General features: G+C 68.3%; 54 protein-coding genes and 1 riboswitch (2 of these 55 running past the window's edge). Of the genes, 22 read left to right on the top strand and 32 right to left on the bottom strand.

What is annotated here, in order from left to right; translation table 11 throughout:
- The 4 genes from metK to F627_RS0101175 all read left to right on the top strand — a co-directional run.
- A protein-coding gene (gene metK, locus F627_RS0101190) for a methionine adenosyltransferase (RefSeq protein ID WP_019583040.1) crosses the window boundary here: on the top strand, positions 1–952 show its 3' portion. The gene continues 221 nt to the left of window position 1, outside the view; 952 of the gene's 1173 nt are visible here — the last part of the coding sequence; its start codon lies beyond the left edge, outside the window; it ends in the stop codon at positions 950–952.
- Positions 953–985: 33 nt separating this feature from the next.
- A riboswitch (S-adenosyl-L-homocysteine riboswitch) is annotated at positions 986–1067 on the top strand.
- 19 nt (positions 1068–1086) lie between these two features.
- Positions 1087–2499 carry an adenosylhomocysteinase gene (gene ahcY / locus F627_RS0101185; protein WP_026331989.1) on the top strand — a complete coding sequence of 471 codons (1413 nt, stop codon included), beginning with the start codon at positions 1087–1089 and terminating at the stop codon, positions 2497–2499.
- Positions 2500–2594: 95 nt separating this feature from the next.
- Entirely contained in the window at positions 2595–3449 is an 855-nt protein-coding gene (gene metF / locus F627_RS0101180) for a methylenetetrahydrofolate reductase [NAD(P)H] (RefSeq protein WP_019583038.1), read from the top strand.
- A gap of 5 nt (positions 3450–3454) precedes the next feature.
- On the top strand, positions 3455–4198 hold the full coding sequence (locus F627_RS0101175; RefSeq protein ID WP_019583037.1) for a 16S rRNA (uracil(1498)-N(3))-methyltransferase: 744 nt from the start codon (positions 3455–3457) through the stop codon (positions 4196–4198).
- Positions 4199–4228: 30 nt separating this feature from the next.
- Here the strand turns inward: F627_RS0101175 and F627_RS0101170 are convergent, their stop codons facing one another.
- Genes F627_RS0101170 through F627_RS0101145 form a run of 6 tightly spaced genes read right to left on the bottom strand, consistent with a single transcriptional unit; the run spans position 4229 to position 14019 of the window.
- Positions 4229–4720 carry a hypothetical protein gene (locus tag F627_RS0101170; protein WP_019583036.1) on the bottom strand — a complete coding sequence of 164 codons (492 nt, stop codon included), beginning with the start codon at positions 4718–4720 and terminating at the stop codon, positions 4229–4231.
- Positions 4717–10479, bottom strand: coding sequence for an Hpt domain-containing protein (locus F627_RS0101165; RefSeq protein ID WP_019583035.1), 5763 nt, complete (start codon positions 10477–10479; stop codon positions 4717–4719). The genes F627_RS0101170 and F627_RS0101165 overlap by 4 nt, the downstream gene beginning before the upstream one ends.
- A gap of 15 nt (positions 10480–10494) precedes the next feature.
- Entirely contained in the window at positions 10495–12585 is a 2091-nt protein-coding gene (locus F627_RS0101160) for a methyl-accepting chemotaxis protein (protein WP_018865950.1), read from the bottom strand.
- 36 nt (positions 12586–12621) lie between these two features.
- The gene (locus F627_RS0101155; RefSeq protein WP_018865951.1) at positions 12622–13203 is read right to left on the bottom strand and encodes a chemotaxis protein CheW; all 582 of its coding nucleotides are present in this window, start codon (positions 13201–13203) and stop codon (positions 12622–12624) included.
- Positions 13200–13565 (bottom strand): PleD family two-component system response regulator, encoded by a 366-nt coding sequence (locus tag F627_RS0101150; protein WP_018865952.1) that lies wholly within the window; start codon positions 13563–13565, stop codon positions 13200–13202. Before F627_RS0101150 ends, F627_RS0101155 begins: the two co-directional genes overlap by 4 nt.
- Positions 13566–13602: 37 nt before the next feature.
- A complete protein-coding gene (locus tag F627_RS0101145) occupies positions 13603–14019 on the bottom strand; it encodes a PleD family two-component system response regulator (protein ID WP_026279175.1) in 417 nt (138 codons plus the stop codon).
- Between the two features lie 183 nt (positions 14020–14202).
- Here F627_RS0101145 and gshB point away from each other — a divergent pair, with 183 nt between their 5' ends.
- The 11 genes from gshB (at position 14203) to F627_RS0101090 (ending at position 22925) form a co-directional block, all read left to right on the top strand.
- Positions 14203–15150, top strand: coding sequence for a glutathione synthase (gene gshB / locus F627_RS0101140; RefSeq protein WP_018865954.1), 948 nt, complete (start codon positions 14203–14205; stop codon positions 15148–15150).
- Positions 15151–15155: 5 nt separating this feature from the next.
- The gene (locus F627_RS0101135) at positions 15156–16193 is read left to right on the top strand and encodes an FAD:protein FMN transferase (protein ID WP_019583034.1); all 1038 of its coding nucleotides are present in this window, start codon (positions 15156–15158) and stop codon (positions 16191–16193) included.
- Complete coding sequence (locus F627_RS0101130; protein ID WP_018865956.1) at positions 16190–16564, top strand: NusG domain II-containing protein; 375 nt, start codon at positions 16190–16192, stop codon at positions 16562–16564. Before F627_RS0101135 ends, F627_RS0101130 begins: the two co-directional genes overlap by 4 nt.
- Before the next feature lie 5 nt (positions 16565–16569).
- The gene (locus F627_RS0101125) at positions 16570–17121 is read left to right on the top strand and encodes a Gx transporter family protein (RefSeq protein ID WP_018865957.1); all 552 of its coding nucleotides are present in this window, start codon (positions 16570–16572) and stop codon (positions 17119–17121) included.
- A gap of 69 nt (positions 17122–17190) precedes the next feature.
- Entirely contained in the window at positions 17191–18132 is a 942-nt protein-coding gene (locus F627_RS0101120; protein WP_018877221.1) for an energy transducer TonB, read from the top strand.
- Between the two features lie 62 nt (positions 18133–18194).
- Positions 18195–18773 (top strand): YqgE/AlgH family protein, encoded by a 579-nt coding sequence (locus tag F627_RS0101115; protein WP_018865959.1) that lies wholly within the window; start codon positions 18195–18197, stop codon positions 18771–18773.
- 2 nt (positions 18774–18775) lie between these two features.
- Positions 18776–19171: a Holliday junction resolvase RuvX gene (gene ruvX / locus F627_RS0101110; protein WP_019583033.1), complete on the top strand. Its 396-nt coding sequence runs from the start codon at positions 18776–18778 to the stop codon at positions 19169–19171.
- Positions 19168–19686 (top strand): bifunctional pyr operon transcriptional regulator/uracil phosphoribosyltransferase PyrR, encoded by a 519-nt coding sequence (pyrR, locus tag F627_RS0101105; RefSeq protein WP_018865961.1) that lies wholly within the window; start codon positions 19168–19170, stop codon positions 19684–19686. Before ruvX ends, pyrR begins: the two co-directional genes overlap by 4 nt.
- A 19-nt stretch (positions 19687–19705) precedes the next feature.
- Positions 19706–20719, top strand: a complete 1014-nt coding sequence (locus tag F627_RS0101100; protein ID WP_018865962.1) for an aspartate carbamoyltransferase catalytic subunit — start codon at positions 19706–19708, stop codon at positions 20717–20719.
- A complete protein-coding gene (locus tag F627_RS0101095) occupies positions 20716–22020 on the top strand; it encodes a dihydroorotase (RefSeq protein ID WP_019583032.1) in 1305 nt (434 codons plus the stop codon). Before F627_RS0101100 ends, F627_RS0101095 begins: the two co-directional genes overlap by 4 nt.
- Positions 22017–22925 carry a dihydroorotate dehydrogenase electron transfer subunit gene (locus F627_RS0101090; protein WP_018875957.1) on the top strand — a complete coding sequence of 303 codons (909 nt, stop codon included), beginning with the start codon at positions 22017–22019 and terminating at the stop codon, positions 22923–22925. Before F627_RS0101095 ends, F627_RS0101090 begins: the two co-directional genes overlap by 4 nt.
- Before the next feature lie 51 nt (positions 22926–22976).
- Here the strand turns inward: F627_RS0101090 and F627_RS0101085 are convergent, their stop codons facing one another.
- Genes F627_RS0101085 through F627_RS0101075 form a run of 3 tightly spaced genes read right to left on the bottom strand, consistent with a single transcriptional unit; the run spans position 22977 to position 26380 of the window.
- The gene (locus F627_RS0101085) at positions 22977–24095 is read right to left on the bottom strand and encodes a PilT/PilU family type 4a pilus ATPase (protein WP_018875956.1); all 1119 of its coding nucleotides are present in this window, start codon (positions 24093–24095) and stop codon (positions 22977–22979) included.
- A gap of 24 nt (positions 24096–24119) precedes the next feature.
- Positions 24120–25292: a PilT/PilU family type 4a pilus ATPase gene (locus tag F627_RS0101080; RefSeq protein ID WP_018865966.1), complete on the bottom strand. Its 1173-nt coding sequence runs from the start codon at positions 25290–25292 to the stop codon at positions 24120–24122.
- A 53-nt stretch (positions 25293–25345) separates the two neighbouring features.
- On the bottom strand, positions 25346–26380 hold the full coding sequence (locus F627_RS0101075; RefSeq protein WP_018865967.1) for a type IV pilus twitching motility protein PilT: 1035 nt from the start codon (positions 26378–26380) through the stop codon (positions 25346–25348).
- A gap of 141 nt (positions 26381–26521) precedes the next feature.
- Between F627_RS0101075 and F627_RS0101070 the strand changes: the two genes are divergently transcribed.
- Positions 26522–27223, top strand: coding sequence for a YggS family pyridoxal phosphate-dependent enzyme (locus F627_RS0101070; protein ID WP_019583031.1), 702 nt, complete (start codon positions 26522–26524; stop codon positions 27221–27223).
- A 9-nt stretch (positions 27224–27232) separates the two neighbouring features.
- Positions 27233–28051, top strand: a complete 819-nt coding sequence (gene proC / locus F627_RS0101065; protein ID WP_019583030.1) for a pyrroline-5-carboxylate reductase — start codon at positions 27233–27235, stop codon at positions 28049–28051.
- Positions 28052–28837: 786 nt separating this feature from the next.
- Here the strand turns inward: proC and F627_RS0101060 are convergent.
- Positions 28838–29746: a fructosamine kinase family protein gene (locus F627_RS0101060; RefSeq protein ID WP_018880882.1), complete on the bottom strand. Its 909-nt coding sequence runs from the start codon at positions 29744–29746 to the stop codon at positions 28838–28840.
- Positions 29747–29814: 68 nt separating this feature from the next.
- Between F627_RS0101060 and F627_RS0101055 the strand changes: the two genes are divergently transcribed.
- The gene (locus F627_RS0101055) at positions 29815–30198 is read left to right on the top strand and encodes a group III truncated hemoglobin (RefSeq protein ID WP_018879352.1); all 384 of its coding nucleotides are present in this window, start codon (positions 29815–29817) and stop codon (positions 30196–30198) included.
- Between the two features lie 277 nt (positions 30199–30475).
- On the opposite strand, the gene F627_RS0101050 is transcribed toward F627_RS0101055, so the two are convergent.
- The 14 genes from F627_RS0101050 to F627_RS0100985 all read right to left on the bottom strand — a co-directional run bounded on the left by F627_RS0101050 (position 30476) and on the right by F627_RS0100985 (position 45415).
- Positions 30476–32542 (bottom strand): transglycosylase SLT domain-containing protein, encoded by a 2067-nt coding sequence (locus F627_RS0101050; RefSeq protein WP_042835137.1) that lies wholly within the window; start codon positions 32540–32542, stop codon positions 30476–30478.
- A gap of 115 nt (positions 32543–32657) precedes the next feature.
- Complete coding sequence (locus F627_RS0101045) at positions 32658–33197, bottom strand: pseudouridine synthase (protein ID WP_018867776.1); 540 nt, start codon at positions 33195–33197, stop codon at positions 32658–32660.
- A 10-nt stretch (positions 33198–33207) separates the two neighbouring features.
- The gene (locus tag F627_RS0101040; RefSeq protein WP_018880884.1) at positions 33208–33864 is read right to left on the bottom strand and encodes a DUF1007 family protein; all 657 of its coding nucleotides are present in this window, start codon (positions 33862–33864) and stop codon (positions 33208–33210) included.
- Positions 33861–34817: a 5'-3' exonuclease H3TH domain-containing protein gene (locus F627_RS0101035; protein WP_019583028.1), complete on the bottom strand. Its 957-nt coding sequence runs from the start codon at positions 34815–34817 to the stop codon at positions 33861–33863. The genes F627_RS0101040 and F627_RS0101035 overlap by 4 nt, the downstream gene beginning before the upstream one ends.
- On the bottom strand, positions 34801–35724 hold the full coding sequence (gene mdh / locus F627_RS0101030; RefSeq protein ID WP_018867773.1) for a malate dehydrogenase: 924 nt from the start codon (positions 35722–35724) through the stop codon (positions 34801–34803). Before mdh ends, F627_RS0101035 begins: the two co-directional genes overlap by 17 nt.
- Before the next feature lie 30 nt (positions 35725–35754).
- Positions 35755–36975, bottom strand: coding sequence for a malic enzyme-like NAD(P)-binding protein (locus F627_RS0101025; protein WP_019583027.1), 1221 nt, complete (start codon positions 36973–36975; stop codon positions 35755–35757).
- An 81-nt stretch (positions 36976–37056) separates the two neighbouring features.
- The gene (locus tag F627_RS0101020) at positions 37057–37923 is read right to left on the bottom strand and encodes a M48 family metallopeptidase (RefSeq protein ID WP_018867771.1); all 867 of its coding nucleotides are present in this window, start codon (positions 37921–37923) and stop codon (positions 37057–37059) included.
- A 15-nt stretch (positions 37924–37938) separates the two neighbouring features.
- Positions 37939–38769, bottom strand: a complete 831-nt coding sequence (locus F627_RS0101015; protein WP_019583026.1) for a hypothetical protein — start codon at positions 38767–38769, stop codon at positions 37939–37941.
- Between the two features lie 49 nt (positions 38770–38818).
- On the bottom strand, positions 38819–39025 hold the full coding sequence (gene rpmE, locus F627_RS0101010; RefSeq protein WP_018867769.1) for a 50S ribosomal protein L31: 207 nt from the start codon (positions 39023–39025) through the stop codon (positions 38819–38821).
- A 367-nt stretch (positions 39026–39392) separates the two neighbouring features.
- Entirely contained in the window at positions 39393–40274 is an 882-nt protein-coding gene (locus tag F627_RS0101005; protein ID WP_081630696.1) for an NAD(P)-dependent oxidoreductase, read from the bottom strand.
- A gap of 9 nt (positions 40275–40283) precedes the next feature.
- Positions 40284–41906: a BCCT family transporter gene (locus F627_RS0101000; RefSeq protein WP_018867767.1), complete on the bottom strand. Its 1623-nt coding sequence runs from the start codon at positions 41904–41906 to the stop codon at positions 40284–40286.
- A gap of 179 nt (positions 41907–42085) precedes the next feature.
- Positions 42086–42697, bottom strand: coding sequence for a 16S rRNA (guanine(966)-N(2))-methyltransferase RsmD (gene rsmD / locus F627_RS0100995; RefSeq protein WP_026331987.1), 612 nt, complete (start codon positions 42695–42697; stop codon positions 42086–42088).
- A complete protein-coding gene (locus F627_RS0100990) occupies positions 42684–43988 on the bottom strand; it encodes a pitrilysin family protein (RefSeq protein WP_019583023.1) in 1305 nt (434 codons plus the stop codon). The genes rsmD and F627_RS0100990 overlap by 14 nt, the downstream gene beginning before the upstream one ends.
- Before the next feature lie 14 nt (positions 43989–44002).
- Positions 44003–45415, bottom strand: coding sequence for a pitrilysin family protein (locus tag F627_RS0100985; RefSeq protein WP_026331986.1), 1413 nt, complete (start codon positions 45413–45415; stop codon positions 44003–44005).
- Positions 45416–45470: 55 nt separating this feature from the next.
- Here F627_RS0100985 and ftsY point away from each other — a divergent pair, with 55 nt between their 5' ends.
- The 4 genes from ftsY to rpoH all read left to right on the top strand — a co-directional run bounded on the left by ftsY (position 45471) and on the right by rpoH (position 49080).
- Positions 45471–46478, top strand: a complete 1008-nt coding sequence (gene ftsY / locus F627_RS0100980) for a signal recognition particle-docking protein FtsY (protein WP_019583021.1) — start codon at positions 45471–45473, stop codon at positions 46476–46478.
- 10 nt (positions 46479–46488) lie between these two features.
- Positions 46489–47166, top strand: coding sequence for a cell division ATP-binding protein FtsE (gene ftsE, locus F627_RS0100975; protein WP_018867762.1), 678 nt, complete (start codon positions 46489–46491; stop codon positions 47164–47166).
- Entirely contained in the window at positions 47163–48092 is a 930-nt protein-coding gene (locus F627_RS0100970; RefSeq protein WP_018879341.1) for an ABC transporter permease, read from the top strand. The genes ftsE and F627_RS0100970 overlap by 4 nt, the downstream gene beginning before the upstream one ends.
- Before the next feature lie 121 nt (positions 48093–48213).
- A complete protein-coding gene (rpoH, locus tag F627_RS0100965; protein ID WP_018879340.1) occupies positions 48214–49080 on the top strand; it encodes an RNA polymerase sigma factor RpoH in 867 nt (288 codons plus the stop codon).
- 297 nt (positions 49081–49377) lie between these two features.
- On the opposite strand, the gene ccoS is transcribed toward rpoH, so the two are convergent.
- The 8 genes from ccoS to ccoN form a co-directional block, all read right to left on the bottom strand.
- Positions 49378–49599 carry a cbb3-type cytochrome oxidase assembly protein CcoS gene (gene ccoS / locus F627_RS0100955; protein ID WP_018867758.1) on the bottom strand — a complete coding sequence of 74 codons (222 nt, stop codon included), beginning with the start codon at positions 49597–49599 and terminating at the stop codon, positions 49378–49380.
- Between the two features lie 42 nt (positions 49600–49641).
- Positions 49642–52182, bottom strand: a complete 2541-nt coding sequence (locus F627_RS0100950) for a heavy metal translocating P-type ATPase (protein WP_042835135.1) — start codon at positions 52180–52182, stop codon at positions 49642–49644.
- 17 nt (positions 52183–52199) lie between these two features.
- Complete coding sequence (locus F627_RS0100945) at positions 52200–53033, bottom strand: FixH family protein (protein WP_018867756.1); 834 nt, start codon at positions 53031–53033, stop codon at positions 52200–52202.
- Positions 53034–53147: 114 nt separating this feature from the next.
- Positions 53148–54548: a cytochrome c oxidase accessory protein CcoG gene (gene ccoG, locus F627_RS0100940; RefSeq protein ID WP_018880894.1), complete on the bottom strand. Its 1401-nt coding sequence runs from the start codon at positions 54546–54548 to the stop codon at positions 53148–53150.
- Positions 54549–54727: 179 nt separating this feature from the next.
- Positions 54728–55657 carry a cytochrome-c oxidase, cbb3-type subunit III gene (ccoP, locus tag F627_RS0100935; RefSeq protein ID WP_018867754.1) on the bottom strand — a complete coding sequence of 310 codons (930 nt, stop codon included), beginning with the start codon at positions 55655–55657 and terminating at the stop codon, positions 54728–54730.
- Positions 55654–55872 carry a cbb3-type cytochrome c oxidase subunit 3 gene (locus tag F627_RS0100930; protein ID WP_026279315.1) on the bottom strand — a complete coding sequence of 73 codons (219 nt, stop codon included), beginning with the start codon at positions 55870–55872 and terminating at the stop codon, positions 55654–55656. The genes ccoP and F627_RS0100930 overlap by 4 nt, the downstream gene beginning before the upstream one ends.
- An 18-nt stretch (positions 55873–55890) precedes the next feature.
- Positions 55891–56625: a cytochrome-c oxidase, cbb3-type subunit II gene (gene ccoO / locus F627_RS0100925; RefSeq protein ID WP_018877206.1), complete on the bottom strand. Its 735-nt coding sequence runs from the start codon at positions 56623–56625 to the stop codon at positions 55891–55893.
- Positions 56626–56644: 19 nt separating this feature from the next.
- Positions 56645–56652, bottom strand: the end of a protein-coding gene (gene ccoN / locus F627_RS0100920) for a cytochrome-c oxidase, cbb3-type subunit I (protein ID WP_028485053.1). It continues 1477 nt past the right edge of the window; only the last 8 of its 1485 coding nucleotides appear in the window; its start codon lies beyond the right edge, outside the window — the gene reads right to left on this strand; its stop codon occupies positions 56645–56647.

Below are 56652 nucleotides of genomic sequence, written 5' to 3'. Positions count from 1 at the left end.
CTGCGAGATCGGCTACGACGACTCCGACAAGGGCTTCGACGGCAAGACCTGCGCCGTGCTGAACGTGCTGGGCGAACAGTCCCAGGACATCGCCATGGGTGTGGACCGCGACGTCTCCGACCGCGCCACCCAGGGCGCCGGTGACCAGGGCCTGATGTTCGGCTACGCCGCGCGCGAAACCGACACCCTGATGCCCGCCCCGATCTTCTACGCCCACAAGATGGTGCGTATCCAGTCCGAACTGATGAAGAGCGGCAAGCTGCCGTGGCTGCGCCCGGACGCCAAGAGCCAGGTTTCCCTGCGCTATGAAGACGGCAAGCCGGCCGGCCTGGACGCGGTGGTCCTGTCCACCCAGCACAGCCCGGACATCTCGCAGAAGGACCTGAAGGAAGCGGTCTACGAAGAGATCTTCAAGAAGGTCCTGCCGGCCGAGTGGCTGAGCCAGGTCTCCGACGACCAGATCCACATCAACCCGACCGGCAAGTTCGAGATCGGTGGTCCCGTGGGCGATGCCGGCCTGACCGGCCGCAAGATCATCGTCGACACCTACGGCGGCATGGCCCGTCACGGTGGTGGCGCGTTCTCCGGCAAGGACCCGTCCAAGGTGGACCGTTCCGCTGCCTACGCCGGCCGCTACGTGGCCAAGAACATCGTCGCCGCCGGCCTGGCCGACAAGTGCGAGATCCAGGTCTCCTACGCCATCGGCGTGGCCGAGCCGACCTCGATCACCGTCGACACCTTCGGCACCGGCAAGCTGGATGACCGCAAGATCGAAGGCTTCGTCCGCGAAGCGTTTGACCTGCGCCCGTGGGGCCTGGTCCAGATGATGGATCTGCTGCGCCCGATCTACAAGGCGACTGCCGCCTACGGTCACTTCGGCCGCGAAGACGTCGACCTCCCCTGGGAGCGCACCGACAAGGCCGAGGAACTTAAGAAGATGGCGGGCCTCTAATAGCACCCGACATTTTGTAAGCGAAATACCCATCCGGCTGAGGAGCGCTGCAGCGGTTTAACCGTCAGGCTCAGCCGGATGCTCCCCTGAAACGTGAACACGGCGCTCATCCAGATAAACGGAGAAGTTAATCCATGAATGCTGTGATGAACGACAAGAAAACGACCGATTACGTCGTCAAGGACATCAACCTTGCCGAATTCGGCCGCAAGGAAATTGCGATCGCCGAGACCGAGATGCCCGGCCTGGTCCAGACCCGCGAAGAGTTCGCGGCCTCCAAGCCCCTGAAGGGCGCGAAGATCGCCGGCTCCCTGCACATGACCATCCAGACGGCTGTGCTGATCCAGACCCTGGAAGCCCTGGGTGCCGACGTGCGCTGGGCCTCCTGCAACATCTACTCCACCCAGGACCACGCCGCGGCCGCCATCGCCGACAACGGCACCCCGGTCTTCGCCGTGAAGGGCGAAACCCTGGAAGAGTACTGGGACTACTGCCACCGCATCTTCGAATTCGACGGCGGCGCCAACATGATCCTGGACGACGGTGGTGACGCCACGCTGCTGCTGCACTTGGGCGCCAAGGCCGAGAAGGACCAGTCGGTCATCGCCAAGCCGGAGAACGAGGAAGAAGAAGCCCTGTTCGCCAAGATCAAGGAACGCCTGGCCGAACAGCCGACCTGGTACTCCGACATGCTCGCCAAGATCCAGGGCGTGACCGAAGAGACCACCACCGGTGTCCATCGCCTGTACCAGATGGCGAAGGACGGCGAGCTGGCCTTCCCGGCGATCAACGTCAACGACTCGGTCACCAAGTCCAAGTTCGACAACCTGTACGGCTGCCGCGAGTCCACCGTGGACTCCATCAAGCGCGCCACCGACGTGATGATCGCGGGCAAGATCGCCGTGGTCGCCGGTTATGGTGACGTCGGCAAGGGTGCCGCCCAGTCGCTGGCCGGCCTCGGTGCCACTGTGTGGATCACCGAGATCGACCCGATCTGCGCCCTGCAGGCCTCGATGGAAGGCTTCCGCGTGGTCACGATGGAAGAAGCGGCCGACAAGGCCGAGATCTTCGTCACCGCCACCGGTAACAAGGACGTGATCACCGAAGATCACATGACCCGCATGAAGGACCAGGCCATCGTCTGCAACATTGGTCACTTCGACTCCGAGATCGCCGTGGCCGCGATGCGCAAGTACGAGTGGGAGAACATCAAGCCGCAGGTCGACCACATCATCCTGCCGAACGGCAACCGGATCATCATGCTGGCCGAAGGCCGTCTGGTGAACCTGGGCTGCGGCACCGGCCATCCGAGCTTCGTGATGTCCAACTCCTTCACCAACCAGACCCTGGCTCAGATCGAGCTGTGGACCAAGGGTGACCAGTACGACAAGAACGTCTACGTGCTGCCGAAGCACCTGGACGAGAAGGTCGCGCAGCTGCACCTGAAGAAGCTGGGTGCCAACCTGACCCGTCTGACCGACGATCAGGCCAAGTACCTGGGCATGTCGGTGGATGGCCCGTTCAAGCCGGAACACTACCGCTACTGATCGGCCAGCCTCACATTTCAATTCGTTGTTAATGTGAACGCCGGGGCGGGCCGCATGTTCGTGCGGTCCGCCTTCTTTTTGTCTGGAGGACAAACATGTCTGCACAAGAACGCGTCTACAGCGTTGAGTTTTTTCCGCCCAAGGACGAGGCCGGAGCCGAGCGACTGGCCAAGGCCCGCAAGCGTCTGGGCGCCCTGAATCCCGAGTTCTATTCCGTCACCTTCGGCGCCGGGGGTTCCACCCGCGACCGCACCCTGGAGACGGTCAAGGACATCATCACCAACGACGGCATCCCCGCCGCCCCGCACGTCTCCTGCATCTCCTCGACCAAGGGCGAGCTGCACGAGCTGCTGTCGAGCTACCGCGACATTGGGGTGAACCGCATCGTCGCGCTGCGCGGCGACCTGCCGTCCGGCACCAAGAACTCCGGCGGCGATTTCCGCTATGCCTCCGAGCTCGTGGAGTTCGTGCGCGCCGAGTTCGATGACCAGTTCAAGATCGAGGTTGCGGCCTATCCGGAGTTCCATCCGCAGGCCCCGAACGCCGAGAAGGACCTGGAGAACTTCAAGACCAAGGTGGACGCCGGCGCGGACGCCGCGATCACCCAGTACTTCTACAACGTGGATGCCTACGAGGCCTTCATGGAACGGGTGGAGAAGATGGGCATCACCATCCCGATCATTGTCGGGATCATGCCGATCACCAACTACACCCAGATCGTGCGCTTCTCCGAGATGTGCGGTGCCGAGATCCCGCGCTACATCCGCAAGCGGATGGAGGCCTACGGCGACGACAAGGAGTCGATCCGCAAATTCGGTATCGAGGTCGCCACGCGCCTGACCGATGACGTACTGAACAAGGGTGCCCCCGGGATCCACTTCTATTCGATGAACCAGGCCGGGCCGACCGAACAGATCTGGAAGGCCCTGGACCTCGACAACCGGAAGTAGCCCCCGTGCGCTGCCCCCGGCTGCTGCTCGAATCCGAGGCACTGGCCGCGGGGCGGTCGCTTCCCGCCCCGCAGGACCGCCTGCACTACGCCACCACGGTCCTGCGCCTGAAGAGCGGCGCCCCCTGCCGCGTCTTTGACGGCCTTGGCAACGAATTCGAGGCCACTCTCGAACTGAACGGTCGCCGCGACGGCACCTTCCACCTAGGCGAGCGTGCCGCGCCGCCGACCCACCCTGCCTTTCCGATCCACCTGCTCCAGGGCATTGCCCGCGGCGATCACATGGACCTGGCGATCCAGAAGGCCGTGGAACTTGGGGTGCAGTCCATCCGTCCGGTGCTCTGCGAACGCTCACGTTCGGCCGCCGCCCACAAGGGCCTGGACAAGCGCCAGCGTCACTGGCACGGGATCCTGCGCGCCGCGGCGGAACAGTGCGGGCGTAACGAGCTCCCCCAGCTGCAGGAGCCCGCTTCACCGGACACGGTCCTGTCGGGCTGGCATGACACCCTGGGCTTGCTTGCCGAGGAAGGGGCACCGGGACTGGATGCGTGCCTGGACGGTCGCAACCGTCCAGCGGCGGTCGCACTGTTCGTCGGGCCGGAAGGCGGCCTCACGCCCGCGGAGATCGAGCTGGCACGGGAGCGGGGATTCCTGGGGGTCGGGATGGGCCCGCGCACCCTGCGCACCGAAACCGCCGCGATGGCCCTGCTGACCCTGGTCCAGGCCCGCCTGGGCGACCTGCGGGGATAATGCCCGTCCCGCCCGGAGACCAATGCGGCCTCAGGCCTGCTGGGCCTCGGCAATCTCCAGCAGGCGCTGTTCGAGGGTGTCCAGGCGCAGCAGGTGCGTGGTCACACCGGAGGCCTTCACCCGCCAGGACCAGGGGGTGGCGTCGGAATCTTCCAGCGCGTAGATGTTCTGCGGGGTGATCTGCACAGGGTGCGGCGTCCCGCGCACCTCCAGCGCGTAGAACGGCAGGTGCTCCGGCTGCATGACCGCCTGCATCACCAGCAGGCGGGTAAAGCGGCGACGGTCGTCGCCGCTGTCGCGGCCAGGGTCCAGCAGCTGATTCACGTTGATCACCGGCACCTGCACGTCCTGCCAGACCAGGCTGGGCTCCAGCCAGGGGATCTCCGGGTGTTCGGCGTCCTGCTCCACGGCACCCGCGCGGGTGGTGACCTCGAGAAAGGCGCTGCGCGGCAGCAGGATGGAGCCTGTGTCCAGCTGCACGATCACGGCCTCGACCGCCTGGGTCTGTGCGTCGTCGCTCATGCCGGCACCTCCTGCAGCTGCTCGCGGATGGCATTCAGCAGATCATTCTCCAGATACGGCTTGCCCAGATAGCCATTCACCCCGAGGCGGTCGGCCCGCTCCCGGTGCTTGGTGCCACTGCGCGAGGTGATCATGATGATCGGCACCTGACCGAAGTCCGGGTGATCACGCACATGGGCGGCAAACTCGAAACCATCCATGCGCGGCATCTCGACATCCAGCAGGATCAGTTGCGGGCGGCGCTCGTCGAGCAGACCCACGGCGTCCAGGCCGTCGCGCGCGGTCACCACGTCGTAGCCGTGGCGGGTCAGCAGACGGGCCGTGACCTTGCGGATGGTGATCGAGTCGTCGACCACCATAATCCGCTTCGAGCTCGAGGCCTCGGATACTGCCTGCGGGGCTTCCGGCAGCGACGCGGTGGCCTCGGCAAAGCGCACCAGCATACTGAGGTCCAGAATCAGCATCACCGAGCCGTCGCCCTGCAGGGTGGCACCCGCCACCCCCGGGATGCGACTCAGCACCGGGCCCACCGACTTCACCACGACCTCCTGACTGCCCAGCAGGCCGTCGATGCGCAGGGCCACGCGCCGGTCATCCGCCCGCACCAGCAACAGCGGGAAGGGATGATCCGGGAAGTGCTCGACCCCGGCCTGGCTCTCCACGCCCATCAGGTCGCCCAGGCCACGCACCTCGTAGTCCTGCCCGATGTAGTTGTAGGTCGCCTTGGCATCCTGCGAGTCGATCTCTTCGGCGCGGGCGCGGACCACGCCCTCGACCGAGGCCATCGGGACCGCGAAGGTCTCCTCGCCCACCTGGACCAGCAGGGCCTGGGAGATGGCCAGCGTGAACGGCAGGCGCATGGTGAAGCGCGAGCCCTTGCCGGGCGTCGACTGGATCTCCAGCGTGCCGCCGAGCTGCTTCACATCGCTGTTCACAACGTCCAGACCGACCCCGCGACCGGCCACCTGAGAGACCTCCGCAGCGGTGGAGAAGCCGGACTGCAGGATCAGCTGCAGGGCCTGGGCGTCCGAGACTTCGGCATCGGGGGCGATCAACCCGCGCTCGAGCGCGCGGGCGCGGATGGCCTCGGCGTCGATGCCACGACCATCGTCGGTCACCTGCAGACGGATCTCGCTGCCCGACTGCTCCAGGCTGACATCGATCTGACCCTGGACCGCCTTGCGCGCCTGCTCGCGCTCGGCCGGTGCCTCGATACCATGGGCGATGGCATTGCGCAGCAGGTGTTCCAGGGGCGACACCAGTCGTTCCAGCAGGGCGCGGTCGAGTTCGGCCCCCTGGCCGGTGAACTCCACCCGCACCGGCTTGCCGAGATCCTCGCCCGCCTGGCGCACCACGCGGCGCAGACGGGGCGCCATGCGGGCGAAACGCACCATACGCTGGCGCATCAGCTGATCCTGCAGGTCCGTGCCGACGCGGCGCTGCTGCAGCAGGATGCCGCCGGCATTCTGGAGTTCGTCGCCGACTTCCTGCTTGAGGGCCTCGAGGTCACTGACACTTTCGGCCAGGGCCCGCGACAGCTGCTGGATCCCGGAGTAGCGGTCCATCTCCAGCGGATCGAAGTCCAGGGCCTCCTCGCCACTCTCCTCCTCCACCCGGAACAGGATCTGCGCCTCGGTCTCGATCTCGAGCTTGCGCAGCTGGTCGCGCAGACGCGCGATGGTGCGCTCGAGTTCGTCGACCTGGCCCTCGACCCGCCCGACCGTCTGCTCGAATCGACGATGGAAGGTTGCCAACTCGCCGGCGTTGTTCACCAGGCTGTCGAGGACCTCGGCGTCCATGCGGACCTGGTCCTGAATACGGCGCCCCTCGGATTCCGGCGGCTCGTGGCTGCGCTGGTCCCCCGCTGCGGCCGGCATTGCCGCCTCGGCAGCCGGTGCGTCGGTCTCCGCGTCGCCCGCATCGGCCTCGGTCTCCGCTGGTGCGCCCGCCTCAGGCTCGGGCGATTCGCCGGCCTCGCCGGCGGCCCAGCTCCGCAGCGCCGGCAGCGATTCGCTGGCCGACTCGTCCATCTGCCAGGCCCCGACCCCGCGCTCCACCAGATGCTGGACATCCGTCAGGGCGCGCTCGGTGAGCTGGAAGAAGCCATCGCGCGGCTCGAGACCGGTCTCGGTCTCCACGCTCAGCGCGCTCTCGAGCGCGTGCGCGATGGCGCCGACCACAGTGAAACCGGCCATGCGGGCACTGCCCTTCAGGGTATGCACCTCGCGCTGGAAGGCGTTCTGGTCCGGACCGGGCCGCCCCCCGGCCTCGCGCCAGCCATGGAGGGCGGCGAACGCGGCCTCCAGGATATCCCGGGCCTCCTCGATGAAGACCTCGGCAAACTCCCAGTCGATCTCCAGCTCGGGCTCGGGCTCGGCGCCCGCTTCCGGCACCGAGGACACCTCGGGCACCGCTTCGGCGGCTTCGGGTTCGTCGAATTCCGGCGATTCCTCCTCGTTGGACTGCTCCTCGGCACGCAGCAGTTGCTCGGCGGTCGCATGATCCAGCAGGGCGTAGACCTCGGGGGCCCAGGACGGCGGATCCAGCACCTTGGCCGGATCGGGTTCCTCGTCGGCCACCGCCTCGGCGACGTAGGTCTCCAGCCGGCGTAGCAGCTCGACGGCCTCGCCCGACAGGGCCCATTCCATATCCCGGTGGATGCGAATCAGGCGCTCGAACGGGCCGCAGACCGAGTAGATACCGCGGATGTCCGCCGTGCGCGCGCTGCCGTTCAGGGTGTGCAGCGCGCGCTCCAGATCATGATTCGGGATCCGGTCCGGGCGCCATTGCGATTCATCCAGCCAGCCCCGCAGGGTGAGCAGGTGCACCTGGGCCTCGGCGGCAAAGACCTGCCATAGCTGCGGGTCGGTCTCCATGCGCGCGGCCGAGTCTCCCGCCGAGGCCTCCGCGAGGTCCCCCTCGTCCGGTGCCGGTTCGTCGATCCCCGGCTCTCCGGGCGCAACCCCCTCCAGTTCCGGGGTATCGGCCTCCGGCTCGAGCGCGCCCTCCACGGGCAGCGAGTCGCCCCCCTCCAGGATCTCTTCCGTCACCTCGAAGGCATCGGCCGGGAGCTCGAGATCGTCCAGATCCAGCGGTTCGACATCCGGCGCGGAAGCCCGCAAGTCGTCGCTGCCCGCCACCGGGGCTGACTCCCCTTCCGGCTCTGCGTCGGGAACAGACGCGTCCGACTCGGGGACGGATGGCTCCAGCGCATCCGGCGGGAGGTCCGGCACGAACGCACCGGATTCCTGGAGGAGTTCGTCGGCAGCCTCATCCTGGTCTGGCTCCACAGGCTCCAGGGTCTCGCTGGATGCCACAGCGGCCGGGGCGTCCAGATCATCCAGGGTGCGCGCCAGTGCCTCGAATTCGGCTTCCGCACCCGACGGAGCGGCGGGGGCCATGGGCTCTTCGTCCGCCTCGGCCTCGGTTTCCGGCTCGCCACCGGCCAGGGCCCGCAGGCGCAGGGCGATATCGAGGACGGGGGTATCCGGTCCGGTGTCATCCCGGACCTCGCTCACCAGGCCCGGCAGGACCCCGATGGCGTCCTCGATAACCTGCAGGGTGGCGTGGTCCGCCTCATGCCCGGAATCCAGCAGGCGATTGAGGAAGGACTCCACCGCCCAGGCGAACTCGCCCAGACGCAGGGCCCCGGCCAGCCGCCCCGAACCCTTCAGGGTATGGAAGGAGCGGCGGATCACCGAGAGGGTGTCGAGGTCCGCCGGGTTGGACTGCCACAGCGGGAAATGCTGGGTCAGGCTGGCCACCTCCTCGTCCGCCTCCTCGAGGAAGATCTCGAGGATCTCCGGATCGACGTCGGGGCCACGCACCTGGTCCGCCAGCACCGCATCGTCAAAGGGCAGGGAATCACGTCCCCCGGCGGGCACCGAGCTCGTCGGGGGTGCAGCGGCCGCGACGTCGGTCGCGGGGATCCCGGCCTCGGCCCCCGGCTCCGGGGCGTTCTCCGCCGGCAGATCCTCGAGCGTGCCGGAGTCGAACGCCACCTCGTTGTCAGTCACCGGTTCGGCCGAGTCGTGCTCCGGCGCCGCCTCCGGGGCGTCCCCGGCCTCGGGAACCGCGGCCAGCGGCGCATCCGCGCCATCACCACCGGAGATCGCGCCGATGCGCTGCAAGGCCGCGATGCCGCGCTCGTGCACGCTGTCCAGTTCGCGCCAGGGCTGACCGGACGACTCGAGGGCCACCTCGATGCTGCTGAGGACCTCGGCCAGGGCCTCGACCTCGCCCTCCTCCAGCTCCGTGGCCGCCCTGCCGGCGCGGGCATCCAGATGCCGGATCAGCGGACCGAGGAGGGCATGCAGTGCCTCGAAGCCCGACATCGACATGGCCCCCTCGATGCGCCGCAGGCCCTCGCGGGCCTCGTCGAGGCCACCCTCGCCGGCCTCCGCCCCGGCGTCGAGGAAACCAAGGAAGATGTCACGCACCCGGCGAACATCGACCAGGGCCTCCTTGTAGACCGCGGCCGCCAGCGCGCGATCGAACTCCGCCTGCGGCGTGGGGCTGTGGCTCTTCCGCCGCAGACCGGACTCGAGCAGGGATTCGAGAGCCAGCAGGTGTTCCGCCAGCACCATGTCGACCTGTTCGTCGGCCTCGCCCGCACGCTCGGGGGTCAGCGACGCCGCCAGGGCATCGGTATGGTCCTGCCCGGACTCCAGACCCAGCAGGCTGAGCGTGGAACCGATCCGCTCGACCTGTTCGCGCAGGTGAGCCAGATCCTCGGCCCCGCGCACCGGGGAGCGCATGAGTACGTCCAGCCGCTCGCGTACCTCGGCGAGGTCGTCTTCCAGCGCCTGGCGCAGGTTGTCGTAGACCGAACGACCGACCCTGCTGGCGTCGTCCTCGAGGCCGAGGCCGTCGAGGCCGAACACCTCGCGCACCGCTAGGGTCTGCTCCCCTTCCGAAGTGGCACAGGCCACGTGAAACAGCAGGGTCTTGATCAGGTCCGAAGGCGCCGCGTATTCGGGCTCCGAACCCGCATCGCCGGCTTCCAGGTGGGCCGTTAGCGCGTTCAGGTAGCGCCCGAGTTCACGATCGACCCGCCCGACCAGGCGCCGCACGTCGGTATCGGCCTCGACCCCCCCGGCGGCGACCGCCTCCAGCACCGCACCGGCGACCCAGAACAGGCGGCGGGCCTCGCCCGCCGGGACGACCTCCTCGACTGTGCGGACAGTCGCCTGCAGGCGTGCGGCCGGTGCCGTCGCATCCTCGCCGCGCACCAGTTCCAGGAGGTCACGCTGAAAGCGGCGGCGCGCCTGCTGCAGGACCGGGAGCCGCGCCGCCGGATCCAGCACCGCGCCACCGGAACCCACGCGGTCATCGTCGACGGCCTGCGGGTCCGGCATCAGCGCCGCGACGTCCAGCAACAGCGATGCCCCCCGGCTGCTGCGCAGCTCGTTCAGCAGGGGGACCAGGATCATCGGCGAGGGCAGTTCGCCATCGCCCTCGTTCTCGAGATAGTCCGGAAGCTGCAGGGACGCCCGCAGCAAGGGCTCGGTGGCCGCCACGTTGGGCTCGTCGGCCTGCTGCAGTTCGTCCAGGACCTGGAGCATCTCGTCGAGGATCAGGACCACGCTCTCGACCTGGACCATGACCAGGGTATTGCGGATCTGCTCGACCCGACTGCGCGCCTCGGCCAGACAGTCACCGCAGGTCGGGTCGTCGGAATACCGCCGCAATGCGTCCTGGACCTCGACAAACAGCTTGTCGAGCTCGTCGCGGACCCAGTTCAGTGCGCTGGATGCCATCGGCCGGGTCCGCCGTCAGGCCCGTTGTTCGTCGGAGGACGTCGTATCGGCGTCGGGATCGGGATCCATCGCATCGGGGTCCTCGCCAACGGCCTCGGTAGCGCTGCCCGGCTCGGGCAGCTTGAAGTCCGATACCGAGGACTGCAGCTGGGCCGAGAGCTGGGCCAGATCCCCGATCGCCGCCGCGGTGGACTGCGTCCCCTGCGTGGTCTCGGAGGTAATCTCGCGGATCTGCGCCATGATGGAGGTCACGTCCTGCGCCATCTCGGACTGCTTGCGGGCCGAGGAGGAGATACCGTCGATCAGGTCCGCGAGATCGGCGGAGACCTGTTCGATCTCGGACAGCGCCTCGCCCGCGGCCTGGGCCAGTTCGGCCCCCTGGACCACGTTGGCGGTACTTTGCTCCATGGAGCTCACGGCCTCGCTGGTATCCGCCTGGATGGCCTTGACCAGGCCTTCGACCTGACGGGTCGCGGAGGACGAACGTTCCGCGAGGCGCTGGACTTCGTCGGCCACCACCGCGAAGCCGCGGCCGGCCTCGCCCGCCGCGGAGGCCTGGATCGCCGCGTTCAGTGCCAGCACGTTGGTCTGTTCGGCGATGTCGTTGATCAGCCCGATGATGTCGCCGATCTCCTGCGAGGATTCGCCCAGTCGCTTGATCCGCTTCGCGGTCTCCTGGATCTGCTCGCGGATACTGTCCATGCCCTCAATGGAGCGGCGCACGGTGCCGGCCCCGCGGGACGCGATCTCCACCGAGTTACGTGCCACGGAGGCCGACTGCTCGGCATCCTGGGCCACCTTGTCCACCGAACGCGAGACCTCGTCGATCGCGTCATCCGCGCGCTGGATCTCGCGGGCCTGTTCTTCCGACTTCTCGGCCAGCCCCAGCACCTGCGAACGGGTGGACGCCGAGGACTCGCTGATGTCGGCCGCCACCGTGTTGATGGTCGCAACCAGGGTACGCAGGTTCTCGATCGCGTAGTTCATCGAGTCCGCGATGGCGCCGGTGAAGTCCTCGGTCACCGTCGCGTTCACGGTGAGATCGCCATCGGCGAGGTTCATCATCTCGTCAAGCAGGCGCAGGATCGCCTGCTGGTTGCGCTCGTTCTGGGCCTCGGTCTCGGCCAGTTCGCGCTTGGTGTCGCGGTAGAGGAACAGCCCCATCGCGATCAGCAGCAGCAGCGCCAGGCCACCAAAGCCGAAGCCGATCAGGGCGATCACGCCCGCCCGTTCGGCCTCCCGCGTGATGGCGGTCTCGAACGCGCCGGTGGTCTCGAGCATCGCGCCACTGCTGGCCTCGACACTGGAGGCCGCGGCATTGACCTCGAACACCTGGGTGGAGGTATCCAGAACCCCTTCCACCGCCTCGCTGAAGGCCACGAACAGCGTGGCGATCTCCTGCAGCAGGGCCCGTGCCTGCGGGTCGTCAACCGGCTCCACACCCAGCGGGGCGAAGCCCTCGATCAGCCCGTCCAGCACCCGCCCGTACAGCGTCGCGTCACGCTCGAAGCGTTCGATGGCGGCGGCCGCCTCGGCGCCACCCTGCAGCACCCGGCCGAGGTTGTTGGCGATCCGCTGGATCAGCATGGTCTGGCGTGCCGCCACATAGACCTGCTCGGGCGGCTCGCCGATCTGGGTCATGCGCCGCACGACATCATCGGACAGCCGCGACAGTTCCGGAGAGAAGGCCGCCACCGCGTCGGAGAACTCGGTGATCAACTGGATATCCGAACGCCCGAGGATGACCGTGTTGATGTGGTCCCGATAGGCGGACCACTCGCGGTCCACGGTGGCGATGTCCTCCTGCAGGGGTTCCGGCAGCGGCTGCAGCCCTTCGCCCCCGGTGCGGATCCGTTCCAGACGTGCCTCGAAGTCATCCCGCAGCGACTGCAGGTCGGAGAATGCCTGCTCGGAACCCGCGGCGGCCTCCAGCGAGCTGGTGGCCAGCCGCTGCGACAGCAGGCGCAGGTCGTTGGCCAGCGCGATGCGGTCGCGGTACTGGCTCTGCTCGTACTCGTGGTAGGTAAAGGCCCCGCCGGTCGCGATCAGGGCCAGCACCAGCAGCCCCCCGAGGACAAAATTACGTGCGCGACGACTCGATCCCATCAGTTCATACCCCCTGTCGCAGCCCCGCGCCCCGCGTCATCCGACTGCGGCTGCGGACTGTTCGCTACTGGATGTACCGGCCAAGCCCGTGCCGGTAAAGCGATTGTTGTCATTCAGCAGCAGATCCAGATCCAGCACCGGATGCAGCCGGTGCCCGAGATCGAATCCGCCGGTAATAAAGGGTCGGACAGCCTCGGGGACCGAGACTTCCAGACGGCGCTGGGACGGGATGCAGCGGCGCATCCCCTCGACCTGACTGACCAGCAGCCCGGCCATGCCCTGGCCCTGCGGCGCCACCACGATCCGCTGCCCGGTCGCGTCGTCCGGCAATGGCCGGTCCAGCAACAGCTTGCCCATATCGAACACCGGCAGCACCAGCCCGCGCAGGTTGCCCACCCCCAGCACGGCGGCATCCGCCAGCGGTACGCGGGTGAGCGTCATCGGATCGGCCACTTCGGCGATCGCGTCCATGTCGACCAGAAAGCGGAAATCGCCAACACGCAGCAAGACCCCGCGCCAGCCCGTACCAATGTCCCGCCGCAACTCGCGATTGACGCGGCGCCCTTCGCGATCAAGGCTCGCGATCAGCGCAAACGGCGAGGACAGGTCGGTCTTCATGCGGAGAGGTACTTCCCGATGGTTTCCAGCAGGTTCTTCTCGACCACCGGCTTGGTGATGTAGTCCCGGGCCCCCTGGCGCATCGCCCAGACCCGGTCGGTCGCCTGATCCTTGGTGCTGACCACGACGACCGGCACATGCGCCGTCTCCTCGGCCTGGGACAGCTGGCGGGTCGCCTGGAAGCCGTTGAGCCCGGGCATCACGACATCCATCAGCACCAGATCCGGGACCTGCGACTTCGCGGCCGCGACCCCGTCCTCGCCGCTCTCGGCGGTGGTCACCGAATGCCCGTGCTTCTCGAGCATGGTACGCAGCACGTGGATCTCGGTCGGGGAATCGTCAACGATCAGAATACGGGCCATGGGGTTCGTCTTTCCTTGGTTGGTGTGGCGGAACGCGTCATGCCGAGGGGCTGGCGTACTGACGCATGGCACCCAGGAGGTCGTCCCTGGTGAATGGCTTGGTGAGGTAATCCTCCGACCCCACGACGCGGCCTTTCGCCTTGTCGAACACACTGTCCTTGCTGGACAGCATGATGATCGGCGTGGCGCGGAACTGCTTGTTGTTCTTGATCAGCGCGCAGGTCTGGTAGCCATCCAGGCGCGGCATCATGACGTCGATGAAGATAATGTCCGGACGCGACTCGGCGACCTTGGACAGCGCCTCGAAGCCGTCCACGGCGGTAATGACCTCGGCCCCGTGCTTTTGCAGCAAGGATTCGGCGGTGCGCCGAATGGTCTTGCTGTCGTCGATCACCATGACCTTGAGTCCCTGAAACTCGGTGGCCGAGTCCGCTTCGGCAAGCGCGTTAGACACCTTCTCCCCCCCTGGCCATTTCGCCCCGAATCTAGCGGAAGCGGGGCCGTGTGACAAACAGCACACCATGATATTGCATCGCGCGCAGCGCAATGCATCGAACACCGCCACCACCCTCCGGGTGCCGCGCGAGCTTCGATCAGCGTGGCATACTGCCCGGACACCCCGCACGATCGAGGCAACGTGACCACGAACATTGCCATCCTGATGGACCCGGTGGCGGACATCAAACCCTGGAAGGACACCAGCTTCGCGATGATGCTGGCCGCGCAGGCCCGCGGGCACCGCCTGCACTATCTCGAGCCGGCCGATCTGTGGATCGAGGAGGGCCGCGCGAGCGCGCGCAGCCGCCCCATCGAGGTGCGTGACCAGCGCGACGACTTCTTCCGCCTGGGCGATCCGGAGACGGGCCCGGCGGCCCGTTTCGATGTGCTGCTAATGCGCAAGGATCCACCGTTCGATCTCGAATACATCTATGCGACCTACGCCCTCGACCTCGCCGAACGCGAGGGCGTGCGGGTGTCGAACCGGCCGCAGGCCCTGCGCGACGTCAACGAGAAGGCCTTTACCGCGCACTTCCCGCAGTGCTGCCCGCCCACGCTGATCACCCGCGACCGAAGCCGCATCCGCGCCTTCCTCGAGGTGCAGGGCGATATCGTGGTCAAGCCGCTGGACGGGATGGGCGGGGCGTCGGTGTTCCGCATCCGCCAGGGCGACCCGAACACCTCGGTCATCCTCGAGACCATCACCGAATTCGACCAGCGCAGCGTGGTCGCCCAGCGCTTCCTGCCGGAGTTCACCGAGGGTGACAAGCGCATCATCCTGATCGGCGGCGAGCCCTGCCCCGATGCCCTGGCGCGCATCCCCGCCGCGGGCGAGAGCCGCGCCAACCTCGCCGCGGGCGGCCGCGGCGAGGCCCGCCCGCTGACCGAGCGCGACCGCTGGATCTGCCGCGAGATCGCCCCGGAACTCAAGGCCCGCGGCCTGGATTTTGTCGGCATCGACGTCATCGGCGACTACCTGACCGAGATCAACGTCACCAGCCCCACCGGCGTGCGCGAGCTGGACGCCACCGGTCACGACCTCGCCGGCCAGTACATCGACTATCTCACCCGCCCGATCGAAGGATGACCGGCATGCGCCGCGCGACGACCCTCACCCTGCTCCTGCTGCTCGCCACCCTCCTGCTGGCCGCCTGCGGCCGCGAGGAACCGGATACCGAACAGCTGGGCTTCTACGCCTTCGGGACTCTGGTGGACCTCAGCCTGTACCCCGCGGGCCAGTATGACGTGGAGGCCATCGGGACCGCGGTTCAGGAGGAACTGGAGATCCTGCATACCTCCTGGCATGCCTGGGAACCCGGATCCCTTGGCCGGACCAACGAACTGCTGGCCCTGCAGGGCGAATTCAGCGCCCCGCCCTCGGTCCTGCCGCTGATCGAGCGCGGCCGCGAGATGGAGGCCCTCAGCGAGGGGCTGTTCAACCCCGCCCTGGGCAAACTGGTGGCGGCCTGGGGCTTCCATCAGGACGACCCCCAGGGCCCGCCGCCGGACGAGGCAACCCTGGCGGAACTGCTGGACGCCCCCCCGAGCATGCAGGATATCGAACGCAATGGCGTGCGCCTGCGGGGCACCCACCCGGACCTGCAGCTCGATTTCGGCGGGCTGGCCAAGGGGCTGGCGGTAGAGCGGGTGCTGGACCTGCTCGCGGAACTCGGGGTGGAAGCCGCGATCTTCAACGCCGGCGGCGACCTGATGACCCTGGGCCGCCCCGAGACACGCCCGTGGCGCGTGGGCATCCGCCACCCGCACGGCGGCGTGCTCGGCAGCATCGAACTGGACGGCGGCGAAGCCCTGTTCACCTCCGGCGACTACGAACGCGGCTATGACTGGGACGGCACGCGCATCCACCACGTGATCGACCCGCGCACCGGCCGTCCAAGCCAAGGCATCGACAGCGCCACCGTGCTCCACCACGACCCCGCCCTGGCCGACGCCGCCGCCACCACGCTGATGATCGCCGGCCCGGAGGCCTGGCCGGAATACGCCCGCAAGATGGGCATCGACCACGCACTGGTGGTACTGGAAGACCGCATCGAGGCCACGCCGGCACTGGCCGACCGGGTACAACCCGGCCGCGACCGCGAGCCATTCGTGGTGCGCGAACTGCCGTGAACGCCGGCCGGCTGCGCTGGGGTGACGCGCTGATCGGCAGCCTGGCCGCCGGGATCGTGGTGGCGGCCTTCGTGCTGGCCTACACCCCTGCGGGCGATGCCCGGGTGCTGGTCATCAGCCAGGCCGGGGTCGCGCCGCAGCACGAACCCCTGGATCGCGCCCGGGTCCTCGAGGTCCAGGGCCCGGCCGGCATCACCCGTATCGAGATCGAACCGGGCCGGGCACGCTGTGCCGACTCCCCCGGGCGCCAGGACATCTGCGAGTCCAGCGGCTGGCTGCAGGCCCACGGCGACGTTGCCGTCAGCCTGCCCAACCGGCTGACGCTGCAGGTGCTCGGCACCGACCCCGGCTTCGACAGCATGCATTATTGAATCCCGTGGCGCCCGGGCATCCGCAGGCCGGCAGCGACGCCCATGACCGGGCCATCGCCGCGCTCGCCGCCATCGCGATCGGCATCCAGATCCTCGAGGCCGCGATCCCCAGCCCGATCCCGGGCATCAAGCCGGGGCTGGCGAATATCGTCACCCTGATCACGCTGCTGGCCTTGGGCTGGCGCGCGGCCGTGGCGGTCACGCTGCTCCGCGTGGTCGGAAGCAGCCTGCTGCTGGGGACACTACTGAGTCCCGCCTTCTGGCTGTCGCTGGCCGGGGCCGTCGCGAGCCTCGCCCTGCTGGCGGTCCTGCGCCCCTTCGCCCCCCGCCATGTCGGACCGGTCGGTCTGGGCATCGCGGCGGCGATGGCGCACGTCGCGGGCCAGTTCCTGCTCGCCTGGGCGGTGATCATCCCGCATCCCAATCTGCCCCTGGTGCTGCCCCCGCTGTTGCTCGCCGCCCTGATCACCGGCAGCCTGACCGGTATACTGACCGCCCAGGTCCTCGCCGATCCGCGAATCCAGCGTCATGTCCACACTCCCCAGCCCAGCCAGTAGCCCCCGTCGAACCCGCGCGCTAGTGGGCGTCGGGGCCGTGCGTGGCCGCCCCGCCGGGCCGGAGGCGGCATGACGCCCCACGCCAGTCCGGGCACACCCCCGCCGGAGACGCCGCGCGTGCAGGACCACCTGGGGACCATGATCTTCCTCGCGGTGGTCGCCCACGCGCTGATCATCCTGGGGATCGGCTTCGCGGTCGATCCGATCGAAAGCCCGACCCGCGAACCGCTGGACATCACCTGGGTCACCGACCCCGACGCCCCGCCGCCGGAGCCGGACGAAGCGGTCGAGCACATCGCCACCCGGGACCAGGCCGCCAGCGGCGAGGGCGAGGAGATCCAGGAGGCACAGGCGCCGGAGGCAGAGGATGCCGGGATCGGCGAGCCCGAGCCGGAGGGCCTCGATGCACCATTGCCAGAGGCCGGCCCGCTGGTCATGGACCCGGCACAGCCGGAACCCGAACCGGAACCCGACGCGGTCGCCGCCGACACGCCGGACGCACACGCCGCGGCACCCGAGGTCGCCGACCCCGAGCCGCTGGAGTCCCCCGATGCCGAAGACCGGCCCTCTGCAGCAACCCTGATGAACCGTGGCCTGGAGAGCGCCCGCGCGGCGCCCGCGGAGGAGCGCCAGGCATTCTCGACCCGGGCCAGCCGCACCCGCTACCTCGACAGCCTCGCCGCGCGCAGCGCCCCCGAGGCTGCCTACCTGCAGGCCTGGATCAACAAGGTCGAACGCCTGGGGAACCTGAACTATCCGGACGAGGCGCGGCGGCGCGGCCTGTCCGGGACCCTGGTCCTGTCGGTGCGCATCAACCCGGCGGGCGAACTGCTCGATATCCAGGTCGCCCGCAGCTCCGGGGAACCGGTCCTGGACCAGGCGGCGATCCGCATCGTGGAGCTGGCGGCCCCCTATGCCCCGTTCACCGACGCCATGCGCGAGGAATACGACGAACTGGTGATCACCCGCACCTGGGCCTTCCGCCGCGACCAGATGCAGCAGATCCGCTGACGGATCGGCCCAGCCCCGCCGGCTGCCTTGCGACCGGCCGGGTCAGCATCGATACTGGAGCCATGAATCCGACGACCGCCCGCCACGAGCCCGACAGCCTGCGCGATCACTTCCTGATCGCGATGCCGAGCCTGAACGATGGCTACTTCAGCCATGCGGTCACCTATATCTGTGACCACGACGAAGAGGGCGCGCTGGGGCTGGTCATCAATCAGCCTACCGAGTTCTCGCTGCGCGAACTGCTGGAGCACGTGGAACTGGAGCCCGGCGAGGACCTGCCGGAGATGCCGGTCTACCGCGGCGGGCCGGTGCAGCCGGAACACGGCTTCGTGCTGCATTCCGCCGAGCAGACCTGGCGTGGCAGCCAGCCCATCACCGACTCCATCGTGTTGACCACCTCGCGCGATATCCTCGAGGCAATTAACGCCGGGCAGGGCCCGCGCCGGGTCCTGATCGCGCTGGGCCACGCCGGTTGGGGCCCTGGCCAGCTGGAGAGCGAGCTGGCCGAGAATGCCTGGCTCACCGCCCGCGCCGACGCCGACATCCTCTTTGACCGCCCCAGCGCCGAGCGCTGGCGCGCCGCCGCCGAACTGATCGGCATCGACGTCAATCTGATCAGCTCGGCCTCCGGCCACGCCTGATCGTGGGGCTGCTGGCGTTCGACTACGGGCGACGCCGAATCGGGGTCGCGGTCGGCGAAGAGCTGACCGGCTCGGCCCGCGGCCTGCGCACGTTCGCCAGCGACGCGCCCGACCTGTGGTCCGGCATCGACACGCTGGTGGCGGAATGGGCCCCGGAGGGTTTCGTGGTCGGCTGGCCGACCCAGGCGGACGGCAAGCCCACGCCACTGGCGCGGCGCATCCGGGGCTTCGCCCGCACCCTCGAAGAACGCTACAGGCAACCGGTATACTGGAGCGACGAGCACCTGACATCCCACCTGGCCCGCGAGCGCCGCCGGCCGGGACGCCACGACCCGGGGCTGGACGCCCATGCCGCCGCGGTCATCCTCGAAGGCTGGTTTCTGGAGAACGCATCATGACGCCGGACGTCCCGACCTTGCTCGACGACATGGCCGAACAGGCCCGCCACCATCTCAAGACCCACGGGATCGACCAGCCGATCGTCGTCGGCATCCATTCCGGTGGCGTCTGGATCGCGGAGCACCTGCGCGAACGCCTGGGGGTGGAGCGCCCCCTGGGCAAGCTCGACATCAGCTTCTACCGCGACGACTTCTCGCGCATCGGCATGCACCCGCAGGTACGCCCCTCCGAGTTGCCGGAGGATCTGGACGGAGAGCACGTGCTGCTGGTCGACGACGTCCTGTTCACCGGGCGCACCATCCGCGCGGCGCTGAACGAGCTGTTCGACTACGGCCGCCCCGCCTCGGTAACCCTGGCGGTGCTGGTCGAGCGCGATGGACGCGAACTGCCCATGGAGGCCGCGATCGTCGGGGCCCACATGGAGCTCGGCAAGACCGAACAGATCAAACTGCGCGGGCCCGAGCCGCTGCGCCTGGAGCGGGTCGCCATCGACCCCGAGGACCTGAAGGCCTGAGCCAGCGGAAGCACGACGGATGACCGAGACCCTGATCGCCCACCCCGGCGCGCGCCTGCCCGAACCGGGCCCGCTGCCCAACCGCCTGCAGCTGACCGACGACGGTCAGCTGCGCCACATGCTGACCATCGAAGGCCTGAACCGGGAACTCCTCACCGAGATCCTGGATACCGCCGAGTCGTTCGCCAACATGAACGAGAAGGCGGTGAAGAAGGTCCCGCTGCTGCGCGGCAAGACCATCGTCAACCTGTTCTTCGAGGCCAGTACGCGCACCCGCACCACCTTCGAGCTGGCCGCCAAGCGCCTGTCCGCGGATGTGCTGAACGTGAACATCAACACGTCCTCCGCGGTGAAGGGCGAGAGCCTGCTGGACACCCTGCGCAACATCGAGGCGATGAACGTCGACATGTTCGTCGTGCGCCACGAGGAGAGCGGCACCGCGCACTTCATCGCCCGCCACGTGGCCCCGGGCATCAGCGTGCTGAATGCCGGCGACGGCCGCCACGCGCATCCGACCCAGGCGCTGCTGGACATGTTCACCATCCGCCGCCACAAGGGCGACTTCACCAAGCTGAAGGTCGCGATCGTCGGCGACATCCTGCACTCGCGCGTGGCGCGCTCGCAGATCCACGCGCTGAACATCCTGCAGACCGGCGAGGTGCGCGTGGTCGCACCCTGCTCGCTGCTGCCGGCGGATGTCGACCAGCTCGGCGTGCACGTCTACAACGACCTCGACGCCGGGCTGCAGGATGTCGACGTGATCATCATGCTGCGCCTGCAGCGCGAGCGCATGGAACACGCCCACCTGCCCTCCGAACACGAGTACTACCAGCTGTTCGGCCTGACCTCTCGGCGCCTGCAGCTGGCCCATCCGACCTGCCTGGTCATGCACCCCGGGCCCGCCAACCGCGGGGTGGAGATCGAGTCCGCAGTGGCCGACGGCCCGCACTCGGTGATCCTGGAACAGGTCACCTACGGCATCTCCGTGCGCATGGCGGTGATGTCCATGGTGATGGGGGCCCACCAGGCATGAGCGTGCTGATCGAGAACGCCCGTATCCTCGACCCGGTGGACGGCTTCGACGCCGTCGGCTCGCTGTGCGTGCAGGGCAGCGAGATCCTCGCCCGCGGCCAGGCCCCGGACGGTTTCGAGCCGCGCCGGCGGATCGACGCCAGCGGGCTGTGGCTCATCCCCGGCCTGATCGACCTCGCGGCGCGCCTGCGCGAGCCGGGGCAGGAACACAAGGCCACCGTCGCCAGCGAGACCCTGGCGGCGGCCCGCGGCGGTATTACCAGCCTGGTGGTGCCGCCGGACACCGAACCCCCGATCGACTCGCCCGCCGAGGTGGAGCTGATCAACCGCCGCGCCCGCCAGGCCTGCGGCGTGCGGGTGTACGTGCTGGGCGCGCTGACCCATCAACTGGAGGGCCAGCAGCTCGCCGAGATGGCGGCCCTGATGCAGGCCGGCGCCCGCGGGGTCAGCAACGCCAGCAAACCGCTGGCCAGCCTGCTGGTCCTGCGCCGCGCACTGGAATACGCGACCACCTTCGGCCTGACCATCGTGCTGTCCGCCCAGGACCCGGCCCTGACCGGCTCCGGCTGCATGCACGAGGGCGCGGTCTCCACCCGCCTCGGTCTGGCCAGCATCCCCGAGGCGGCGGAAACCGCCGCGCTGGGCGCCATCCTGGCCCTGGTCGAACAGACCGGCGCGCGGGTCCATGTGGCCCGCCTGTCCACTCGGCGCGGCGCGGAGATGATCACCAAGGCGCGCGCCGAGGGCCTGCCGGTCAGCGCGGACGTGGCCGCCCACCAGCTGTTCCTGACCGAGGTGGACGTCGCGGAATACGACCCGAACTGCCATGTGATCCCGCCCCTGCGGGGCCAGCGCGACCGCGACGGGCTGCGCGCGGCGGTCGCGCGCGGCGACATCAGCGCGATCTGCTCCGACCACCAGCCGCACGAGCCCGACAGCAAACTGGGGCCCTTCGCCGGCACCGAGCCCGGCATCTCGGCGCTGGAGACCCTGCTGCCGCTGACGCTGCGCCTGGTCGAGGACGGGCTGATGAGCCTGCACGAGGCGCTGGCCCGGGTGACCACCGGGCCGGCGGAGATCCTCGACTTTGCCCAGGGCCGCCTGACACCAGGGGCACGCGCCGACTTCGTGCTGTGGGACCCGACCGCGATGCAGGAGGTGCGGCGCGAGGACTGGCTGAGCGCCGGCCACAACACCCCCTTCTTCAACTGGACCTTCTCCGGTCAGGTCCGCGAGACCTGGGTCGCCGGACGCCCGGTCTGGACCCTGCCCACCGAGGGAAACCCCGAGGACACCGTATGACTGCGCGCGAGACCGCCGCCCGCCCCCACCGGGGCACGATCTTCCAGGAAGAGGGGCGCATCCTGGACCACCACGATGCCGGGGCGGACCAATGGATCCTGCGGGTCTTCGCCCCCGAATGTGCCCGCGCGGCCCAGCCGGGGCAGTTCGCCCACCTGCAGTGCGCGCCGCGACTGCTGATGCGCCGGCCGCTGTCGATCCAGCGCGTGGACCGCGAGGCCGGCTGGGTGGAGTTTCTCTACAAGGTCGTGGGAGACGGCACCCGCGCGCTGTCGCAACAGGTCAAGGGCGACACCCTGAGCGTGCTGGGCCCGATCGGCCAGCCCTTCCGCCTGCACCCGGAGCGGCCGAAGCGGCTGCTGCTGGGCGGCGGGGTCGGCATCCCGCCAATGATCTTCCTGGCCCATCGCCTGCACCTGCAGGGCGAGGCCGGACAGACCCACGCGGTGCTGGGCTCCGAGGTCCCGTTCCCGTTTCACGCGCGCCCCTCCGAGATCCTGTGGCCGGGGCTGCCGGACGGCGCGATTGCGACCCTGCCGCTGCTGGAGGACTGGGGCGTGGCCTGTCGCCTGACCTCGAAGGCCGGGCTGCCGGGCGCCTTTGACGGCTTCGTGACCGATCTCGGGCGCGCCTGGCTGGCCGGGCTGTCGCCGGCGGAACGCGACCAGGTGGAGATCTTCGCCTGCGGCCCGCACCCCATGCTCGAGGCCTGCGCGGAACTGGCGGCGGAGTTCGACCTGCCCTGCCAGGTCTCGCTGGAGGAGTTCATGGCCTGCGCGGTGGGCGGCTGCGCCGGCTGCACGGTCCCGGTGCGCACCCCGGAGGGCGTGGCGATGAAGCGGGTCTGCGTGGATGGCCCGGTGTTCGCGGCGGCGGATGTCTTTCCGGAGCCGGAGCGGGCCTGAGGGAAAGACCCTGGCCTGACTTTGGCTGGGGCTTCGCCGGCGAGCCGGCTCCTACTTGTCAGGGAGCTTGAGCTCCTCCTCGGTTTCGTCGGCGGAGGATACACCGCCGCCGAAGTTCAGGCGCCATTCGAGATCGGCGCGCGAGTCGGCCTTGTTCAGGGCCTCGTCCAGCATCACATCTCCGCTCTTGAACAACTTCACGATGGCCTGATCGAAGGTCTGCATGCCCACGGACGCGCCCTTCGCCATCACCTCCTTGATCTCGCTGATCTTCTCGTCCCGGATCAGCTCCGCGATGTAGGACGTATTGATCAGGATTTCCAGCGCGGCGACACGCCGCCCATCCTTGGTCTGCAGCAGGCGCTGGGCCACGATCGCGCGCAGGTTCAGCGACAGGTCCGACAGGATCTGCGGGCGGTTGTCCTCGGGGAACAGGTTGATCACCCGGTCCAGCGCCTGGGTGGCGTTGGTCGCGTGCAGGGTGGTCAGCACCAGGTGGCCGGTATCGGCGTAGGTCAGGGCCGCGCGCATGGTCTCGCGTGAACGCACCTCGCCGACCATGATCACGTCCGGCGCCTCGCGCATGCCCTCCTGCAGGGCATGGTCGTAGCTGGGGGTATCAATCCCCACCTCGCGCTGGCCCACGATCGAACGCTTGTGGCTGAACAGGAACTCGATCGGGTCCTCGACCGTGAGGATATGCCCGCTCTTGTTCGTGCTGCGGTAGTCGATCATCGATGCCAGGGTGGTCGATTTCCCGGTGCCCGTTGCCCCCACGATCAGCACCAGCCCGTCGTTGTGCGAGACAAACTCCTTCAGCACGGGGGGCAGGCCCAGTTGCTCGATGGTCGGGATCGCTACGCGGATGAAACGGATGACCATCGCGACCTCGCCGCGCTGGCGATAGACGTTCACGCGAAAGCGTCCCAGTCCCTCGCGCGACAGGCCAAAGTTGACCGCGGTCTCGCGCTCGAAGATCTCCGCCTGGTGCTCGTTCATCATCTCGCGGGCGATACTCTCGGCCTGGCCCGGGGCCAGCGCCTTGCGCGAGATGGGCTGGAGCTGGCCGTCGACCTTGATGCTGGCCGGCGCGCCGGTCAGGAAGAACAGGTCCGACGCGGCCTTCTGCGCCATCAGTTTCAGGTAGGGCTCAATCTGCAACTGGCTCATAGTCTGTTTCCCTGACCCGACGCGCTAGCGCAGGTTGAAGTCCTCGGCGCGCTCGTCGACCGCCAGACCCTCGCCTTCATCCTTCACCGCGGGCGCGCCGTCATCCTGGGCACGCTGGCTGTCGAGCTTGATGCGCAGGCGCAGATCGTTCACCGAGTCGGCGTTGCGCAGAGCCTCGTCGTAACTGATCTGGCGATTTTCGTAGAGATCGAACAGGGCCTGGTCGAAGGTCTGCATGCCCTGCTCGCGCGAGCGCGACATCAGCTCCTTCATCTCGTGTACCTCGCCCTTCAGGATCAGGTCCGACATCAACGGGGTGTTGATCATGATCTCCACCGCCGGCACCCGACCCTCGCCACTCTCCTTGCGCACCAGGCGCTGCGAGATCACCGCCTTCAGGTTCAGCGACAGGTCCATCAGCAGCTGCTCGCGCCGGTCCTCGGGGAAGAAGTTGATGATCCGGTCCAGCGCCTGGTTGGTGCTGTTGGCATGCAGCGTGGACAGGCACAAGTGACCGGTCTCGGCGAAGGCGATGCCGTAGTCCATGGTCTCGCGGTCGCGGATCTCGCCGATCAGGATCACGTCCGGCGCCTGGCGCAGGGTGTTCTTCAGCGCGATCTCGTAGTTCTCGGTGTCCACCCCGACCTCGCGCTGGGTGATGATGCTCTTGTCGTGCTCGTGCACGAACTCGATCGGATCCTCGATGGTGACGATGTGGTCGGCCGTGGTGCGATTGCGGTAGCCGATCATCGCCGCCAGCGAGGTGGACTTGCCCGACCCGGTACCGCCCACGAAGATCACCAGCCCGCGCCGCTCCTGGGTGATCTTCTCCAGCTGCGGCGGCATCTGGATGTCCTCGAATTTCGGGATCACCGAGTTGATCGTGCGCAGCACCATGCCCGGGCTGCCGCGCTGGGTGAAGACATTCACGCGGAAACGCGACACACCCTGCAGGCCGATGGCGAAGTTGCACTCCTGGTGGCGCTCGAACTCGGCCGACTGCTTGTCGTTCATCAGCGAACGCACCAGCGCCTGGGTGTGCGAGGGCGTCAGCTTCTGCTCGGTCATCGGCACCACGCGGCCGTCGATCTTGGCCGCCGGCGGCATCCCCACAGTAATGAACAGGTCCGACCCGCCCCGGTCCACCAGGGCCCGCAGCAGGTCATGCATGTACTTGATCGCCTTGTCACGATCCATGGCGTTCTCCCCTGATACCCGGTGCGGCGTTCACGCCAAGCGGGCCGTCTCGATCAAATGGAATCCGGGTTGGCAGCCTTGCGGCGAGCATCCTCGCGACTGATCACGCCCTGCGCCAGCATGTCCTTCAGGCACTGGTCGAGCGTCTGCATGCCGGTGCCGGCACTGGTCTGGATGGTGGAGTACATCTGCGCGATCTTGTTCTCGCGGATCAGGTTCCGGATCGCCGGCGTGCCGAGCATGATCTCGTGCGCCGCGATCCGGCCGCCACCGATCTTCTTCATCAGGGTCTGCGCGATGACCGCGCGCAGCGACTCCGACAGCATCGCGCGGACCATGTCCTTCTCCGCCGCCGGGAACACGTCGACGATACGGTCGATGGTCTTGGCCGCGGAGCTTGTATGCAGGGTGCCGAACACCAGGTGCCCGGTCTCGGCCGCGGTCAGCGCCAGGCGGATCGTCTCGAGGTCACGCAGCTCGCCCACCAGAATCGTGTCCGGGTCCTCGCGCAGCGCCGAACGCAGGGCCTCGCTGAAACCGTGGGTATCGCGGTGCACCTCGCGCTGGTTGACCAGCGACTTCTTCGATTCGTGCACGAACTCGATCGGGTCCTCGATGGTGAGGATATGCCCGTAGTCGTTCTCGTTGCGGTGGTTGACCATGCCCGCCAGCGTGGTGGACTTGCCCGAGCCGGTGGGGCCGGTGACCAGCACGATGCCGCGCGGGTAGTTCGAGATCTCCTCGAAGATGCGCGGGGCGCCCAGCTCTTCGAGGGTCAGGACCTTGGAGGGGATGGTCCGGAACACCGCGGCCGCGCCGCGGTCCTGGTTGAAGGCATTGACACGGAAGCGCGCCAGCCCGGAGACCTCGAACGAGAAGTCCGTCTCCAGGAACTCCTCGTAGTCCTTGCGCTGACGGTCGTTCATGATGTCGTAGATCAGGCCCTGGACCTCTTTGTGATCCATAACCGGCACATTCACCCGGCGCATGTCGCCGTCGATGCGCACCATCGGCGGCATGCCGGCGGAGATGTGCAGGTCCGAGGCCCCGTTCTTGACCGCGAAGGCCAGCAACTGCGTGATATCCATGCATCCCCCTGTTGTCGGGCGCCACGCCAAGGCGCGCCAGCACCCGGGTGGCAGCCGCAACCACCACGCCCTGTCGCTTGATGAAGGGCCGCGTAAAAATCCGCGGTGACCTTGTGTTCTTCCGGACTATATCATAGGGAAATGACCACACCAGACCATGCCCTGAGCGCCGTTCGGACCCGTATCGACGCCGCCTGCCGCGAGGCCGGACGCGACCCGGATACGGTCCGGCTGCTGGCCGTCAGCAAGACGCGCGACGCGGACGAGATCCGCGCCCTGCACGCCTGCGGCCAGTCCGCGTTCGGCGAGAACTACGTGCCCGAACTGGTGGACAAGTACGACGCCCTGGAGGCACCCCCCGCGCCGCTCGGACTCGAATGGCACTTCATCGGCGCACTGCAGGGCAACAAGACCCGCGCGGTGGCCGAGCGGGCGGCCTGGGTGCATACCGTCGATCGCGAACGCATCGCGCGGCGCCTGTCGGACCAGCGCCCGGCGGGCCTGCCGCCGCTGCAGATCTGCCTGCAGGTCAACATCAGCGAGGAACCGCAGAAGGCCGGCGTGGCGCCCGCCGAGGCCGCCACCCTGGCCGATGCCGTGCGTGACCTGCCGGGCCTGGAACTGCGCGGCCTGATGGCCATCCCCGCCGCCGAGGACGACCCGCGGCGCCAGCGGGAACCCTTTGCGCGCCTGCGCGCCCTGCGCGATACCCTGAACAGCCAGGGGCATACCCTCGACACCCTGTCCATGGGCATGTCCGGCGATCTCGAGGCCGCGATCCTCGAAGGCGCCACCCTGGTGCGGGTCGGCACCGCCCTGTTCGGCCCGCGTCCACCCAAATAAGGAGTCTGCATGACGGAACACCGCTTCGAGGTCGGCTTCATCGGGGCCGGCAACATGGGCGAGGCCCTGATCCAGGGGCTGGTCCAGTCCGGCCACGCCGCCGAACGCATCGCGATCGCAGACAAGAGCGCCGAGCGCGTGCGCGACCTGCAGGCCCGCTACCCGGGTCTGGCCAGCGCCGAGGCCGCGGAACTGGCCGCCGAAGCCGCCACCCTGGTCCTCGCCGTCAAGCCGCAGACCCTGCCGGATCTGGCCCCGACCCTGCGCGAGGCGGTGTCCCGCGGCGAGCCCCTGGTGATCTCCGTCGCCGCCGGCATCACCACGGCCCAGCTGGCCGGCTGGCTGGGCGACGCCACGCGCCTGGTCCGGGCGATGCCGAACACCCCGGCCTTGGTGGGCGCCGGGGTCACCGGGCTGTACGCCGCCCCCACCGCCGGCCCCGCGGACCACACCACCGCGACCCGGCTACTGGAAGCGGTCGGACGCGCGATCTGGGTCGAGGACGAGGAGCAGATGCACGCGGTGACCGCCACCTCCGGCAGCGGGCCTGCCTACGTGTTCCTGATGATCGAGGCCATGCAGGAGGCGGCGCAGTCGCTGGGCCTGCCGGCCGATACCGCACTGGAGCTGACCCTGGGCACCCTCGCCGGCGCCACCCGCCTGGCCACCGAGAGCGACGAGAGCCCCGCCGAACTGCGCCACCGCGTGACCTCCCCCGGGGGCACCACTGAACGCGCCCTGCAGGTACTGGAGGACGGCGACCTGCGCGACCTGATGCGCCGCGCAATGACCGCGGCCGCCGACCGCTCGCGCGAACTCGGCCGCTGAAACCCCAGGGAGACGCTGATTTAATCGCACGTCCGCGCTCGAGTCGCTTTTGCGTGCGAACAAGGCGCGGTGACTGCCGTGCAGTCATTCTGCACAAGGGAACCGCAACGCCGTGCGCGCGCCCGTTTTTGATCAACAACGGGCGGCCGAGCCCCTGCTTTCAATAGCTTGTGGGGTTGGTGCCCCCCGATTCTGAATGAATATGGCCCGATCCTGCGTTGCGCCGCTTGCGGGTAGAACCACTACCCGCTGCACGACGCGCCTTGTCTCGGAAAACAGGGAGCACCAACGCGGACGTGCGATTAAATCAGCGTCTCCCTAGTTCACCACGAAGCGCACGAAGGCACGAAGAAGGGCCAGGTCAAAAGCGGTCAAACCACAGAGGACACGGAGGTCACAGAGTGGGTTGCAGGGGACGGAATGCGTTGCTGTTGATCCCCGAAGGCTGCTCCTGCGGGCGAGCGTACGCAAACCCCTGTCGCGAGATAACTTCCCGGCAACCACTACCGGGATTCGCTAACGCTGGAGCGACTCCTCGGGGCGCCAGGGCGAGGACAACGGCAAGGTAAGGTTTCCAAGGAATCAGCTAGCTGGATGGCCGGCCGGATATGTTGAGTATCCTGGCGGCAGAGAACGTCCACAGGTGGCGGCCCTGGCAGTGCATCCAGCCAATCAAAACTCCGTGACCTCCGTGTCCTCTGTGGTAAACCGCCCTTGACCTTCTTCGTGCCTTCGTGAGCTTCGTGGTAAAACCGCCCTTGCCTTTCAAAGTCTCGACGTGGGCCGTCAGCGCAGTTCGGCGAGGAGCTGGCGGATCATGCGCTCGGCCTGGGCGCCGTAGCCGCCGCCGAACAAGTGGTCGTGATTGAGGATGTGGTAGAGGTTGTAGAGCGTACGGCGCACGCCATAGCCCGGGTCGATGGGCAGGATCTCCTCGTACGCGGCCACGAAGTCCTGGCCGGGGTGGCCGAACAGCTCCATCATTGCCAGATCGGCCTCGCGGTCGCCGTAGTACACCGCCGGATCAAAGATCGTCGCGCGCCCGTCCGCCAGGAATCCCCAGTTGCCGCTCCACAGGTCGCCGTGCAGCAGCGATGGCTCGGGCCGGTAGTCGACGAAGAAGCCGTCCAGGGAGGCCTCCAGCTCCTCCAGCGCTCCCAGCAACGAGCGCGAGGCCCCGCGCTCGCGCGCCAGCCGGCGCTGGAAGCCCAGGCGCTCGTCGCGATAGAACGAGACCCAGTCGTCGTGCTCGGTATTCGACTGCGGGGTGCTGCCGATGAAGTTGTCGTGATCCAGCCCGAAGCGCGTCCGGGTCTTCTGGTGCATGTCGGCGATCCCGTGCCCCAGGGCCACACCGTCGCGACGCCCGCCCAGCGCGAGATCCTCCATCACCAGGAAGTGGGTACTGCCGGCGGAGCCAGTCCCCACCACCTCGGGGATCTTCAGCCGTTCGCAGCGCGCGAGTTCTTCCAGGCCGCGCGCCTCGGCGGCGAACATCGCGGCGCCATCGCCCCCGCTCAGCTTGACGAAGAAGCGACGCCCGTCGGTCCCGGTCAGGCGCTGCGCCTGGTTGATGGAGCCCCCGGAACAGGCCTGGCTTCCTGTCGGCTCGAACGGCGTTCCGGTATGGTCGGCAATGCACTGGGCCACCGCCGCCGTCACGGCATCGGGGCCCGCTGAATCGAATCGGTTCATCCTCGGCATCCGGGTTGCTCTGCAACATGCAGGGTACCGGCTGACGCAGGATTCGTCAGGAGACCCCCATGGCCTTTCGCAAGCTCGAACCCCTGTGCGACAAGATCGGCGCCGAGCGCATCCGCGCGGTGATCGACGACTTCTACCGCCGCCTCTCGGCCGACCCCGAGATCGGTCATCACTTCGAGCGCATTCAGGACTTCCCGGATCACGTGAACCGGATCGCCGATTTCTGGTACCAGAACCTGGGCGGGCGCCTGGAACAGCCGCCGACCATCGACATGGTCGGCAAGCACGCGCCGCTGAACCTGACCGAGGCCGACCTGGCCATCTGGATGCGCCACTTCAAGGCCACCACCGAAGAACACCTGGAGGCCCCGCTGGCGGCCGAATGGCAACAACTGGCCGACGGCATCGCCAGCCGCATGCGCGAGGACATCATCCGCGGCTAGTTCCAGCACCCTGTTCTTCACCACGAAGCGCACGAAGACACGAAGAAGGTCAAGGGCGGTTTTACAGGAAGAAGGGAAGTCAGGAAGAGGTCTTGTGGGGCGGCTTCGGGGCACGGCCCCGCGCTGTTGCCTTTGCGGTCGCGGCTGACGCCGGCACCCAGCGGCGGCCCCAGGCCCTCAACCCATTTCCCTACTTCCGATCTTCCAACCTTCCTGTGAATCGCTTTTGACCTGACCCTTCTTCGTGCCTTCGTGAGCTTCGTGGTGAGCAGACGCCCTAGCAGGCGTTGTCGGTGTAGCCCGGGGCGTCGCAGAAGGCCCGACTGAGGGTGATGCCCGCATCGCCCGGCAGGGCGGCCAGGTGGCGTTCGCGGCTGGCGGCCAGGCGGTCCTGCGGCGTGACCGGATACAGCAGCGTGGACAGCGACGGCGGCTCCTGCCCCAGGCGCACCGCGTACAGGATACGGTAGGCAAACACCCGGCGAATGTAATCGCGAGTCTCGGAGAACGGGATCAGTTCGGCCCAGATATCCGGGTCCATCGCCCGATCCTCCGGCAGCCAGGAGCGCACGCGGTGGGCCCCCGCGTTGTAGGCCGCGGTGGACAGCAGGCTGTGACCGCCAAAGCGGTCGAGGTTGCGCCGCAGGTAGTAGGTCCCGAGCCGGGCGTTGGTCGCCGGGTCGAGGATGTCCCAGTCGGAATTCACCCGTACCCCGGCCGCCGAGGCGATCGAGCGGCCGGTCGCCGGCATCACCTGCATGATCCCCAGCGCGCCGGCCCCGGAACGCACGTCATGCAGGAACGCGCTCTCCTGGCGCGCGATGGCCATGGCCCAGGCCGGGTCGATGGCCTGTTCGCGGGCCCCGGTCACGATGAGGTCGTCAAAGGCCAGTGGGAAACGCAGCTCGATGTCGTCCCAGTTACGCGCCCGCGCAGCGGTGAAGATGGCGCGGTCATGCCAGCCCCAGTCGGCGAAGGTGCGCGCCGCCGACTCCAGTTCCGGCGTATCCCAGCCCGCGATGGCATGGGTCCACTCGCGGCGGGCCTCGGCGTAGCGATCCAGGCGGACCAGCTCGCGCATGCGCTGCATGCCGGCATGCTCGCGCATGGCCGCCCGCCGCCCGTCGTCCAGCACCAGGGGCTCATGCCCGATGCGGTAGGGCTGGCCCAGCCGGTCAGCGGCCAGGAAGCCGTGGAAGTTGCGCTCGCGGGCGGCGCGCTCGTAGAAGCGACGGGCAGCCTCCAGCGACTCGGTCTGCTCCAGCGCCCGGGCGTACCAGTACTGCCACGCCGCCTCGTCACGCACGTCGCGATCCATGGCGCGGATCGCATCCATCACCGTCGCCCAGTCGCGCTCGTACAGGGCCGCCCGCACCTGCCACTGGCGCAACTGGGTATCGAACACCTCGGGTTCCAGGCGGGCCATGAAGTCCAGGGACTCGGGGCGATACCGCAGGGCCAGACGCAGGGCAAGTGCGTGCTGCACGCGCCCGGCGGCCTCGGTCGACAGCCCGAGCGCGTCCCCGGACGCCTCCCACCCCTCCAGCGCGGCGTCCAGGTCCTGCCGGACCCAGCGGGTAAAGGCCCGCTCCAGCAGCGCCTCGGCCGAGCGGTGATCGTCGGCCTGGAAGTCGACCTCCACCACCCGCGCGGGGCGGCTGGCCAGGTCCAGCCAGCGTTCCGCCCAGCGGCGATCGGCATCCGCCAGATAGCGCCGCAGATAACGGGCAAGACCGGTCTGGCCAGCCTTTACGGCAAGCTCGAAACGCTCCCAGGCAAGCTCGCCGGTCAGACCGTCGGCGTCGCGCCAGGCGGCCAGCACGGGGTCGCAGGCGGACGGACGGGATTGTCCGTGCAACCAGATGGACTCCATGTCTTCCAGCGCGGCATCGCGGTCGCCGGCCTTCAAGAGCGCCTGGCGCCGATAGCAGTCCTGCTCGACCGACAGCGACGGCTTCGCCCCGGTGGCCGCGACAAACTCAAGGTAGTCCTCCCACTGCTCCTCGCGCGCGAGGTGCGTCAGGTAACTACTGCGCAGCCGCGCGGCCAGCGGGGTGTCGTCATGTTCGCGCACGAAGTCGCGCACGGCGTCCGGTTCGGCGCGACCGAGATTGCGCGCGAGTTCGCGGTAATCCAGATAGGGGGTCAGCGGATAGCCGGTCAGGGTGCTGCGCGCGGCGCGGTAGGCGGTCATGTCGCCCCGGTTCAGCGCCCGCTCCGCCAGCAGGAACAGACTGCGCTCGAAGACGTAGCGGTCGTCCTCCGCGGCCGCCGCCGGCAGCGACGCGGCCAAAGCCAGCAACAGGCCGGCGAGCCCGACGATTACGTTCCTGGAAAGGCGCATGCCCTGCCCTCGCTTCAATGGTTGTTCATCATCGGCCAGCCCCGGGGCGCTTGCAACGGCTTCCGGGCGGTTTCGCGGGGGCATGTCGGCAGATCCGGCAAGAAGCGGCTCTGGATCAGGAATCCAGCACGCGAACCTCGCCGCGCGCCAGGCCGTCGAGGGTCCACGATCCGACCCGGTAGCGCACCAGACGCAGGGTCGGGTGACCCACTGCTGCGGTCATCCGGCGCACCTGGCGATTGCGCCCCTCGCGCAGGGTGATGGCCAGCCAGCGGGTCGGGATATGGCGGCGGAAACGCACCGGCGGATCCCGCTCCGGAAGATCCGGTGGATCCATGCGCTCCACCTTCGCCGGGCGCGTGAGGCCATCCTTCAGCTCGACGCCCTCGCGCAGGGCAGCGAGCGCGGCATCGTCGGGCTCGCCCTCGACCTGGACCCAGTAGGTCTTGCTGGTCTTGTGGCGTGGCTGAGTCAGGCGGGCATTCAGGCGGCCGTCGTCGGTCAGGACCATCAGGCCCTCGCTGTCGCGATCCAGGCGTCCGGCCGGGTAGACGCCGGGGATTTCGATGTAGTCGGCCAGCGTCGGCCGCCCCTCGGGGTCGGTGAACTGCGGCAGCACACCCCAGGGCTTGTGGAACAGGACAATCCGGGCCATGAACGGCGCGTCAGTCGCAGCGCAGGGTGACGCGCTCGGCGAAGTAGCGACCGAGGTCGTAATCGACGCTGGCGCCGTAGTCCAGCGCCATCGCGCGCGCCACCATGGCCGGATCCGGGCGCGGACGCTCGAGCTGCGCCTGGCAGGTCGCATCCACCAGGCCGGAGGCATCGACAATGCGCGTGCCGTGCGGCTCCTGGTGCAGGATCTCGATGAAATACGTCGGGTCGTAGACCTTGTACTCCAGCGGCGCGACGGCGGGATCCACGGGGGTCTCCAGCTCCAGCCGGAAGCGGAAGTGCAGCAGCCCGTCCTCCATCGCCATGCGCGGTTCCGCGGCGGCGGCGATGCCGATCGCGTCGTCCGCCACCTGCAGATGGCTGTACCAGCGGTACTCGTCGAGGTTGTCCAGGATCTCGCGGGCCAGCCCCTGCAGGCGCGCCTCCGGGGTATCCCCCGGCTGATGCTCCTGGGCATCGTCGTGGAGGTATTGCCCGTAGGTCGGATCGAAGCGCCAGTGGTGGAGCATGTGGGTGATCTGCCCCGTGGCGTCGCGCTCGAAGCTGACGCGCAGGTCGATCCACGCATGCGGGTGGGCCTGCGCAGCGGCCGGCAGCAACAACGCCATCAGGATCAGGATCGCGGGGAATGTGCGGCTTGCGGTCATGCAGTCTGTCTCGTATCGGCGCCGGCCCAGGCATTGGCGGCGGCCAGCAGCGGTGCATGATAGGTTGGGGCCACCCCCAGATCCCGGAGCCAGACTGCTGCATCCGGGTCGGGGCCCCGGGGCAGCATCTGGTTGACTGCCGGCAGCCCCGGGATCCGGTCGGCGAGACCCGTCAGCCGGCGCGCACGGCGCAGGCGATCGGCCGCCCCGGCGATGGCCGCGGCGACCGCCGGGGCACGGCGGATATTGCAGCGGGCAACCGCCGCCGGGTCCGCCAGGACGGTGTCGAGGTCGCGCAGCCGGCGCAGGATGCGCGCGGCGCTTTTCGGGCCGACCCCATCGATCCCCGGAATGTTGTCGCTGGCGTCCCCGGCCAGCGCCAGCATGTCCGCGACCTGTTCCGGCCGAATGCGGAAGCGCTTCTCGATCCCGCGACGATCCAGGTCGGTGCCGCGTTCCGGGTCATGCAGCCGGTCCGCATCACCCAGAATGACCTGGGTCAGATCCTTGTCCGCACTCTTCACGTCGATGCGATACCCGGCCGCGCGGCCGGAGCGGGCCAGACTGGCGATCAGGTCATCGGCCTCGTATTCCGGGTCGGCCAGGGTCGTGAAACCGAGCCTTCCCAGAAGCTCGCGGATCCGTTCGAACTGCTCGCGCAGCTCCGGCGGTGCCGGCGGGCGATGGGCCTTGTAGGCCGGATCGATGCGGTGACGAAAGCCCCGGCGCAGCCCGGTGTCGAGGCAGAAGGCCACGGGCCCCGGCGCGCAGGCCGGCAACCACTGACAGAGCGAATGGACCAGGCCGTGCAGCGCGCCGCCCGGGCGGCCCTGCGGGTCGGGATCCAGGCCGCGCGCGAACCAGGCACGGAAGACGAAGATGCTGCTGTCGATCAGCGTCAGGGTCGGCCGTGGCACATCCGGGACCGGCGCGGATTCAGGCGAGGCGTTCAAGGTCCTTCCGCACCCCGGCGATCGACTGGTCGAAGGCGGCGCGCTCCGCGGCATTCAGGTCCAGCTCGATCGCCCGCTCCATGCCGCCCTGACCCAGAATGCAGGGCACGCCCATGGCAACATCGCGCTCGCCGTACTCGCCGTCCAGCAGCGCAACGGTGGGCAGCACCCGGCGCCGGTCCAGGGCGATCGCCTCGACCATCTCGGCGATGGCCGCGGCCGGGGCGCCGTAGGCGCTGGAGGTCTGTTTCAGGGCGAGGATCTCGGCCCCGCCGTGGCGGGTCCGCTCGACGATGTTGTCCAGCGCGGCCTGATCCATGAAGTGGTGCAGCGGCACCCCGTTGACCGAGGAATAGCGCAGCATCGGGACCATCGCATCGCCATGGCCGCCCAGTACCAGCGCCTGGATGTCGTGGGTGGACAACCCGGTCTCCAGCGCAATGAAGGCGGCCATGCGCGAAGTATCCAGCACCCCGGCCTGGCCGAATATCCGGTCGCGGCTCCAGCCGGTCTTCTGCCAGGCGCGGTAGGTCAGCACGTCCACCGGGTTGGAGACCACCAGGATGCGGCTCTGCGGGGCATGGACCAGGATGTCCTGCAGGATCAGGTCGAGGATCTCGACGTTCTTGTCCAGCACGTCGGAGCGCGACATGCCGGGCTTGCGCGGCAACCCGGCCGTGATGATCACCAGTTCGGCACCGGCGATCACCGAGGGCTCGTGGCTGCCGCTCAGCCGGGTGTCGAAGCGCAGCAGCGGGGCGGTCTCCTGGATATCCAGGGCAGCACCGGCCGCCGCGCCCTCGCGCACATCCAGCAACGCGATCTCGCGGGCGACATCACGCCGCGCAAGGAACTGGGCGGTGGATTCACCGACGCGCCCGGCGCCGACGATGGCGATCTTCTGCATGCGCTGCTCCTCCTCTGCGGTTGGGGCGGGCTACAGGCGGGCGACCCCGCTGTCGCGGGCAGCCTGACTGATCGCCTGTGGCACGGTATCGATCAGGCGCGGATCGAACGGGGTCGGCAGGATGTAGTGCGGGCCGAACTCGAGCGCATCCCGCCCGTAGGCATCCAGCACGGACTGCGGTACCGGCTCGCGGGCCAGCCCGGCGAGCGCGTGGACCGCCGCGACCAGCATCTCGTCGTTGATGGTCCGCGCGCGCACATCCAGCGCGCCGCGGAAGATGAACGGGAAGCCGAGCACGTTGTTCACCTGATTCGGGCAGTCCGAACGCCCGGTGGCCATGATCAGGTCATCGCGGGTCTCGTGCGCAAGCTCCGGGCGGATCTCCGGGTCCGGGTTGGACAGCGCGAAGACCACCGGCTTCGGCGCCATGGACCGCAGCATCTCCGGGGTCAGCAGGTCCGGACCGGACAGGCCGATGAAGACATCGGCGTCACGGCAGGCATCCGCCAGGCTGCGCGCCTCGGTGTCCACCGCGAAGATCTGCTTGTACTCGTTCAGGTCGTCGCGCTGGCTGTGGATCACGCCCTTGCGATCCACCATGTACAGGTTCTTCTTGGCCGCGCCCAGGCGGACCAGCAACTGCATGGAGGCGATCCCGGCGGCGCCCGCGCCGACGCAGACGATCTTCGCCTCACTGAGCTTCTTGCCCTGGATCTCCAGCGCGTTGACCAGGCCGGCCGCGGTGATGATCGCAGTGCCGTGCTGATCATCGTGGAAGACCGGGATGTCCAGGCGCTCGGACAGGCGACGCTCGATCTCGAAGCAGTGCGGCGCCGCGATATCCTCGAGGTTGATGCCGCCGAACCCGCCGGCGATGCGCGCGACGGTGTTGATGAAGTCCTCCGGCTGCGGGGCGTCCACCTCGATATCGAACACGTCGATATTGGCGAAGGTCTTGAACAGCACGCCCTTGCCCTCCATCACCGGCTTGGAGGCCAGGGCACCGACGTTACCCAGCCCCAGCACGGCGGTCCCGTCGGTGATCACCGCGACCAGATTGCCCTTGCCGGTATAGCGATAGGCCAGCTCCGGATCCTCGGCGATCGCGCGCACCGGCGCGGCGACACCCGGCGAGTAGGCCAGGGAGAGGTCGTCCTGGGTCGCCGTGGGCTTGGTGACCTGGATGGCCAGTTTTCCGGCCGGCTGCTGCTCGTGGTACTCCAGCGCGCGCTGATTGAAATCCTTGGACATGGTGTAGCGGGGCCTTTTTTCGATCGGGAACAAATAAACGGCGTGCCGCCCGGCGCGAGTCCGGGCGACGGGAGAGATCCTTCAGTTGACCGGGTGCGTGGGGACGCGGCTGTTGCGCGCCTCTTCGTACAGTGGCCGGAAGCGATCGGCCATCCGGGTGAGGTCACGCTGGCGCGATTCCGGCGCCGGGTGGGTACTGAGGAAGACCGGGTGGCGCCCGTTGGACTGGGCCGCCATCTTGCGCCACAGGCTCGCCGCGGCGTCGGGGTTATAACCCGCGCGGGCCGCCAGCTCCATACCGATCTCGTCGGCCTCGGCCTCCATCGCGCGACTGTGCGGCAGCTGGACCGCCAGTGCCGCGCCCAGCGCCGCCCCGGTCAGGGCAATCTGCGAACGATCCCCCGTCATGGCGTAGCCGGCAACCGCCATGTTGCTGGCCAGCGCCACCGACATCTTCTCCGCGGTGTGGGCCGACAGCGCATGGGCGATCTCGTGCCCGATGATCTGGGCCAGTTCGTCGTCGGTCAGCTCCAGCTGCTCGATGATGCCCGAGTAGATCGCCATCTTGCCGCCCGCCATGGCGAACGCGTTGATGGTGTCCGGGGCCTCGATGACCACGATCTCCCAGTCCCAGTCCGCGGTCTCGGAGCGGTACTTCACGGCCTGGGCGACGACCTTTTCGGTAATGCCATGCACTCGCGCGGTCATCTCGGGGTCGGCATTGATCCGGCCTTCCTCCCGTGCCGGTGCCAGCATCTCCACATAGGCGGTACGCGAGGCACTGATGGCCTGGCTCTCGGAGACCAGCATCAGCTGCGAGCGACCGGTCACCGGGTTGGTGGTGCACCCGGGGATCGCCACCGCAAGGCCACCGGCAACCAGCACCGCCAGGAGCAGAGAGCCCAGGCGACCGCGGACCGGCCGCCACGACTTGGGAAACGCACGCATTATTCCAGCACCTCGCTAGTCCTCTACCTCGAGATCGAGCGGATGCCGAATGCGCATCCGGAGTCGGTCTCTCCAAGGATACACCTGACCGCGCGCGACCACCGCCTCACCGATCAAGGATTCGGGATCCAGCTCGGGCCAATGATCGCGGTCATCCCCGCGGATCAGCAAATCCAGGGGGCCCTCCAGCACCAGTACCCAGTGGCGCCCGGTCGCGCGCACCGCAGTCACCTCGGCCATCACCCGCAGCCGGCCCTGACGCAGCGCGCCATCCAGCGGATCCAGTACCCGGGCGGGCATGGCCGCCGGGCGCTCCAGCCACAGCCCCCGTTCTGCGGCTCGCGCCTCGGCCTCGGCCGCGTACAGGCAGGCATCCAGCGGCACCGGTCGCGGCCCCGGCCGCGGCATCGCCGCGCCCGCCGCGATCAGATCCGCCGCCAGCAAGGCGCCATCTTCACTCCAGGCATGCATGCGCGGGGTACCTCCCGGGTCCCGCGCGGGGTCCGCGGGGCGCAGCTTCAGGCGCTGCCCCGCCGCAGCCAGGCGGGTTTCAAGGGCTTCACGTATTCCCTCATGCAGGCGCAGATCGCGCAGCGGAGTCAAGGCCTCCGGCAACGGGGCGGCCGGGGCCAGACCGATCAGGCGGATCGTCCGCCCATCGGCCAGGTGCAACCGGTCGAACCCCACGACACGCTCGACCTCGACCTCCTGCAACCCGCGCCGGTCCTGATCCGCCAGCCGGCACTCCGCCGCAGCCATTCCGGCCAGCGGCAGGAGCACGGCCCCCACAACGCAGACGAGGGCGCCCCGCAGGACGCCCTCGTCGGTTCGGACACGGCCCGCCATCGCGGTCACGCACCCGGTCGCGTTGCGCGCCTGACGGCGCGCCGCGGCTTCAGAATGCGAAGCGGCGGTTGAACTTGTCGACCTGGCCGGCGGTATCAACGATCTTCTGCTTGCCGGTGTAGAACGGGTGGCACTGCGAGCACACGTCCACATGCATCTCGTCGCCGGAGGCGAGAGTGGAGCGGGTCTCGAACTGCGTACCGCAGCTGCAGATAACCTTGACGTTGTGGTAGTTCGGATGGATGTCGGCTTTCATGGTCGGCTCACGCAGGTTCTGGCGAAAAGTCCAATAGGATAGCCGGCTCCGGGCCTTCAGCGCAAGGCCGGTTTACGGCGCCATTTGGGCAGGGCATTTGAAATCCAGGCGGCAAACCCCTGAATGGCCACGTGGTTTTGCCCACCGAACAAACTGTGGATAACTTTGTGGACGAATTGTCGCCCCCGGAACGAGACGCTCGCGGGACGTCAAGGGGCGCCGCCACCGATGAGACAAAAAACCCCCGCAACACCTTGATCTCAATTGTTTTACTCTCCGAAAACCACCACGACCCGGCGTCCGTGACGGACACAGGCGTACCCGCTCGGACTGCGGAGACGGCTGTGCATAAAGCCGCGGTCCGCCCTCATCGCCCTGGCGAGTCCGGGACAATCGCCGTGTAGATGGCAGAGTAATCCGCGTCCGCCAGGCCCTGGGCCTGCGCCCGATCCAGCAGATCCGCCAGCAACGGCAACCATGGGCCCACCAGATGGGCATCCTCGACCGCCTGCTCGGTCAGGCGCACATCCTTCAGCAAGTGCTTGACCGGAAAATTGGCCGTGCCGAAGTCGCCGGAGACCATCTTGCCCAGCTTCTTGTCGAAGGTCGGGGCGTACAGGGCGCTGTCACGCAGGATGTCCATGAAGGTATCCACCTCCACGCCCTCGCGCCGCACCAGCCCCAGGCTGAGGGAAAACGCAGCGGTCAGGCTCGCAATCAGCTGGTTGAAGGCGAGCTTCAGAGCCGCCCCCTGCCCCACGGCGCCGACGTGCCGGGGCGTCTCGCCCAGGGCCGCCAGCACCGGCCGCGCCCGGACAAAGTCCGCCTCGCGGTCGGCACCCGCCATGATCAGCAGCCGTCCATCGCGCGCCTCCGGGATGGAGCCCAGCACCGGGGCCTCCAGGTAGCAGGCCCCGGCGGCGCGGACCCGCTGTGCCAGGGCCCGGCTCTCGGCCGGCAGGATGGTCGCCATCTGGATCACGCAGCGCCCGTCCAGCGCCCCGTCCGGCAGCTCGTCGAGCACCGCGCCAATGGCGCCGGCATCGCTGAGCATCAGCACCAGCACATCGGCCTCCGCGACGGCCGCGGCGGGGGCGTTGTGGACGGTGACCCCCTCGGCCGCCAGATCGCTCGCGCGAGCGACTGTGCGGTTGTAGGCCACCACGGGAAATCCGGCCTGCAAAAGACGCAGGCCCGTGGGTTGCCCCATGAGCCCGCATCCCAGCAGCGCCACTCGGGACGCAGTCATGCTGACCCCCTACTTGATCTTGTCGTCCAGATCATCCGTATACCCGAGCAGGGTATGCGGCGGCGGGGCCTCCTTCTGGTACTTGCTCGGCGTGACCGCCTCGGTCTGGTGCAGGCTTCGCCACAGGCCGATCACCATGATCAGCATGATGACGGAGAACGGCAGCCCGACACTGATCGCGGCCGCCTGCAGTGCGGCCAGTCCACCCGCCAGCAGCAGGATGGAGGCGACCACCCCCTCGAGGATGGCCCAGTACACGCGCTGGGTGACGGTCGGGTTACGCACGTCGCCGGAGGCCAGGGTGTCGATGACCAGCGAACCGGAGTCCGAGGAGGTCACGAAGAACGTCACGATCAGCAGCGTCGCCGCCGCCATCACCGCCACGGCCAGCCAGTCGAAGAGCGGCAGGGCCTGGAGGGTGACGAACAGCGCCGTGGACACGTTTTCCGAAACGGCGCCGGCCAGGTCCGCCACGCCGTCGAGCTCGTAGCTCATCGCGGTACCCCCGAACACGGCCAGCCAGACGAAGGCCGCGGCGGTCGGGGCCAGCAGCACCCCGGCGACGAACTCGCGAATGGTGCGCCCGCGCGAGACCCGCGCGATGAACATACCGACGTACGGGGCCCAGGAGATCCACCAGCCCCAGTAGAAGATGGTCCAGGAGGTGGCCCAGCCGGAGTCCTCGATGGTGTCGGCCCACAGGCTCATCTCGGGCAGGGACTGCACATAGACACCGGTGCTTTCCACCAGCAGACGCAGGATAAACAGGGTCGGCCCCATCACCAGCAGCAGGGCGATCAGGATCGCCGCCAGGCCAATATTGAAGTTGGACAGGCGCTTGATGCCCTTGTCCACACCCAGCGCCACCGAGACGACGGCAATCAGGGTGATGATCGCGACCAGGACGATCTGCATGAAGGTGGATTCCTCGATCCCGAACACGAAGTTCAGGCCCGAGTTGATCTGCATGACGCCAAGGCCCAGCGAGGTGGCCACCCCGAACATGGTGCCAAACAGCGCCACCACGTCGACGAGATGTCCCCACGGGCCATAGATCCGATCACCAATGAACGGGTACAGCGACGAGCGGATCAGCAGCGGGAGGTTGTGGCGGTAGGCGTAGTACGCCAGCGACAGGCCAACAACGATGTAGATCGCCCAGGCGTGCAGGCCCCAGTGGAAGAAGGTGTACCGCATGGCCTCGGTGGCCGCCTCGGCACTCTCGCCCTCCGCATGCGGCGGGCTGAGGTAGTGGAACATCGGCTCGGCGATGCTCCAGAACAGCAGCCCGATCCCCATGCCCGCGGAGAACAGCATCGCGAACCACGCGGCGTAGCTGAAACGCGGGGTCTCGAACTGGTCGCCCAGGCGCACGCCGCCGTAGCGGCTGAACATCAGGTACAGGGAAAAGACCAGGAATACCGTCACGACCAGCATGTAATACCAGCCGAGATACTCCCCGATGCCACTTTGGAGCTGCTCGAAGATCGCCTCGGCACGATCCGGGAAGATGGCCCCGAAAGCCACGAAGGCTGCGATTATCAGGCTGGCGGTATAGAAGACCGGGCTGCAGATCACGCCAAAGCCGCCGAGGCGGGTTTGCGTCAGACCGGGGGTGGACTGCTCATCCATTCGGTTTCCCCTTTTGTTCCTGTGGCAAGCGCAAGACCGAGCGGTCCGGTTCCGGAGTTTTCCGGAAGCCGCGCGGGGAGGCGCCCGATGGGCGTTGTCGCGGTAGGTGGGACAGCATCACCGTAGCGAAAGACTCGCCGCACTGCAAAACCGCGACAGGCGTCACGGCCCGCGCGGCCTCACGCCTCGGCGCGGGTCGAATTCCGGGCCAGCAGCAGGGCCCGAGCCTGCCCGCCCTGGCGCTCGCGCTCGATCTGCCAGCCCCCCGCAGCGAGAAAGGCGAGATCCGCCTCGGACTCGAGCTCCACATAAACCCGACTGTCGGCGTGCAGCCAGCCCTGCGCGAGCAGGGCCTCCAGCACCGGCGGGACATGCCCCTGCCCGAACGGCGGGTCCACCAGCACGAGATCGTAGGCAAGGCCCTCGGGGGGTGGGCCGGCCAGCAGGCGCCGGGCGTCATCCCGACGCACGCTGACCTGCCCGGCGCCCAGGGTCTCGCAGTTCGCCTGGAGCTGGGCCGCGGCGCGCGCATCGCGCTCGACCAGCAGCACCGCATGGGCCCCGCGCGAAGCCGCCTCCAGCCCCAGCGCCCCGGTTCCGGCGAACAGATCCAGCACCCGTGCGCCCGGCAACCGGGGCTGCAGCCAGTTGAACACCGTCTCGCGCAGGGCATCGGCAGTCGGCCGCAGGCCGCCCACCGCAGGGACCGGGAGCCAGCGTCGCCGCCAGGCGCCGCCGATGATGCGGATGCGCGCCGGGCGCCCGGCGGGGGCCCGCCTACTCCTGCCCACCCACGATCACCGTGACCATCGCATCCGGGTTGATGCGCTCGCGCAACCGGGCATTCAGTTCATCCAGCTCCACCGCCTCCGTGCGCTCGATATAGCGCTCCAGGTAGTCTAGCGGCAGGTCGTAGAAGGCCATCATCCCCAGCAGTCCGACGATATCGCTGTTCGAGGCCAGCGACAGCGGGAAGCTGTTGACCACGTTCTCGCGCGATGCCTCGAGTTCTTCGGCATCGACCCCGTCGGCGTGCCAGCGCACGAGCGCCTCGCGCAGGGCGGTCACCGCCTCGTCCGCCTGGTCCACGCCGGTCTGCATCCCGATCCGGAAGGGGCCCTCGGCCGCCATCGGCTGCAGGCGACTGCTCACGGAATAGGCCAGACCACGCTGGCTGCGGATCTCCCGAAACAGCCGCGAGGTAAAGCCGCCGCCCCCGAAGGCGTGATTGGCAAGCGTCAGGGCGTAATGATCCTCGTCGCCACGTCGCAGCGCCGGGGCGCCCATCAGGATATGGGCCTGCTCGGAGGGAAACTCGATACGCTCCTCCACCGGCTCGTCGCGCGGCTCCACGGCCGGCAGCGGCTCCGCCGCCGCGCCCTGCGGCAGCGCCGCGGAGATCCGGTCGGCCACCGCCTCAGCCTCCTCGCGCGTCAGGCCACCAGTGATCGCCAGGGCCCCGTTGCCGGTGGTGTAGAAGCGCTCATAGAACGCACGGGCATCCGCCGGCGCCAGGGCCTCCAGGGTCTCGCGCTTGCCGCCCGGCCAGTTGGCGTAGGGGTGGTCGCCATACATCAGTTCGTAGAAGCGCCGGCTGGCGACGCTGCCCGGGTCCTGGCGCTCGCGCTGCAGCCCCTGCAGGGCCTGGCGCCGGGCCCGCTCGAAGTCGGCCTCGGGGAAGGCCGGCGCGGCCAGCACGGCGGTCAGGGTCTCCACCGCGGTATTCATCCAGTCCGGCTCGGTCAGGCTGCGCAGGCTGACGATGGCCATGTCGCGCAGCGAATCGGTGCTGAATTGCGCGCCCACCGACTCGAAGCGCTCGGCCAGTTCGTCCGAATCCATCTCCTCCGTGCCGTGGCGCAGGGCGCTGCTGGTCAGCGAGGCCAGGCCGTGCTGGTCACCGTCGCGCGAGGCGCCGCCGTCGAACGTAAGACGCAAGTCGACCATCGGCAGGTCCGGCGCGGCCACATAGAGCACGCGCAGGCCCTCGTCGGTCTCCCACTGCTCGATCTCCACCGCCTGGGCCGGCAGCGCCAGAGCCAGCAGCCACACGAAGGCCGTCAGCCATCCTGCACGCATCATCTTGCCTCCCGTCATCACATGCCCCCCGCGGTTTCGCCATAGGGTTGCGCCGCCCCCGGATCGGGCGGGTCTTCGCCATCCAGGGGCTGCGGGTCGAGGATCCCGACCGTGCGGCGCTGCGGCACCAGATACTCGCGGGCCACGCGCTGCACGTCCTCGGCGGTGACCGCCCGCACGCGCTCGACGAAGCGATCGCCTTCCTGCCAGCCGACCCCGATGGTCTGCAGCATGCCCAGCTGGAAGGCCTGCGAGCGCACCGAATCGCGCTGGTACACCTCGGAGGCGATCACCCGCGCCTGCACCCGCTCGAGCTCGCTGTCGCTGACCGGCTCGTCCTTCAGGCGCTCCACCTGTTCCAGCAGGGCGGCCTCCAGCGTGTCGACGTCGGTATCCGCCGTGGGCACGGCCGCGATCAGGAACAGGTCATCCAGCCGGCTGAAGGGGCTGTAGCGGGCCGACGTCGCGCCGGCCAGCTCCTCGCCGCGCACGATCTCGCGGGCAAAGCGCGAGGCCTCGCCGGAATCGAGGATCCCGGCCGCCACCATCAGGGCATAGGCATCCACCGGATCCTCGACGGTGTTCAGCACCGGAGTCTTCCAGCCCATCATCAGGTAGGGGAGTTCGGCCGGGGCCTCCACCGTGATACGGCGCTCGCCCTTCTGCGGGGTCTCGCTGCGCGGCTTCGCCTCCGGCAGCTCCCCGGCGGGGATGTCGCCGAAGTGCTCGCGGGCGGCGTCGATCACCCGCTCGGCGTCGACATCGCCTACCACCACGACGACCGCGTTGTTGGGGTGGTAGTAGCGGTCGTACCACGCCTGGTTGTCCTCCAGGGTGTAGGCCTCGATGTCGCTCATCCAGCCGATCACCGGGTTGCCGTAGGGGTGGTTGAAAAAGGCGGTGGCCATCAGCTGCTCGCGCAGCAGGGCGTTCGGCTGATCCTCCACCCGCAGGCGGCGCTCCTCCTGGACCACGCTCAGTTCCGGGCGGAACTCGTCTTCCTGCAGCTTGAGGTGCTGCATGCGTTCCGCCTCCATCGCCATCACCGTCTCCCAGTGATCGCGCCCGATCACCTGGAAGTAGCCGGTGTAGTCACGACCGGTAAAGGCGTTCTCGCGTCCGCCCAGGCGCGAGATGATGCGCGAGAATTCGCCCGGCTCGTAGCGTTCGGAGCCGCGGAACATCATGTGCTCCAGCATGTGCGAGATCCCCGTCACACCGCTGTGCTCGTCGGCCGAGCCGACCCGGTACCAGACCATATTGGCCACGACCGGGGCCCGCCGGTCCTCCAGCACCAGCACCGTCAGCCCGTTGTCCAGCGTGGCCTCGACCACGTCCGATTCGATCTCCGGCGGCGCGGCCGACCCGACCGCCGGCCAGGCGCACACCAGCGCTGTAATGAGCACTGTGACCAGTTTTTTACCGCGCATGATTCATGAATCCTCGTGCTAGCATTGGCGAACTCTCTACTTGACCACATCGAGCATGTTCGGTTTCCGCAAGAAGAAGTCCGAAGACTCCACGGCCGCCCCGCCGGAGACGGCGAACGCCGAGCCGGAAAAGCCCGCCCGCGGGGGCTGGTTCCAGCGCCTGCGCCAGGGCCTGGCCAAGACCGGGCAGGCCCTGGGCGGCGATCTGGGGTCGCTGTTCCGGCGCAAGATCGACGACGAACTGTTCGAGGAGCTGGAAGAACGCCTGCTCCTCGCGGACGTGGGCCTGGATGCGACCCAGCGGATCATGGATCGTATCACCCGCGAGGTAAAACGCGGCCAGCTGGATGATGCCGAGGCGCTGATGGACGCCCTCGAGGCGGCCATGATCGAGATCCTCGAGCCGGTCTCGCAGCCGCTGGAGATCCCGGAGGCCGAACGCCCATTCTCGATCCTCGTGGTCGGCATCAACGGCGCCGGCAAGACCACCACCATCGGCAAGCTGGCGCACCACCTCCAGGCCAACGGCCGCTCGGTGCTGCTGGCGGCCGGCGACACCTTCCGCGCCGCGGCGGTGGAACAGCTGCAGACCTGGGGCGAGCGCAACAACGCCCCGGTGATCGCCCAGGGCACCGGGGCCGATTCCGCATCGGTGGTCTACGACGGGCTGCAGGCGGCGCAGGCGCGCGGCATCGATGTGATGATCGCGGACACCGCCGGGCGCCTGCATACCCAGACCAACCTGATGGACGAGGTGCGCAAGGTAAAACGCGTGATGGGGCGGCTGGACGAACACGCCCCGGACGAGGTCCTGCTGGTGGTGGATGGCGGAACCGGGCAGAACGCGCTGAATCAGGCGCGCGAGTTTCACGAGGCACTGGGCCTGACCGGGATCGTGGTGACCAAGCTGGACGGGACCGCCAAGGGCGGCGTGCTGTTCGCGCTGGCCGAACAGCTGGGGGTGCCGGTGCGCTTCATCGGGGTCGGGGAGAAGGCCGAGGACCTGCAGGTCTTCGATGCGCACGCCTTCGTCCGCGCCCTGCTCGGCCGCGACAGCGACTGACCCGCTCCGGATGATCCAGCTGCAACGCGTCACCAAGCGGTTCGGCAGCGCGGCAGAGGCGCTCAGCAATGTCAGCCTGCGCGTGGATGCGGGCGCGATGGCCTTCATCACCGGGCCCTCCGGTGCCGGCAAGAGCACGCTGCTGCGACTGATCGCCGGGCTCGAGCGGCCCACCCGCGGCCGCATCCGCGTCAACGGCCACGACCTCGACCGCCTCTCCAGCCGCGCCATCCCCGGCTTTCGCCGCAGTATCGGACTGGTGTTCCAGGATCACCGCCTGCTGTTCGACCGTCCGGTGTTCGACAACGTCGCCCTGCCGCTGGAGATCCTCGCCTATCGCCGCCCGGAGATGCGCAAGCGCGTACGCGCGGCCCTCGACAAGGTCGGTCTGCTGCACAAGGAGGCGGTGAACCCGCGCACCCTGTCCGCGGGGGAACAGCAGCGGGTCGGGATTGCCCGGGCCATCGTCCACCGCCCGGTCCTGCTGCTGGCGGACGAGCCCACCGGGAACCTGGACCCGGCGCTGTCGCGCGAGATCCTGCAGCTGTTCGACGACTTCAACCGGGTCGGCATGACCGCGTTGATCGCCAGCCACGACCTGGGGCTGGTGGAACGCATGGGCAAGCCGGTCCTGCACCTGGAGGACGGCCGCATCGAGGCGCGCGGCGCCGCGGAGTCCGCGACGTGAAACCCGGACGCCGCCTCCTGGACACCGTCCCGGCCTGGCTGGAGGCGCACCGGGATGCCGCCCGGCGCAGCCTCCAGCGCCGCCTGCAGGCACCCGTCCTGAGCCTGATCAGTATCGCCGTGCTGGGGTTCATCCTCGCCCTGCCCGCCTACCTCTGGGTCCTGCTGGACAATGCGCGCGCATTGTCCGCCCACGTCAACCACGAGCCGCGCATCGCCCTCTATCTCGATGCCGTGGAGCCGGACACGGTGGCGGCGCTCGAGCGCCACCTGGAGACGGATGCGCGGATCGAGCGCTGGACCTGGATCGACGCCGACGAGGCCCTGGCACGCTACCGCGAGGGCCTGAGCGACCCGGGCCTGCTGGACTGGCTGGATGACAACCCCCTGCCGGATGTCGTGGACGTGCTCCCGGCCACCGCCGAGCCGGAAACCGTCGCGGCCCTGCGCCAGGCGCTCGCCGACACGGCACCGGGCGCCACCGTGGTCAGCGACGACGAGTGGGTCCGGCAACTCAACAGCCTGCATCAGCTGGGGCTGCGCATCCTGGCGGTCGTCGGGGCACTGCTGGGTCTGGGGGCCCTGCTGATCCTGGCCCTGGCCACCGCCTCCGAACTGCGCGAACGCCGCGAGGAGATCGCCATCTCGCGCATCAGCGGGGCCACCCACCGCTTCCTGCGGCGGCCGTCGCTGTACGGTGGTCTGATCACCGGGCTGGGGGGCGGGATCTTCGCCGGCCTCCTGCTGCTGGTCGGGATCGGCCTCAGCCGGGCACCCCTGGAACAGGCGGCCGCGGCATTCGACCTTCCGTTCCAGCTCGCGCTCCCCGGAGGCAGCCATCTGCTCACCCTGCTGCTGGCCGGGCTGCTCCTGGGCTGGCTGGGGGCCCGACTGGGCAGCGGTCATGCGCTGCGGGATGCGCCCTAATGAAACGCGATTAATGTACACGCTCGCGTTGGCAGAACACAGCCGGAACTTTTACAGGGTTTAGCACTCTCACCCTCAGACTGCTAATCTAGAGCCATAGAACCGGGAGGAATCACCACGCATGACCCAGGCCCTGACCACCCCGCGCGTCGACATGCCCGTACCGGTGGGCGACCTCGATCACTACATGCAGGCCGTCGGCCGCATCGAGGTGCTGGACGCCGAACAGGAACGCGAACTGGCCGTGGCGCTGCACGAGCGCCAGGATCTCGATGCCGCGCGCCAGCTGATCCTGCACAACCTGCGCTTCGTGATCCACGTCGCGCGCGGCTACCAGGGCTACGGCCTGCCGCTGGGTGACCTGATCCAGGAAGGCAACGTGGGCCTGATGAAGGCCGTGCGCCGCTTCGACCCCAACCAGGGCGTGCGCCTGGTGTCCTTCGCCGTGCACTGGATCCGCGCCGAGATCCACGAGTTCATCCTGCGCAACTGGCGCATCGTGAAGGTGGCGACGACCAAGGCGCAGCGCAAGCTGTTCTTCAACCTGCGCAGCGCCAAGCAGCGCCTCGGCTGGCTGTCGAACAACGAGGTCTCCGCCGTGGCGCAGGATCTGGGCGTGTCGGAGAAGGACGTCTGGGAGATGGAGCGCCGCCTGTCGAGCCAGGACGCGAGCTTCGACCCGGGCCCCGAGGCGGACGACGAACAAGGCTACCAGGCCCCGTCCGAACGCCTGAGCCTGGAGGACCTGAGCGACGACCCGGCGCACGTCACCGAAGACGAAGACTGGGACCGTCACTACCAGGAGCGACTGAGCCAGACCCTGGGCGAACTCGACGAGCGCGCCCGCGACATCCTGATGCGCCGCTACATGGCGGACCAGAAGGCGACGCTGCACGAACTGGCTGCGGAATATGGCGTCTCGGCGGAGCGCATCCGCCAGATCGAGAACAACGCAATCAAGCGCATCCGCGCCGCCTTCGACGACTGACCCGGGCCTGCGGCCCGGCGATCCCGGCCCCGAACGCAAAAAGGCCCCGGCACAAGCCGGGGCCTTTTGGGTTACCGGACGGGGCGACATGGCCCCGCCGGCCCGTTCCGCGCCGGATCAGCCGAACAGGATCACCGAGAAGAAGCTGATCCAGGACCAGATGATCAGGGCTGCCGTAAAGGTCAGCGGGAAGTTCTCAAAGGTAAACCAGTCGCGCATCTCGCAATCCTCGGAATTTTCCAACCAGAATAGGCGAAGGGTAAGCGGCACCGCGACGCGGCGCAAGTTCGACCGACGTCAGCGCTCGGACTTTTGGCCCGGACGGCCCTCGCGGTCCCGCCCGGGCGGGTCGTCTCCCGAACGGGTGGGGATCCGCGGGTCGTCGTCATCCATCAGGATGCGGTGCGCCGGGCCCTGGAGATCGTCGTACTGGCCGGAACGGATCGCCCAAAAGAGCACCAACCCCACGACCAGGGCAAACAGCATCGCCAGCGGAATCAGGAGGTACAGGATGGTCATGGCCCCAGTGTACCCAGCCAAACCAGCCGCTTAAACCAGTACCTACACCGGCGGCCGCGGCGGCGCCACGGGCTCGGCAGGGCGAATGGGGCTGCGCTCCGCGGTCTCCCGCGCCGGTCGCAGCCGCAGCGCGTTGCCCACCACCAGCAGCGAACTGAGGGACATGCCCAGTGCCGCCAGCCAGGGGGTCAGCAGGCCGGCGGCCGCCACTGGCAGCGCCACCACGTTGTAGCCGATTGCCCAGGCAATGTTCTGACGGATCACGCGCCGGGTGTGGCGCGCCTGATCCAGGGCCTGCGGCAAGTGGTCCAGGCGATCCGACAGCAGGACCAGGTCGGCCTGGGTCTGGGCCAGCTGGGTGCCGCCGCCCATCGCCATCGACACGTCGGCGCCGGCCAGCACCGGGGCATCGTTGATGCCCTCGCCGGCCATCAGCACCACCCGGCCCTCGGCCTGGCGCGCCCGCACGTACGCGAGCTTGTCCTCCGGCGTCAGCCCCCCCTCGGCCTCGGCGATGTCCATCTGCGCGGCAAACGCCTTGGCGGCCTCGGGGCGGTCTCCGGTCAGCAGGACCACCCGCAGGCCGCGCGCCCGCAGGTCACCGAGCACATCCCGCACCTCCGGACGCGGGGTGTCGGCCAGCCAGAACAGCGCGACGGGCTGATCATCGACGATCAGCCAGACCGGCGTGGCCAGCGGATAGTCCGCGGGTGCGGCCGGACTCGGTGCGTCGACGCCGGAGGGCAGCATGGAGGCCCCGCCAATCGACACCCGGCGCCCCTCGATGCGGCCCTCGAGGCCCCGGCCCGGCAGGTTCCGGACCCCGGTGGCGTGGATGCGGGAGGCCCCCGCCGACCCGGCCAGGGCCCGGGCCAGGGGGTGTTCGGAATGGGACTCCAGCGCAGCCGCCCACACCAGCCAGTCGTCGCCCTCGGGGGCGGGCTGCAGGTCCTCGCGGGCGACCAGGCGCGGCATGCCGGCGGTCAGGGTACCGGTCTTGTCGAGGCAGACCATGTCGACCCGCGGCAAGGCCTCCAGGGCACTGCCGCGGGTCACCAGCAGACCCATGCGGGACAGTGCGCCGGTGGTGGCCGTCAGCGCGACCGGGGTCGCCAGCGCCAGGGCGCAGGGACAGGTCGCGACCAGCATCGCGACCATCACCCAGAGGGCGCGGGCCGGGTCGATCCAGGCGTACCAGACCAGGCCAGCCAGCGCCGTAAGTACCAGCACCGCGCCCACGAACCAGCCGGTACCGGCCTCGGCGATGCGCGCCATACGGGGCTTCTCGGTCTGCGCGCGGTCGAGCAGGCGCTGGATCGCGGCCAGGGTGGTCTCCGCGCCGACGCGCTGGACCTCGACGGACAGGGGGCCGTCGACGTTGACGGTGCCCCCGGTCACGGCATCGTCGGGGCGCGTCGGGTGGGGCTCCGGCTCGCCAGTCAGCAGGGCGCGGTTGACCGTGGATTCGCCCGCGCGCACGACACCGTCGGTCGGGATGGTCTCGCCGGGGCGGACCCGCACCCGGTCGCCGGGGGCCAGTTCGCCGACCGGGACCGCTTCGATCTGCCCGTCGGGGCCCTCGCGGTTGGCAATCGCCGGCACCAGTCGGTCGAGGCGGTCGATGGCATGGCTGGCGCGCTGGCGCGCGATCAGCTCCAGGTAGCGACTGGTCAGCAGGAAGAACACGAACATGACCACGGATTCGAAGTAGACGTGTTCACCGGTGCCGAGGATCACCGCGTAGAGGCTGGCGAGGTAGGTGACGATGATCGCCAGGCTCACCGGTACGTCCATGCCGAGCTGGCGATGGCGCAGGTCGCGCCAGGCGCTCTGGTAGAACGGGATTGCGGAGTAGAGGACCACCGGTGTGGTGAGCGCGGCGGCGACCCAGCGCATGAACTGCAGCAGGTCCTCGTGCTCGGTGTCCTCTGCGCCCAGCCAGAGGGCCACGGCCAGCATCATCACCTGCATCATGCCCAGTGCGGCCACGGCGATCCGGCGCAGGGCCAGCCCCCGTTCGCGCGCAATCGCCTGCTCGCGGGTACCAGGGTCGTAGGGATGGGCGTGGTAGCCGATATCGCGGATTGCCTTGAGGATGTCCGACAGGGCGATCCGTTCGGGGTCCCAGACGACCTGGGCGCGATGGGTGGAATAGTTGACGCGAAAGCTCTCCACGCCCGGCAGGGCCTGGACATGGCGCTCGTTGAGCCAGACACAGGCCGCGCAGGTGATGCCTTCCAGCATCAGGGCCGCTTCGCGGCGCTCGCCGGCCGCACCCGCCGGCGTGACGAACTGCTGCTGCACGCCGGGATGATCGAACAGTTCCAGCTCGCGCAGCTCGTCCGGGATCAGGGGACTGCCGCTTTCCGCCGGCGGGGCATCGCGGTGATGGTAATAGGCCCCCAGGCCGCGCTCGATAATCGCCCCGGCCACGGCCTGGCAGCCGGGGCAGCAGGTAGGCTCTTCCCGCCCCTCGAAGGTGACGGGATAGTACGCGCCCGCGGGCACAGCGAGCCCGCAGTGGAAACACCGGGTCGGGGCCGCGGACGCTGCCGGGGCCTGCGAGTCGGACGCGAGCGCCACGGCGGGAGCGCGGGGGGTCAGCCGGACTGGGCGCTGCGCACGCGGGTCCGGGCCTGCTGTTCCAGGAGCTGGTCATCGCGCTGGACCTGGAAGCGCAGATCCCAGCGCCCCGGGGCCGGCAGCGCGACCTCGACCTGGTACAGGCCTTCGCCCATGTGCTGCATCTCGAAGCCCTGGTCGCGGCGCTCGTCGGCGAGCCACATGAAGATGCCGCGGATGCTGGCGTCGTTGATCGGGACGCCATCGGCATCCCGGACCTCTACCTGGAGCGTGGCGGCCTCGCCCTCGGTGGGACGCTCGACCCACCCCTGACGAACCTGCCAGCCCTTCTCGCGCTGGGCCTGCAGCTCCGAGACGCGATGGACGGCGAGCGCCTGCTTGCGGCTCTCCATGCCGGCCACGGTGCCCGGGAATGCCGAGGTTACCTGCTCCGCCCGGTTCTCGGGCTCCGGCAGGATGGAGCCGATAAACTGCTGCGGCATCCCGTTATGGGCCAGCGTGATCAGGACGGCCTGGACGGACGCGACGATCGTGAAAAATCCCACGAGAACCAGCGGAGCCCAGTGCAGCCGGCCAATCTTGGCCTTGCCGCCACTCTCGGCCTCCGCCTCTTTCTGCGTGAAGACGATCCCCAGCCCGTAGGGCACGATGATGTACAGCGCGAGATGGATGGCGAAGACATCCGCGCCCTGCCAGGTCAGGATTGAGTAGGGAATGAACACAAACAGCATGAGGGCGACGACCACCGCCGATGTGCTGTAGGCCTTGAGCCGCGTGAAGCGGTAGATCAGCGCGAACAGGATGGCCAGGGCCGCGGTACCGACGCCGAGGGTAATGACGAGATTGCTCATGATGTCTTCTTCGTTTCCTGCGTGATCGCAAGCTAGGGGCTCGCGGGGTGCCGCGCGATTTCCGGCAGCACAATTACTGTTTCTCGTCCGGGCGCAGTGCGCAACGGAACACCGTTAGCGATGACTGAACTGGGACGTCACTTCGAGCGGTTCAATATGACCCTCGCGATCCGTAATCACAAAACGGAACGGCTGCGGCGAGGGGGCGCCCTCGGGCACCTCGTGGCGCACGCGCGCGACCACGGTGAGTCGCTCCCCGGGCTCCAGGCGGATCCGCTCCACCTGCCCGAGGTCGAGCTCGGCGCCGTCGAGCCCGGCGAGTCCGATCTGGAAGTCCAGCTCCCGGTCCGCAGTATTGTTCAGGCGAATCTCGTAGCCGTTCTGGATGCGCCCGTCGGACATCTGCACATACAGCGGCTGGCGCACCTGGTTAACGTTGGCGTCCACGGGCGGGCGGCCCACGATGCTGGCGACCAGGGCGACGATGACGACGACCACCGCCGTACCATACCCCAGCGTCTTGCCCTTCAGGAATCGCGTCTTGCCGCCCTCCTGCTCGCGCTCCGAGGTATATGCGATCAGCCCGCGCGGCCAGCCCTGCTTGTCCATGATCGTGTCGCAGGCATCGATACACAGCGCACAGTGAATGCACTGGAACTGCAGCCCATCGCGGATATCGATGCCGGTCGGGCACACCTGCACGCAGTAGCCGCAGTCAATGCAGTCCCCGACGCCGGCGGCCTGGCGCTCCTCGCGGGTCTTCAGGCCGGCCTGGACCTTGGCGCGGCCGGCGGTGCCCTCGCCGCGTGATTCGTCGTACGACACGATCATGGTGTCGCGGTCGAACATCACGCTCTGGAAACGCGCGTAGGGGCACATGAACGTGCAGACCTGCTCGCGGGCCAGCCCGGCAAACGTGTAGGTGGTGGCGGTCAGGATCCCCGCGGTCACATAGGCGGCGTACACTGCCTGGCCGGTAAAGAAGTCCGCCACGATGGAAGGCGCATCGCCCCAGTACAGGACGAACCCGAGCCCGGTGGCGAACGCCACCAGCAGCCAGGACGCATGGGTGAGGCCGTATTTCGCCAGCTTTTCGGCGTTCCAGGGCTGTTTGGCGAGCCGGAGGCGCGCGGGCCGCTCCCCCTGAATCTTGCGCTCCAGCCACATGAAAACATCGGTCCACAGGGTCTGGAAGCAGAAGTAGCCGCAGAACACGCGCCCGGCCACACCGGTCACAAAAAACAGCAGCAATGCGGCGAGGACCAGAAAGCCTGCCAGCCAGAAGATATCCTGCGGATAGACGACCAGGTCGAAGATATGGAACTGGCGCCCGGGGATGTCGAACAGCACCGCCTGGTCCGGCCCGTATTCACGTTCCCAGCGGATCCACGGCAGACCGAAGAACACCCCGTAGGCCAGGAGGAGAATCCCGGTCTTCAGGTTGCGAAACCGCCCCTTGACCGACCGCGGGTGGATCGGGATTCGCGCCTCGTACAGCGGCTGGGACTGGGACATCGGATCCTCCCGGAGCGTATCCGGCAGTGCGGCCCGGCGGCAATACGCGGGCCGCGGCAACAGTTCAAAACAAAAAGGGGCACCCTCGGGCGTCAATCCACCCGGCGGGCACCCCTGTCAACGCGTGCATCCTGGCAGGCCTCCGCACCCCCGGGGCTCGCCAGGTCGACGGAGCCGGCCTATTGCCCCCCGCCCAGGGAATGCACGTAGGCAGTCAGCATCTTGATCTCCGCATCCGACAGTCGATCACCGAATGCCGGCATCTCACGCTGGATACCATCGCGAATGAAATTGGCGACCAGGCGCTGACGCTCGCTATCGCTTTCCGCGCCGCGCACGTCGACCAGACCCCACAGATCGTTGGTCAGGTTGGGCGCGCCCTGCGAGGTCAGCCCCTGGGCGTCCATGCCGTGGCACTGGAAGCAGCCACCGTCGGTCCCGGTAAAGATCCGGGCGCCGGCATCGGCGTCGTCCTGATCCACGCTGTAGTCGTTCAGCGACAGCACGTAGGCGGCGACCTGATTCAGCTGGTCGCTGCTCAGGGTGTCGCGGTACCCGGGCATGTAGCCCAGGCGGCCCTGGTGCAGGGTTTCCTCGATCTGTTCGACCGTTCCGCCCCACTTCCAGTGGTCATTGCGCAGGTTCGGGTACTGCCCGACCACGCCCGCGCCACCGACCTGGTGACACGCCGCACACCAGGTACCGAAGGAGCCCTGGGCGTACGCGTTGACGAAGCTCATGCTTTCAGCGTCCTGCAGGATCGTTTCGTAATCCTGGGCGGCCACCTGTTCCAGCATCTCGCGCTGGCGCACCGCGTAGGTGCCGGTCTGCATGTCCTTCGCGAGCAACGCACGGGTGTTCCAGTGCATGGTGCGCTCTTCGCCGCCCTGCTCGAAGGTGATGGTGTTGAAGCCCTTGGTGAAGCTGTCGCCAATCGGCCAGGCCGGGTAGATCAGCCAGTACACCAGCGCGAACACGATCGTGGCGTAGAAGCCCCACAGCCACCAACGCGGGAGCGGATTGTTGTATTCCTGAAGGTTGCCGTCCCAGACGTGCCCAGTGGTCTCGACCTGGTTCGGGTCCTTATCACGGTTGTCCTGTGTGCTCATTGCTCGTCACTCTTGGTTTTGTCACGCCGGGCCACGGGCTCCCGATGTGAATCATCGTCGTCCAGAGGAATGTAGCGATACGTCTCGAACTTCCGGGCACGCCGACGATTGGAAAACAGGAAGATCACGACCCCGATAAAGGTGCTCATGAAGAGGATGAGGGCAACGATCTTGCTGTTGCCCATATCCGTGATCCATTCCCAAAGTCCCGTCATCGTGGCGCCCGTCCTCCCTTACCGGAATTCGGCAAAGTGCCCGTCGTCGTATTCGCTGAAGTCGACCATGGTCCCGAGGACCTGGAGATAGGCCACGAGGGCATCCATCTCGGTGATCGTCCCGGGGTTGCCGTCGAAGTTCTCGGCCTGCGCCTGCGCCACCAGATTGTCCTCGGCGTCGCGGATGTCGAACATCCGGGCGTGTTGCTCCCCGAACTTCTCGACGTTGGCCTGGTATTCCTCGTCGGTGAGCGAGTACGGAACGCCCACGCGCTTCAGCGCGATCATGCGACGATCGATATCGGAGTAATCGAGCGGCGTGGTCGCCAGCCAGGGGTAGCCCGGCATGATCGACTCCGGCACCAGCGACTGCGGGTCGATCAGGTGCTGGACCTGCCACTCGTTGGAGTACTTGCCTCCCACGCGCGCCAGGTCCGGACCGGTGCGCTTCGAGCCCCACTGGAACGGATGGTCGTACTGCGATTCGGCCGCCAGCGAGTAGTGACCGTAGCGCAGCATCTCGTCACGGAACGGACGCACCATCTGCGAGTGGCAGGTGTAGCAGCCCTCGCGGACGTAGATGTCACGCCCGCGCTGTTCCAGAGGCGTATACGGACGCACGCCGTCCACTTCCTCGATCGTGTCGTCGATGTAGAACAGCGGCACGATCTCGACCAGGCCGCCGACGCTGATCACCGCCAGGGTGAGGATGATCAGCAGGCCGGCATTGGTTTCAACGCTTTCATGCTTCATGGATCTAGTCTCTCCCTAATCAGGCCG

The sequence above is a fragment of the Thioalkalivibrio sp. ALE16 genome (assembly GCF_000381305.1).
Taxonomy (GTDB): Bacteria; Pseudomonadota; Gammaproteobacteria; order Ectothiorhodospirales; family Ectothiorhodospiraceae; genus Thioalkalivibrio.
Note: the sequence above shows the minus strand (reverse complement) of the source record. Positions and strands in the feature narration are given on the sequence as shown.

What these genes read in the sequence shown, in the direction of transcription:
- ahcY (WP_026331989.1), top strand. Translation starts at nt 1,087, where the DNA reads ATGAATGCTGTGATGAACGACAAGAAAACGACCGATTACGTCGTCAAG.
- metF (WP_019583038.1), top strand. Translation starts at nt 2,595, where the DNA reads ATGTCTGCACAAGAACGCGTCTACAGCGTTGAGTTTTTTCCGCCCAAG.
- F627_RS0101170 (WP_019583036.1), bottom strand. Translation starts at nt 4,720, where the DNA reads ATGAGCGACGACGCACAGACCCAGGCGGTCGAGGCCGTGATCGTGCAG.
- F627_RS0101165 (WP_019583035.1), bottom strand. Translation starts at nt 10,479, where the DNA reads ATGGCATCCAGCGCACTGAACTGGGTCCGCGACGAGCTCGACAAGCTG.
- F627_RS0101160 (WP_018865950.1), bottom strand. Translation starts at nt 12,585, where the DNA reads ATGGGATCGAGTCGTCGCGCACGTAATTTTGTCCTCGGGGGGCTGCTG.
- F627_RS0101155 (WP_018865951.1), bottom strand. Translation starts at nt 13,203, where the DNA reads ATGAAGACCGACCTGTCCTCGCCGTTTGCGCTGATCGCGAGCCTTGAT.
- F627_RS0101150 (WP_018865952.1), bottom strand. Translation starts at nt 13,565, where the DNA reads ATGGCCCGTATTCTGATCGTTGACGATTCCCCGACCGAGATCCACGTG.
- F627_RS0101135 (WP_019583034.1), top strand. Translation starts at nt 15,156, where the DNA reads ATGCGCCGCGCGACGACCCTCACCCTGCTCCTGCTGCTCGCCACCCTC.
- F627_RS0101120 (WP_018877221.1), top strand. Translation starts at nt 17,191, where the DNA reads ATGACGCCCCACGCCAGTCCGGGCACACCCCCGCCGGAGACGCCGCGC.
- F627_RS0101115 (WP_018865959.1), top strand. Translation starts at nt 18,195, where the DNA reads ATGAATCCGACGACCGCCCGCCACGAGCCCGACAGCCTGCGCGATCAC.
- pyrR (WP_018865961.1), top strand. Translation starts at nt 19,168, where the DNA reads ATGACGCCGGACGTCCCGACCTTGCTCGACGACATGGCCGAACAGGCC.
- F627_RS0101100 (WP_018865962.1), top strand. Translation starts at nt 19,706, where the DNA reads ATGACCGAGACCCTGATCGCCCACCCCGGCGCGCGCCTGCCCGAACCG.
- F627_RS0101095 (WP_019583032.1), top strand. Translation starts at nt 20,716, where the DNA reads ATGAGCGTGCTGATCGAGAACGCCCGTATCCTCGACCCGGTGGACGGC.
- F627_RS0101090 (WP_018875957.1), top strand. Translation starts at nt 22,017, where the DNA reads ATGACTGCGCGCGAGACCGCCGCCCGCCCCCACCGGGGCACGATCTTC.
- F627_RS0101085 (WP_018875956.1), bottom strand. Translation starts at nt 24,095, where the DNA reads ATGAGCCAGTTGCAGATTGAGCCCTACCTGAAACTGATGGCGCAGAAG.
- F627_RS0101080 (WP_018865966.1), bottom strand. Translation starts at nt 25,292, where the DNA reads ATGGATCGTGACAAGGCGATCAAGTACATGCATGACCTGCTGCGGGCC.
- F627_RS0101075 (WP_018865967.1), bottom strand. Translation starts at nt 26,380, where the DNA reads ATGGATATCACGCAGTTGCTGGCCTTCGCGGTCAAGAACGGGGCCTCG.
- F627_RS0101070 (WP_019583031.1), top strand. Translation starts at nt 26,522, where the DNA reads ATGACCACACCAGACCATGCCCTGAGCGCCGTTCGGACCCGTATCGAC.
- proC (WP_019583030.1), top strand. Translation starts at nt 27,233, where the DNA reads ATGACGGAACACCGCTTCGAGGTCGGCTTCATCGGGGCCGGCAACATG.
- F627_RS0101060 (WP_018880882.1), bottom strand. Translation starts at nt 29,746, where the DNA reads ATGAACCGATTCGATTCAGCGGGCCCCGATGCCGTGACGGCGGCGGTG.
- F627_RS0101055 (WP_018879352.1), top strand. Translation starts at nt 29,815, where the DNA reads ATGGCCTTTCGCAAGCTCGAACCCCTGTGCGACAAGATCGGCGCCGAG.
- F627_RS0101050 (WP_042835137.1), bottom strand. Translation starts at nt 32,542, where the DNA reads ATGCGCCTTTCCAGGAACGTAATCGTCGGGCTCGCCGGCCTGTTGCTG.
- F627_RS0101045 (WP_018867776.1), bottom strand. Translation starts at nt 33,197, where the DNA reads ATGGCCCGGATTGTCCTGTTCCACAAGCCCTGGGGTGTGCTGCCGCAG.
- F627_RS0101040 (WP_018880884.1), bottom strand. Translation starts at nt 33,864, where the DNA reads ATGACCGCAAGCCGCACATTCCCCGCGATCCTGATCCTGATGGCGTTG.
- mdh (WP_018867773.1), bottom strand. Translation starts at nt 35,724, where the DNA reads ATGCAGAAGATCGCCATCGTCGGCGCCGGGCGCGTCGGTGAATCCACC.
- F627_RS0101025 (WP_019583027.1), bottom strand. Translation starts at nt 36,975, where the DNA reads ATGTCCAAGGATTTCAATCAGCGCGCGCTGGAGTACCACGAGCAGCAG.
- F627_RS0101020 (WP_018867771.1), bottom strand. Translation starts at nt 37,923, where the DNA reads ATGCGTGCGTTTCCCAAGTCGTGGCGGCCGGTCCGCGGTCGCCTGGGC.
- F627_RS0101015 (WP_019583026.1), bottom strand. Translation starts at nt 38,769, where the DNA reads ATGGCGGGCCGTGTCCGAACCGACGAGGGCGTCCTGCGGGGCGCCCTC.
- rpmE (WP_018867769.1), bottom strand. Translation starts at nt 39,025, where the DNA reads ATGAAAGCCGACATCCATCCGAACTACCACAACGTCAAGGTTATCTGC.
- F627_RS0101005 (WP_081630696.1), bottom strand. Translation starts at nt 40,274, where the DNA reads ATGACTGCGTCCCGAGTGGCGCTGCTGGGATGCGGGCTCATGGGGCAA.
- F627_RS0101000 (WP_018867767.1), bottom strand. Translation starts at nt 41,906, where the DNA reads ATGGATGAGCAGTCCACCCCCGGTCTGACGCAAACCCGCCTCGGCGGC.
- F627_RS0100990 (WP_019583023.1), bottom strand. Translation starts at nt 43,988, where the DNA reads ATGATGCGTGCAGGATGGCTGACGGCCTTCGTGTGGCTGCTGGCTCTG.
- F627_RS0100985 (WP_026331986.1), bottom strand. Translation starts at nt 45,415, where the DNA reads ATGCGCGGTAAAAAACTGGTCACAGTGCTCATTACAGCGCTGGTGTGC.
- ftsY (WP_019583021.1), top strand. Translation starts at nt 45,471, where the DNA reads ATGTTCGGTTTCCGCAAGAAGAAGTCCGAAGACTCCACGGCCGCCCCG.
- ftsE (WP_018867762.1), top strand. Translation starts at nt 46,489, where the DNA reads ATGATCCAGCTGCAACGCGTCACCAAGCGGTTCGGCAGCGCGGCAGAG.
- rpoH (WP_018879340.1), top strand. Translation starts at nt 48,214, where the DNA reads ATGACCCAGGCCCTGACCACCCCGCGCGTCGACATGCCCGTACCGGTG.
- ccoS (WP_018867758.1), bottom strand. Translation starts at nt 49,599, where the DNA reads ATGACCATCCTGTACCTCCTGATTCCGCTGGCGATGCTGTTTGCCCTG.
- F627_RS0100945 (WP_018867756.1), bottom strand. Translation starts at nt 53,033, where the DNA reads ATGAGCAATCTCGTCATTACCCTCGGCGTCGGTACCGCGGCCCTGGCC.
- ccoG (WP_018880894.1), bottom strand. Translation starts at nt 54,548, where the DNA reads ATGTCCCAGTCCCAGCCGCTGTACGAGGCGCGAATCCCGATCCACCCG.
- ccoP (WP_018867754.1), bottom strand. Translation starts at nt 55,657, where the DNA reads ATGAGCACACAGGACAACCGTGATAAGGACCCGAACCAGGTCGAGACC.
- F627_RS0100930 (WP_026279315.1), bottom strand. Translation starts at nt 55,872, where the DNA reads ATGACGGGACTTTGGGAATGGATCACGGATATGGGCAACAGCAAGATC.
- ccoO (WP_018877206.1), bottom strand. Translation starts at nt 56,625, where the DNA reads ATGAAGCATGAAAGCGTTGAAACCAATGCCGGCCTGCTGATCATCCTC.